Source organism: Paenibacillus piscarius (assembly GCF_022234545.1).
Lineage (GTDB): Bacteria > Bacillota > Bacilli > Paenibacillales > Paenibacillaceae > Paenibacillus_AQ > Paenibacillus_AQ piscarius.
Genome location: NZ_JAIEUI010000018.1, coordinates 56,901 through 114,571 on the forward strand (window position 1 = coordinate 56,901; position 57,671 = coordinate 114,571).

Annotated in this window: 48 protein-coding genes (2 of these 48 cut by a window edge); 4 read left to right on the forward strand and 44 right to left on the reverse strand. The window is 52.3% G+C overall.

Features of this window, described 5'->3' with window-relative positions; translation table 11 throughout:
- From K1558_RS23950 to K1558_RS24045, 20 genes are all read right to left on the reverse strand, one after another.
- Positions 1-575, reverse strand: partial view of a hypothetical protein gene (locus tag K1558_RS23950; RefSeq protein ID WP_238654419.1) — the 5' portion only. The gene continues 130 nt to the left of window position 1, outside the view; the window shows 575 of its 705 coding nt (coding positions 1-575); its start codon is at positions 573-575; its stop codon lies beyond the left edge, outside the window.
- Between the two features lie 190 nt (positions 576-765).
- Complete coding sequence (locus tag K1558_RS23955; RefSeq protein WP_238654421.1) at positions 766-1,401, reverse strand: response regulator transcription factor; 636 nt, start codon at positions 1,399-1,401, stop codon at positions 766-768.
- Positions 1,385-3,661, reverse strand: coding sequence for a sensor histidine kinase (locus K1558_RS23960; protein ID WP_238654423.1), 2,277 nt, complete (start codon positions 3,659-3,661; stop codon positions 1,385-1,387). The genes K1558_RS23955 and K1558_RS23960 overlap by 17 nt, the downstream gene beginning before the upstream one ends.
- A gap of 101 nt (positions 3,662-3,762) precedes the next feature.
- Positions 3,763-5,799 carry a serine hydrolase domain-containing protein gene (locus K1558_RS23965; RefSeq protein WP_238654425.1) on the reverse strand — a complete coding sequence of 679 codons (2,037 nt, stop codon included), beginning with the start codon at positions 5,797-5,799 and terminating at the stop codon, positions 3,763-3,765.
- A gap of 338 nt (positions 5,800-6,137) precedes the next feature.
- Positions 6,138-6,344, reverse strand: coding sequence for a hypothetical protein (locus K1558_RS23970; RefSeq protein ID WP_238654427.1), 207 nt, complete (start codon positions 6,342-6,344; stop codon positions 6,138-6,140).
- A 79-nt stretch (positions 6,345-6,423) separates the two neighbouring features.
- A complete protein-coding gene (locus K1558_RS23975) occupies positions 6,424-7,224 on the reverse strand; it encodes a DUF3037 domain-containing protein (RefSeq protein ID WP_238654429.1) in 801 nt (266 codons plus the stop codon).
- Between the two features lie 8 nt (positions 7,225-7,232).
- On the reverse strand, positions 7,233-8,117 hold the full coding sequence (locus K1558_RS23980; RefSeq protein ID WP_238654430.1) for a HipA family kinase: 885 nt from the start codon (positions 8,115-8,117) through the stop codon (positions 7,233-7,235).
- Positions 8,118-8,988: 871 nt separating this feature from the next.
- Positions 8,989-9,732 carry a DUF2971 domain-containing protein gene (locus tag K1558_RS23985; protein WP_238654432.1) on the reverse strand — a complete coding sequence of 248 codons (744 nt, stop codon included), beginning with the start codon at positions 9,730-9,732 and terminating at the stop codon, positions 8,989-8,991.
- A gap of 55 nt (positions 9,733-9,787) precedes the next feature.
- Positions 9,788-10,708 carry a hypothetical protein gene (locus K1558_RS23990; protein WP_238654435.1) on the reverse strand — a complete coding sequence of 307 codons (921 nt, stop codon included), beginning with the start codon at positions 10,706-10,708 and terminating at the stop codon, positions 9,788-9,790.
- A gap of 235 nt (positions 10,709-10,943) precedes the next feature.
- Positions 10,944-11,576, reverse strand: coding sequence for a hypothetical protein (locus K1558_RS23995; protein ID WP_238654437.1), 633 nt, complete (start codon positions 11,574-11,576; stop codon positions 10,944-10,946).
- A 265-nt stretch (positions 11,577-11,841) separates the two neighbouring features.
- Complete coding sequence (locus K1558_RS24000; protein ID WP_238654439.1) at positions 11,842-12,594, reverse strand: restriction endonuclease; 753 nt, start codon at positions 12,592-12,594, stop codon at positions 11,842-11,844.
- 210 nt (positions 12,595-12,804) lie between these two features.
- The gene (locus K1558_RS24005; protein WP_238654441.1) at positions 12,805-13,518 is read right to left on the reverse strand and encodes a hypothetical protein; all 714 of its coding nucleotides are present in this window, start codon (positions 13,516-13,518) and stop codon (positions 12,805-12,807) included.
- A 180-nt stretch (positions 13,519-13,698) separates the two neighbouring features.
- Positions 13,699-14,178: a 23S rRNA (pseudouridine(1915)-N(3))-methyltransferase RlmH gene (gene rlmH / locus K1558_RS24010; RefSeq protein WP_238654443.1), complete on the reverse strand. Its 480-nt coding sequence runs from the start codon at positions 14,176-14,178 to the stop codon at positions 13,699-13,701.
- Between the two features lie 128 nt (positions 14,179-14,306).
- Entirely contained in the window at positions 14,307-15,512 is a 1,206-nt protein-coding gene (locus K1558_RS24015; protein ID WP_238654445.1) for a DUF4179 domain-containing protein, read from the reverse strand.
- Positions 15,513-15,554: 42 nt separating this feature from the next.
- Complete coding sequence (locus K1558_RS24020) at positions 15,555-17,639, reverse strand: M56 family metallopeptidase (protein ID WP_238654447.1); 2,085 nt, start codon at positions 17,637-17,639, stop codon at positions 15,555-15,557.
- Positions 17,636-18,001 carry a BlaI/MecI/CopY family transcriptional regulator gene (locus K1558_RS24025; protein WP_238654449.1) on the reverse strand — a complete coding sequence of 122 codons (366 nt, stop codon included), beginning with the start codon at positions 17,999-18,001 and terminating at the stop codon, positions 17,636-17,638. The genes K1558_RS24020 and K1558_RS24025 overlap by 4 nt, the downstream gene beginning before the upstream one ends.
- Positions 18,002-19,207, reverse strand: coding sequence for a DUF4179 domain-containing protein (locus K1558_RS24030; protein ID WP_238654451.1), 1,206 nt, complete (start codon positions 19,205-19,207; stop codon positions 18,002-18,004).
- 41 nt (positions 19,208-19,248) lie between these two features.
- Complete coding sequence (locus tag K1558_RS24035) at positions 19,249-21,345, reverse strand: M56 family metallopeptidase (protein WP_238654453.1); 2,097 nt, start codon at positions 21,343-21,345, stop codon at positions 19,249-19,251.
- The gene (locus K1558_RS24040) at positions 21,342-21,749 is read right to left on the reverse strand and encodes a BlaI/MecI/CopY family transcriptional regulator (protein WP_238654454.1); all 408 of its coding nucleotides are present in this window, start codon (positions 21,747-21,749) and stop codon (positions 21,342-21,344) included. The genes K1558_RS24035 and K1558_RS24040 overlap by 4 nt, the downstream gene beginning before the upstream one ends.
- Before the next feature lie 251 nt (positions 21,750-22,000).
- Positions 22,001-24,598 (reverse strand): S-layer homology domain-containing protein, encoded by a 2,598-nt coding sequence (locus tag K1558_RS24045; protein WP_274528771.1) that lies wholly within the window; start codon positions 24,596-24,598, stop codon positions 22,001-22,003.
- 207 nt (positions 24,599-24,805) lie between these two features.
- Between K1558_RS24045 and K1558_RS24050 the strand changes: the two genes are divergently transcribed.
- Together K1558_RS24050 and K1558_RS24055 are read left to right on the forward strand one after the other, a co-directional pair.
- Complete coding sequence (locus K1558_RS24050; RefSeq protein WP_238654455.1) at positions 24,806-27,151, forward strand: AraC family transcriptional regulator; 2,346 nt, start codon at positions 24,806-24,808, stop codon at positions 27,149-27,151.
- Between the two features lie 15 nt (positions 27,152-27,166).
- Positions 27,167-28,831, forward strand: coding sequence for an extracellular solute-binding protein (locus tag K1558_RS24055; RefSeq protein ID WP_238654456.1), 1,665 nt, complete (start codon positions 27,167-27,169; stop codon positions 28,829-28,831).
- Positions 28,832-28,854: 23 nt separating this feature from the next.
- On the opposite strand, the gene nikE is transcribed toward K1558_RS24055, so the two are convergent.
- The 6 genes from nikE to K1558_RS24085 form a co-directional block, all read right to left on the reverse strand.
- The gene (gene nikE / locus K1558_RS24060) at positions 28,855-29,682 is read right to left on the reverse strand and encodes a nickel import ATP-binding protein NikE (protein WP_238654560.1); all 828 of its coding nucleotides are present in this window, start codon (positions 29,680-29,682) and stop codon (positions 28,855-28,857) included.
- Positions 29,683-29,705: 23 nt separating this feature from the next.
- Complete coding sequence (locus tag K1558_RS24065) at positions 29,706-30,530, reverse strand: ABC transporter ATP-binding protein (protein WP_238654457.1); 825 nt, start codon at positions 30,528-30,530, stop codon at positions 29,706-29,708.
- A 19-nt stretch (positions 30,531-30,549) separates the two neighbouring features.
- Positions 30,550-31,380, reverse strand: coding sequence for a nickel ABC transporter permease subunit NikC (nikC, locus tag K1558_RS24070; RefSeq protein ID WP_238654460.1), 831 nt, complete (start codon positions 31,378-31,380; stop codon positions 30,550-30,552).
- Positions 31,377-32,324, reverse strand: a complete 948-nt coding sequence (gene nikB / locus K1558_RS24075) for a nickel ABC transporter permease (protein WP_238654462.1) — start codon at positions 32,322-32,324, stop codon at positions 31,377-31,379. The genes nikC and nikB overlap by 4 nt, the downstream gene beginning before the upstream one ends.
- Before the next feature lie 22 nt (positions 32,325-32,346).
- Positions 32,347-33,972, reverse strand: a complete 1,626-nt coding sequence (gene nikA / locus K1558_RS24080) for a nickel ABC transporter substrate-binding protein (RefSeq protein ID WP_238654464.1) — start codon at positions 33,970-33,972, stop codon at positions 32,347-32,349.
- 153 nt (positions 33,973-34,125) lie between these two features.
- Positions 34,126-34,485, reverse strand: a complete 360-nt coding sequence (locus tag K1558_RS24085; RefSeq protein WP_238654466.1) for an ArsR/SmtB family transcription factor — start codon at positions 34,483-34,485, stop codon at positions 34,126-34,128.
- Between the two features lie 142 nt (positions 34,486-34,627).
- Here K1558_RS24085 and K1558_RS24090 point away from each other — a divergent pair, with 142 nt between their 5' ends.
- Positions 34,628-36,040 (forward strand): MFS transporter, encoded by a 1,413-nt coding sequence (locus K1558_RS24090; RefSeq protein ID WP_238654468.1) that lies wholly within the window; start codon positions 34,628-34,630, stop codon positions 36,038-36,040.
- Positions 36,041-36,141: 101 nt separating this feature from the next.
- Here K1558_RS24090 and K1558_RS24095 read toward each other — a convergent pair whose 3' ends face one another.
- The 9 genes from K1558_RS24095 to K1558_RS24135 form a co-directional block, all read right to left on the reverse strand.
- Complete coding sequence (locus K1558_RS24095) at positions 36,142-36,309, reverse strand: CxxH/CxxC protein (RefSeq protein ID WP_063829067.1); 168 nt, start codon at positions 36,307-36,309, stop codon at positions 36,142-36,144.
- Positions 36,310-36,353: 44 nt separating this feature from the next.
- On the reverse strand, positions 36,354-38,207 hold the full coding sequence (locus tag K1558_RS24100) for a M3 family oligoendopeptidase (RefSeq protein WP_238654470.1): 1,854 nt from the start codon (positions 38,205-38,207) through the stop codon (positions 36,354-36,356).
- A gap of 591 nt (positions 38,208-38,798) precedes the next feature.
- Positions 38,799-40,583, reverse strand: coding sequence for a thiol reductant ABC exporter subunit CydC (gene cydC, locus K1558_RS24105; RefSeq protein ID WP_238654472.1), 1,785 nt, complete (start codon positions 40,581-40,583; stop codon positions 38,799-38,801).
- The gene (cydD, locus tag K1558_RS24110) at positions 40,580-42,349 is read right to left on the reverse strand and encodes a thiol reductant ABC exporter subunit CydD (RefSeq protein WP_238654473.1); all 1,770 of its coding nucleotides are present in this window, start codon (positions 42,347-42,349) and stop codon (positions 40,580-40,582) included. Before cydD ends, cydC begins: the two co-directional genes overlap by 4 nt.
- Entirely contained in the window at positions 42,349-43,365 is a 1,017-nt protein-coding gene (gene cydB / locus K1558_RS24115; RefSeq protein WP_238654475.1) for a cytochrome d ubiquinol oxidase subunit II, read from the reverse strand. The genes cydD and cydB overlap by 1 nt, the downstream gene beginning before the upstream one ends.
- A complete protein-coding gene (locus tag K1558_RS24120) occupies positions 43,352-44,758 on the reverse strand; it encodes a cytochrome ubiquinol oxidase subunit I (RefSeq protein ID WP_238654477.1) in 1,407 nt (468 codons plus the stop codon). Before K1558_RS24120 ends, cydB begins: the two co-directional genes overlap by 14 nt.
- A gap of 221 nt (positions 44,759-44,979) precedes the next feature.
- Positions 44,980-45,210 (reverse strand): cold-shock protein, encoded by a 231-nt coding sequence (locus K1558_RS24125; protein ID WP_238654479.1) that lies wholly within the window; start codon positions 45,208-45,210, stop codon positions 44,980-44,982.
- Between the two features lie 107 nt (positions 45,211-45,317).
- Positions 45,318-45,518, reverse strand: a complete 201-nt coding sequence (locus tag K1558_RS24130; RefSeq protein ID WP_039878010.1) for a cold-shock protein — start codon at positions 45,516-45,518, stop codon at positions 45,318-45,320.
- Positions 45,519-45,911: 393 nt separating this feature from the next.
- Positions 45,912-47,159: a S1C family serine protease gene (locus tag K1558_RS24135; protein WP_238654482.1), complete on the reverse strand. Its 1,248-nt coding sequence runs from the start codon at positions 47,157-47,159 to the stop codon at positions 45,912-45,914.
- A gap of 357 nt (positions 47,160-47,516) precedes the next feature.
- Here K1558_RS24135 and K1558_RS24140 point away from each other — a divergent pair, with 357 nt between their 5' ends.
- Positions 47,517-47,723: a hypothetical protein gene (locus K1558_RS24140; protein ID WP_238654483.1), complete on the forward strand. Its 207-nt coding sequence runs from the start codon at positions 47,517-47,519 to the stop codon at positions 47,721-47,723.
- Here K1558_RS24140 and K1558_RS24145 read toward each other — a convergent pair.
- The 9 genes from K1558_RS24145 to dnaB form a co-directional block, all read right to left on the reverse strand.
- The gene (locus K1558_RS24145) at positions 47,692-48,498 is read right to left on the reverse strand and encodes an MBL fold metallo-hydrolase (protein WP_238654486.1); all 807 of its coding nucleotides are present in this window, start codon (positions 48,496-48,498) and stop codon (positions 47,692-47,694) included. The two genes, K1558_RS24140 and K1558_RS24145, sit on opposite strands and share 32 nt — an antisense overlap.
- Positions 48,499-48,514: 16 nt before the next feature.
- Positions 48,515-49,255 carry a two-component system regulatory protein YycI gene (gene yycI, locus K1558_RS24150; protein ID WP_238654488.1) on the reverse strand — a complete coding sequence of 247 codons (741 nt, stop codon included), beginning with the start codon at positions 49,253-49,255 and terminating at the stop codon, positions 48,515-48,517.
- A gap of 53 nt (positions 49,256-49,308) precedes the next feature.
- Positions 49,309-50,601 (reverse strand): YycH family regulatory protein, encoded by a 1,293-nt coding sequence (locus K1558_RS24155; RefSeq protein WP_238654489.1) that lies wholly within the window; start codon positions 50,599-50,601, stop codon positions 49,309-49,311.
- Complete coding sequence (gene walK, locus K1558_RS24160) at positions 50,598-52,430, reverse strand: cell wall metabolism sensor histidine kinase WalK (protein WP_238654491.1); 1,833 nt, start codon at positions 52,428-52,430, stop codon at positions 50,598-50,600. Before walK ends, K1558_RS24155 begins: the two co-directional genes overlap by 4 nt.
- Complete coding sequence (yycF, locus tag K1558_RS24165) at positions 52,430-53,161, reverse strand: response regulator YycF (RefSeq protein ID WP_238654493.1); 732 nt, start codon at positions 53,159-53,161, stop codon at positions 52,430-52,432. Before yycF ends, walK begins: the two co-directional genes overlap by 1 nt.
- Before the next feature lie 143 nt (positions 53,162-53,304).
- The gene (locus tag K1558_RS24170) at positions 53,305-54,888 is read right to left on the reverse strand and encodes a M23 family metallopeptidase (RefSeq protein ID WP_238654495.1); all 1,584 of its coding nucleotides are present in this window, start codon (positions 54,886-54,888) and stop codon (positions 53,305-53,307) included.
- A gap of 314 nt (positions 54,889-55,202) precedes the next feature.
- On the reverse strand, positions 55,203-55,859 hold the full coding sequence (locus K1558_RS24175) for a hypothetical protein (protein WP_238654497.1): 657 nt from the start codon (positions 55,857-55,859) through the stop codon (positions 55,203-55,205).
- 210 nt (positions 55,860-56,069) lie between these two features.
- Positions 56,070-57,356, reverse strand: coding sequence for an adenylosuccinate synthase (locus tag K1558_RS24180; protein WP_238654499.1), 1,287 nt, complete (start codon positions 57,354-57,356; stop codon positions 56,070-56,072).
- A gap of 214 nt (positions 57,357-57,570) precedes the next feature.
- Positions 57,571-57,671 carry the 3' end of a replicative DNA helicase gene (gene dnaB, locus K1558_RS24185; protein WP_238654501.1) on the reverse strand. Its footprint extends 1,261 nt past the window's final position, so the window shows 101 of its 1,362 coding nt (coding positions 1,262-1,362); its start codon lies beyond the right edge, outside the window; the stop codon is at positions 57,571-57,573.

Consider the following 57,671-nt stretch of genomic DNA (forward strand, 5'->3'; position numbering starts at 1 on the left):
CTTTCCTTGAAGTCGGGAATGAAGATTCTCCGATTCTTGCAGTACTCCATGAGAAGCTCCGGTATTCGCAGATAAGGTTTGTTTAAGTCCATGATTGCAAAATCGATCAGGCAGTCTCCAATGCCAGAGTAGCTCCAGTCGGGAAACCCCACCGTGGTTTTACCATCCGTAATCATGTTGATGAAAAACGTAAAGTTATTTACTAAATAACGTCTGCCCTCGCAATAAGGAATTCGCGCCTCCATCTCTTTGTAGTACTGTTCAAAGAAATCCCGTTGTAAAACCGTTGTTCCGAACATGTCCCTCCAATTATACCAATACCCTTCCTTGTCCTCCGCAAATGTCTCGGTCAGAAAATCTCTGCAGCTCTCATATTCCGGTGTGCCATCCTCGTTGAACCGTCCGTAGCCCCCTATTCCCGATATGTCAGACGTATGAATTTCAAATAGACTGTCAAATATCAGCTCGTGGCAATCCTTGAATTGTTCGGGGCTTAATTGATCGGCTACGAACCCACTCGGGGTCATGTTGACCTTGTCGGATAGCATGGACCGCAAAAAATCATCTTTACTCATCTGTTCATCTCCTTGTGCATCTGATATGTAAAATCATAGCATTGGATAGATTTAGGGAATAGGCAATCAATGGCTTAAATCGACTTTACACTGGCTAAAAACTTGCCGTTACTTGTAGTATGGTTCACCATAGCATCTATAGAGTGAAATCGAAGGAACCCAATTAGATTCCTATAGCCCGAAAACTCCTCTAACTATCGTCCGTCCCCTCCCAAAACGAACCGAGCAGTCCTTTTTCGTAGCCTTTGGCGACGGCGCCGATTCGCGTCTTTACACCTAGCTTCTGGTTAATGGACGTGATGTGATACTCAACCGTTCGCTGGCTGATGGACAGCTCGGCTGCGATTTCCTTGTTCGTCTTTTCCTCCGCGACTCTTCGCAGCACGTTTCGCTCCATGTGCGTAAGCTTCTCCAGATCGGCACGCCATATATTCTCCGCGACAAGCGCGTGGCCCAGCATGCTCTGCTTGATCGCGTTAATGATTTGCGGATAGGGGCTTTGCTTGGACAGGTAAGCATGGACACCGATTTCGTACGCTTTCTTATAGAACTCCTCGTACATGTAACCGGACAGCACAATAATTTTTAGCGTATGGCCGTACTTCTCCTTCAGCCTCTGACCGAGCTCGAACCCGTTCATCTGCGGCATCGCGATGTCCATGACAAGCACATCCGGTTGGCAACGCTCGATTCCCTCTATCAGTTCTACCGGATTGCTGAACGTACGAGGCACCTCGATATCCGACTCCTGCTCCAGCCGTCTCTTCAGCCCTTCGAGCACGAGGGGATGGTCGTCGAGCAGGACGACTCTAATTTTGGAATGCATTGGTTAGCTCCTCCCTATCGAGTGGCAGCATAAGATGAACAGATGTGCCCTTCCCTGGTATCGAATGAATGTCCGTCTCCCCGCCAAGCTGCCGGATTTGATTGTAAAGGAAATGGATACCGAAGTGCCTCTCCCCTGCTGCAGACGGGGCCATCACGGTCGCAACGTCGAAGCCGCACCCATTATCCCGAACGCCGCAATACAAATAGCGTCCGTCTCGCCACAGATGAATCGTTAATCGAGTGGCTCCGGCATGCTTGAAGACGTTGTTCACCAGTTCACGAATCGCCCGGAACAAGTTCGATTTAATAAGCTCATTCCGGGGCTCGTGCGGCTCCAACTCATAGACCAGCTCGGCTTCGACCCCGTCCTGCGACCTTTGCTTCATACTGCGGATCAGCCACTCGACGGCCAATCGCAAGTCCCCGTGATCGATAATCGGCGGATGAAGATCGTCGCAGAGGGCGCGAATGTCGCTCTGGGATTCGTAGATGCTTTTTAGCCACAGTGCGACTCGCTCCTTGTCCGGCTTTCCGGTATCATAAAGCTCTTCCAGATCGCGCGATACAAAGATCAGGTTCTGAAGCAGCCGGTCATGCAGGAAATGCGAAGTGCGAATCCGTTCCGCCTCCTGGGATTCGAGCAGCGACCTGTCTAGCGGAGCGACACGCTGCCCGGAAGCGGCTTGGTACATGAATCTCACAACCAACTCGGCAGCCTCACGTAGCAGCTCCTCGACCTCCTTTTCCGAGAATGCTGAAGAGTCGTTCCTTATCCCTATATAGCCAAGCGTTACGCCACTGCCTGATGGACTTCTCAGCTCGATCAACCGGTTCAACCCAATAGAAGCGAGCCAGTTCATCACTTCCTCCGGCCTCCGATAATCTGGTTCAAGCGGCTCCCCCTCGATCCCCTTGTAGGATCCCGTGCCTTGAAAGATTGTAACCGGACTATCCTTCCAGAGTAGGCAGACATCCTGAATGCCCAGCCGCTTGCTCACAATCTCGGTCAGGAGCGCCAGAAGCTCGCGGGTCGCTTGCCTGGATTCCAAATCTGCGGATAGCGCACGCTTTTGCCGATCCAACTTTTCTCCCTGTACGACCGTCTTCCTCCGATAACGCAGCAGCCCTTTTTGATATAGGAGCGTGAGCGCAATAAATACGATAAACAGGACATAAAGCTGTAGCTGCACGCCCCCGGCTGATAGCACAAGCAGCATAAATGTAGCCGTAAAGTACAGCACATGCACGACGAGTCGAGGGAAATGAAGTCGCATATCGAGCATACTCCGCTTTACGAGAATAAAAGTAAAGATGAGAGAGAACGGGACAAAACCAATGAGCGCATACTTCAACGGCAAAATAAAAGGCTCCTGGAACAGGACGGGTATCGCGTAGAGAAAGGTGTATGGTAGCAGGCTGAGAAGCAGCCCGGCGAAGAGCATGAGCAGTTGATTGCGCTCGACCCGGTCGAACAGCCTCCAGCTTCGGAAGGTGACGCCCGCTAGCAGTAGAGTCGTTCCGAGCAGCGCCCAATTGAGCACGTCTGAGATCCACTTGAAGACCTCGATCTCCGCGACAACAAAGTAAGTCATCACAAGCGTAAACGTGAAGGTACCGAGCAAAAAGACGCTCTTCAGCTTCTGAAGACGGAAGACGGAGGCGCGATAAATAAACTGCAAATAGAAGGATAACAGTAAATACGGAAGCCATATGGAGCAATAGGTCAACAGTAGCTGTGACAGACTGCCCTCCGGCGAGTAAATGCTGAGAATAACAAGCGCAAGCAAGTAGTTTAAGTTGAAGAAGGAACGAATGACCGCCGATTCCGGCTGTCTCAGAAGCGCGTAGACAGCAAGTCCGAGCAGCAGCGCCTCCATCGCTAGCGATAGAATGAAAGCTGAAAAGAGTCGGTTCGCCGGATGATAATTATTGATAAGCCCCTCCGCATGTCGCGCTACCGATAAATAGTCGGCTTGGCGTAGTCGGTAGAACTCCCCTTCGCGGGTCAGCTTCGCATCTGGATCCAGCATGACGACTCGATCCCCGGGCTGAAGACGCCAATCCGTGGCTAGGCCGCCCTCGTCCACGGCTTCAATCCGCCAACCGCTTCCCGGTAACGGCTTTAGGACAAGGCCGATATACGGGGATTTGAGGGCTTGAATATGAATATACGCGGCTAACAGTATGAAGAAAACGAGAGACATATAGAGACGCCGCCCATATTTATGCCGGGTAGCCAGATGGGACACTGTAGTCATCGCGATCGATCCTCCGGTCCAAGTATAGCATTATTCTACCAAATACGGATAACAGCCATGCCAGAGTGGCATGGCCGGGCATTATGCGATTGAGAGGCTCCTTACGGGTAACGATGTATCATAGCGGCCGCTTCTTGTCGCAGCATCGGCTGCTTTGAACGATAATCGAACGCCCCGTCCGCATCGGGGGTGACCTCCGGGCCATAGTAGCCGCTCGCCACAATATGTTGAACTCCGTCAAGCGCCCAAGCGTCGGTTTGCCCTTTTAATTGGACTTCAGCAGACGGCATGATGCCCAGTCCAAGCTGTAACAACCGGGAAAGAATAACGGCTGCCTCCTCCCGAGTAATTGAGCGATTCGGCTCGAAGGTTCCCTTTGGCATGCCGGTGACGACGCCGCCCTCGAGAGCGGTTTGAATCTCCGCCGCATACGGGCTGTTCATGGTATCCTTGAACATAATCGGCTCCTCGGACAACTTGATGCCGAAGGTCGGAATGAGCCACCCAATGAACTGGGCTCTCGTAATCGACTGCTCCGGATTGAAGTTCAGCGGATCTTCCCGCTCCAGCAATCCCTGCTGCCGCAAATATCGGATATCCTTTGCATAAGGCGAATCTAGCGGCACATCGGCATACAGCTTCACGTCCGGCAGCCGCTCCGACCAACTGTCAGCTTTGTTGTACTCGAAATAGGCGATGCGACCCTTGTCGTCTTTCTTGAACGCGGCTAGTCGGCCTGTGTCGTCTATGAATAATAGATCCTTGAGTTGCTTCAGTTCATGCACGCCGTACGCGTCGGTCACGAGCAATCCCCCATTGGTCGCTTCAACCTCGTAATGCCATGCCGGCAGGCGTAGATCGCTGTAGGTACCCTCCAAGTATTGGAGCTCGCTCTTAAGCGTGTTCATATAAGAAGGTGGAGACGTAATAGGTTTGGGGAAGTAATGATCCATGAAGCTTTGAAACAGCAAGCTTCTCATCTTGCGGGCGTCCTTTGCGCTGTTGAGCGCGATAAACAAACCCGTCTTCTGCTTCGGAAGCAGCCACTGCTGAGACTGGAAGCCGGATCCCGCTCCGCTCTTGTCTATAACGAATTGTCCGTTATTGAAGTTGGGGAAGCTCGACTCGAAACCATAGCCGACGCCCGGGATATCTGGATGAATCGACACACTGTACTGCTCCATCGCCTGCATGGTCTTCTCTTGCAGAACCGCCTGGTTATCTAGCTTGCCTCCGTTTAACTCAGCGAGCATAAACCGCGCCATATCCCCGCTAGTCGACATCAAGCCCCCGTCCGGGGAATTGTACGGATAAGTCGTATACTGCGCGATCGGCTCGCCGGAAGCGTCATAAGGCGTAGCCAGCTTGGCGGCCAATTCCGACGTATACACGAACCGGCTATTGTCCATACCGAGCGGTTTAAAAATATGCTTCTGGATATAATCCTCGAATTTCTGTCCGGAAACGCATTCAACGAGATACCCAAGCAAATTGTAGCCGTAATTGTCATAACGGAACGCCTCTCCCGGCTTGCGGATTACGGTCGGCATGTGGTCCGCCACGAAGGTATCCAGCCTGTAGACCGGACCGTCCGGGTCGCCCTCATCCTCCGGTATGTCGGTAAAGTCAAAGCCGCTCGTGTGCGTCATCAGATCTCTAGCGGTCAGCGGCGAGCCTGTTCGATTGGCGATCTTCATGCCCTTTAGGTAGCCGTTCACATCGAGATCCAGATCCAGCTTCCCCTGCTCGGCCAACTGCATGACCGCCATCGCAGTGAACGTCTTGGAGATCGATGCCAGTCGGAATAACGTATGGCTCGGGTCTACCGGTTTCTTGGTCTCCACGTTCGCATAGCCATAGCCTTTGTTCAGCAGCACCTTGCCGTCATTCACTATGACAACCGATGCTCCCGCCAGCGCAGCCCTCACTTCCGGACGCGCGAAGAAGCTATCCATAAAAGCAGCGACCTCTTGAGGGTCGGACGGCCCTAGCGCGGCTGTGGATGCGGAAGCCCCAACTGATTGGGCTGAAGCGACGTTTGGTTTTACGACATACAGGACTGGGGTGAACAGGCCTAGCGAAAAAATCAATGCGGACGTAAGCAGCGTTCTTGGGACGTTCATGATCTTGAAAGTCATTTGCGGTCTCCTTTGTGATCGGCTTGATCTAACTTCCTAGTTATAAGTCAAGCATACCAAATGACCGTAATCCGCGAATCCGTATAGAAGGGCCAAATTGGGACGTATACCCGCCATCTTTTTTGCGGGATCGCGCAATATGCCGATTAAATATCCCCGTATATGAAAGATGTAAAAATTCCCGTTGCATTCTATCTGAGAACCGAAAACGCCCAGCAAGATCATATTTCGCCCTACTTATGATACGGTTCAGCTTAACGGATCTATGGGCGAAAAATGCAAAAAGGAGCATGCCTAGGTTGCTCCCTCGTTGAATGAATTATTGATTAGGAAGACTTTTAAATGCGGTCTGCATTTTTATTATCTTCCGACTTAATTTGCGCCTCTTCTGCCGGCCAATTCTTACCCCAGCCAACTTCTCCACATGCAGTACATACGTAATCGCCAGTTTTTGTACCTCTAAGATATTCAGAAACAACATATGGATGGCTACAAGACTTTCCATCCCATCTTTGCCTTAATACTGCTGCTTCGTGCATCTGCATAAGTAGTATTCCTCCTATGAAGGCCGCTTATAAAAATGGAGTAACCTATGATTTATATAGGTTACTCCCTCTCCAATTATTATAATGCTTCTTCAAGATTACCGCCACTTTTGAGAGTATATATTAATCGATCAAAGTCTCTGGTTCCATAATTAATTATAGTGGCTCTATCTATAGTCTCGAACTGGTAGATCAACTCTTGATATCCGGTTTTTTCAGAATTTTTTGTGGGCTTAATAATAGCTATGAAATGTCCACTATTCAAATCTACATCATTGTGGAGCTTTTCGATTGCATCTTTCCAAAATACACCCTCTTTATAATTTTCCCTAGGGGATTCTTGGATAGAAAGAGGTTGAATCAAATCTAATGTGTTATCGATCCTATAGCCAAAATCAATATTTAAACTAAATGGTAAATTTTTAACCTGTATATCTCTTTCGATAAAGCGATCTATTCCCTCTGACGTTAAACGCTCCTCGACTTGCTTTATTAGTGACTTCTGCTTGGTCCTTATTTCTTCTTGGCTAATTACTAAATTATCGTACAAACCTTCAACTTGATGTACTATGTTTTCAGTAAAGATATATTCAGGTTTAGCTAAGATAAATGGGGCCTTAATACTTGACTGTAATTTTTCTAAATAATTATTATCGCCTAGAGATACGTCTATAAGTGTATCAAAAAACTTTGTATTGAGACTTCTTAGATGTTTGCTCATTAATTTTCGAAATGCTCGATACTCGGCATACTGGAATTCTGTTAAAAAATTCTTAATTCGAGTGTCATACTCCAAAAATTTAAAAGCAATCTTTGATTCTTTAGGCGAATGTATAATTACACCAATATTTATTATCTCTTGTTTGATGCTACTTGGCATGAACTTTATTACTCCGAACTTGCTTGCAAATCTGGCCACACTAAAGCACCCCCATTCCAAACTGGAAACCACCACATGCTAACAAGTTGAATAATTGCTTCCCGCACCTTAAACCGTCTGTCAAACAAAAAAGATACTAATACCTTTTTTTCATAGTCTGGTATCTGCCATTCTTCTGGTACTTCATTCATTATTTGTTCTAACTCTTGTTTTGATACAGATTCAATTTTATTTACTACCCTTAAAAAGGGATTCAATTGAGGATTCCTTAAATCCACGTTTATTTTAATTGCTTCATATATCGGACCGAAAGGAAATAAATGATCCTGCCATGTTAAGCTTGCTCCTTTAAACTCTTGAAGAGACTTGTATCTGTCCATTGTTGCAACTGGCCTAAAAAAGGCATAACCATGGTCATGAACAACAAATTCCTTTGAACCGTCTTTTTTAGGGAGCACCAACAAATTTCCCATGTTAGATCCTCTATCATCATTGTGAATCCATATATCGTATGCTAAAACGTCTTGAATCATCCCTACATTACTACACGATCTATAAAGTTCCGGGAGCGGTTCCCTGAATAAACCATTATCAGCGATATTTTTGTCTAACTCGACTAATGGAGAACCCACCTTAATGCCAGGAGTCATCCCTTCAACATGTGAATAGATTTCAGCAAGCTCTCTCGGGATGTTAACTAATTTTTGATCAAGAACTGGCAGTTCAAGTAAAGCTGCAATTTTATAACCTAGAAATTCATGTAATAACGCTCTGGTATAGTTTTCTGGGTGATTAAACTTAACTACTCTCATAATATTATCACTGCAGAGAAATTTTTTGGGTTTTGATATTCCGTCATCCATATTACCGAAAAAACCTATCGCTTCAATCAATTGGCCCGCTCCTCCTCCAGCAATCTTACATATTTTAAAACAGCAAGACCCAATTTCTGATCTTCTGCCTTTCATGGGTATGTTAAACACTATAATAGTTTCAAGGTTCATCGCACTGTATTATTATATCATTATAGTCTTAAATTTATTATCCATCTATTCAAGTTCTTTCAGGCTATGGGCGTGTTTTATTGACTTTGATCAAGCTTATGGAAACGGTGACGTGGGAGTATTACGAATTCATCGGCTTGGTTGGAGCCTATGGTCAGCAAGGGGCAAGGGAAGCACTCGAAGATTATGTGTAGACGAAGAGGGGAACGCCTGTAATGGATGTTCTCCATGGGTTTGGCTTGTGGTAGAACGTGTGTGGAGCACTGGCTGTGATGAGATAGTTGGGTTGGTTGGGTTGTTCATTTCGCCACCTCTATTTCATGCTATTGCCTAAGGCTGGCGGCGACCGTGTTTGATTGCAAGTTTGAGTTAACGGATCATGAGCTCGAGTAGACGCTTTTCGGTGGCGGGGCCGATATTCAATTGGTACAAGTGGATGAGCTTAACGGGAGTGCCTCCTTGGAAGTTTGTTGTATATCAATTTCCTTTTGGCGTTACTTCTCATCGATTTAATTGTGTTTGATGAAATAGAAACAGCATCTCCAGCGGTGAAGCTGGAGATGCTTTAATTGACCCAGGGCGCTCTTCATGTTTTATTTTATAATTTGTTAAATACTGGATTTTTATTATTCAATTTTTATTCTCCTCAGTTACCATACATCATGCTGATTATAAGAACAAACCTGTCTTCTCGACCATTGCCTTTCTTTTTACAGCGCCCTCCAATTATACCTAGTCTTCTTTTCACCAATTCAATGTGCTAGTATCTATCTGTTCGTATTTTTAGATCGCTTTTGACAACATTGATTTGGGAATTAGGACTATGCTTTTCAACAAGTTCATTAACTGATTCTATATCGTGCTCTCCTGCGGCTGGACCCATCATTATCTCAGCGTTATTCCAAAAATGCTCTCGGAGTTCCACATCAATATAATTTATATCAGTTTCAACGCCATGTAATATATTTTCAAAAAACGAAGTTTCTAATGACATGAAGTCTATTGGATTTTCGTATCTAGGTAGCCCTGCTAGTATGAATCTTGCCTCTTTCTGAAAAGACCAATTTCTTCTTTTAATGAGTCCTAATTGAGCAATTTCTTTGCGGCCTATGGAAAAATTTTCATTAAAAAGATTCACCGATGGGATGTCTCTATATTCTACATCAGAAAAGAAATTGCCAATTTGAAATGCCAGTATTCTACTATAATCCTTGATATTAAGGATATCATTATCGTTTGATTTATTTAATGAAACATTATTTAGATCAATTCCAATCCTTACTCCTTTCATGTTGCCTGTATACATATTCCATAATGAAATATTCTCATCCCTATCCCTCGTCCAACTGCTTACAAAAACATACTCTGACATATTACCAAATACATCAACAATACCCTCTTCCATATCATCTACATTAGTCAATCTGTTCAATCTAAGTGTTTTGTTTTCAAGTATCAACTTAAGAGTCGGAATACTTGTGTAATGATAAATATAGTTTTGCATATAGTTTCACAGCTCCTTATTCATTTCTGCCCTTCTATTATTTTCTAAGCAACTATCACAAGGATTCAGACTTTCTATTGTTAAATGTCTTTATATATCGAATGTTTCTCTCTTCACCTTCTAAGATGATTTTAGTGACATCTCCACATTCCCCACAATGTAAAAAAAGCGTTGTAATAATGCCATCTTCATTTGTTTCGTCATCAATTATCTCAAGCTTTTTACTTGTACAGTGTTGGCATTTATACTGTGAAACTGGGTTAAAGGCTTTTTGCCTGAGATTTTCGTATACCCCTACTAATGATGTACATAAAGAAACACACGTTGAAGCTTCATAAAATGTAGCATTCTGAGAGTGTGTAATTTTATTGGAATAATCCCACGTTGATTCAGTTAATTTTTTGATTATACTTCGGTAATCACTATTATCCGAACCGGGTAAATAAAACTGAACAAAGAACTCTGCTTTCTTCTTAAAATTTGATGCTTGGGGTTGCTCGCTCTCTCCAGCCATTTCAGGAAAATAAATTAAATTTCCTAATTCAATCAATACTTCTCTACATTGAACACCAATAGCTTGAAAATCTTCAGTTTCTATTGCTGAATCAATTAGTGTAGCAATATTCTTTAACTTTCTGAATAATTGGGGTGCAATTTCGCTATCCAACGTCATTGCATTTACATAATCTTCTGGCTTGTATGAAGATGCTTTCATCCGTTGCATTATTCCCATATGAAAAGAATAAACTTCATCCGTTCCAAAGTAATAAGCGTCTTGAGGGTAAAGGTTCATCGGTACTGTTTCACCTTCAACAACCCACCACGAACCATCCTTATCTGTTTTTACATTCCAAACTCTCACTTCAACTCCTAAATCATCAAAAGTTTGCTCCGGTTTTGCACTCAAAACCTTACACTTATTCTGACTTTGCCATTCGACATACTCGGCAACGTCTTCGTATGTTCTTTCAGCCATCTCACTGTTCCTTTCAATTAGTTGAATTTGATTTCTGTTATGAATAATCCGCTCAAAAATAAAAAGGATTGCATGTAACCACTTTACCTAAAGACTTTCTATAGAACTGGAGATTGGGCTGCTATAGTATTAAGCTGTTCTAGGAAAAGACCTATTTAGCGTGGTTAACGTGGGCGAATTTATACAACGTATTGAGAGGATACCCGTCCGATACGTGAATGCAGTGTTAGACGGGTTATTGCCTTCTTGAGTTACTCACAAAATCTATTGTTGTTATATAATTCATCTTCCTTATAAAATTTTCTCTAAGTTCTATATTCGAGCTTTGACTAAGGCGGTCTACATAATGCTGATATTCATTTATCAATTCGTCCTTAAATTTAATTACATCTAGACGAATTCCATTCTCAATCTCGGTAACCATTTCACCCTGGTCAAAAGTAAGCTGTGTATTCCTTTTTGTCTGCGCCTGATGAAGAATTCCATTACGAATATCTGAGTAAAAATAACCAGCAGTTCTTCTTGTGAAGTACTGACTGAAAAAAATGCTTTTAGTCAAAAACTTTATAAACGCCTCCCTATGTCCTCTAAAAACCGTTTCATCAAGTCCATTATAAAATTGATGCAAGGTTTCTATAAACAAACAGCATAATGCCATTGAACCGAAACTATAGTCAATATGTCTATTATCGACCCTTATGTTATCCGAGTAATATTGAATTAATAATAAAAACCTCCCTTCCATTCTATCTATAAATATCTCAATTGCATTCTTCCATGCTTGATTATTACTACTTAAAGATAAATTCAGCTCTGAGTAATCATCCAGACTGTATCTTGGAGAAATGTATATAGCATTATTAAACATGTATTTCTTCCTTTCTGTATTAGCAATAATTCCAAATAATATTATGTTTATGAACTTCATGATATACCCTATTCCGAAGCCTATAAGCCATATCTCTATGTGAATTATCTTTCATTACAACGGCCAGGAACAGGGCAAATGTATGGCGAGACGAACTTTTTCACTTAATTTTTCGCCGTCACCTTAATTAGCTAATTTCGCTTAACATCCAATTCATTAACTTCGTAAGTACCTTGCGCTTAGCCGAAACAACTGCTTCGAAACATTATCTAAGGATGTCTTTATAAAGAAAATGCTCTTTGACTTCTTCATTCGTTAATTTAAAAATCAATTTTTCATCATATGGAAAAAACATAAATTTTAGTTTATGAAATTCTGCAAATGATAGAAGAACTTTGAGGTGCAGTTGACTGACACCCCTAACTACTACACCACCTGCATCGTTGGACAATATCTCGGCTGTCTTCTTTGAAGTAAACAAATAAAACCCTTTATCCTTTTCATGCGGCAGGACTACGTATGTACCAGTTATCTGACCCTCTCTTTCTTCCATCAAAGTCCAAAAAGGCTGTCCCAATACTTTTTCATTGGGTAAGATGACTCCGATTTTAGCTGCAACTACTTTTCCTAATAGAGGAAGTTCACCGGATGATATTAATTCTATTCCATAGTGATCAGCAATTGTCTTAGCTCCTTGTTGGAACCCACTTGATGACACCATTATTCCTATACAATTATCTAAGTCTGTTAACTTTCCGTAGAACTCTTGAACATGCCCTTTAGTTATAGCTCTTGTATGATTTTTACATTCTATTGCAACCCTATGTCTAATTCCAACAAGATCAAATTCATAAAAAGCATCAATTTGATGTGGCGTACTCGATTTTCCGATAATCACCTTATCTCTGGTTACCTGAATGTCTTGGCCTTCGAGAAACAATAATGATTGATAAACATATTGCACTAGTTCTTCAAAGGTTTTTCCCTTTTCATTCATTTTTCTTTTGAAATTAAACATAAAATCCCCCCTAATCTGCACTTACATATTTCCATCTAATGTTCTTGTATTTACATTTTTAACCATCTAAGCCCAAAAATGATCGCGATGCAGTTAGGGTGGCGCGGATGTGTCTGTCTGAATGGCTTTCCCAAATATCTTCGGGAGGGCCAAGAGGCGAATAGTCCCTATGTAGGTGAATATGATCTTAATCCAAGTACCCTCTGTTAACTATTTTTCTGTCTCCCTGAGTAATGTATTAACATCACAATATGCTCTTTCTGGCATCTCGTCCCAAAATGAAGTAACAGCGACTACATAGTCTTCAATGTCTTTTTCTGTGACTCTTAATGTTTGCCCATTTAACAGAACTGCGCCATGCAATTCCAAAGTATCAAATGAATCACCAGATAGATCACTACGAAAGAAATCTGGTCTTATCTTTCTCAACTTATCCGCAGAATCACCATCGCCATGCTTAATTGTATTGGTAAGAAACTTTAGTTCTCGAATTTTTGTCCATGAAATAGTATCCGGGATATTTATTCCGTGCAACTTGAAAATTGTTTGAACTTCTTTGAACTCCAATACCTTTTTAATAAATGTAAGGTCATGGCTCAACTCATTAATTGTAAAGCGAATAAGCTGCTGTTCCCAAGTATGATATAAGAGAGAAATTGTCATCAGTAAGTGATTGGACTTCATAGTTAATAACGATAGATACATTTCAACGCTTTCCTCTTGTGCCCATTCTGCTATTGAATCAATATCAGTATCTTCTCCTCCCGGATACTCTCGGAAAAGTTTATTTCCATATTCCTTTGATTCCTCTTCTATATTGCTAAAGTAATCTTTGGTTTTATTATAGTAATCTAAAACTATCGTTAGCTCTTCTTGATGTCTTTTAATTGTTGGTTTCCAAAAATATAGTTGAGTCTCACCCATAATTAACACTCCAATCATTAATGAATTAACAGTACCCCATTAATTGATTTCACTCGTATTTAACTTCCCACCTTTAGATGGCTGTATGATCTAATTATCTTCGATCAATTATGAAAGGAACAGGGTAAATGTATGGCGATATACTTTTTCTACAAGTCGTGACATTTCAATTTTTCGCCGTCACTTATGATACGGTTCACCGCGATTTATCTTCACCGCCCGATACACCTGCTCCACCAGCACCAGCCGCATGAGCTGGTGAGGCAGCGTCATGCGGCCGAAGCTCATGCGCTGCTGGGCGCGGCGCATCACGTCATCGGAGAGCCCGTGGCTGCCTCCGATGACGAATACGACATGGCTCGTCCCGTAGGTGCCGAGCCGGTCGATCTCGGCGGCAAGCTCCTCGGAGCTCCAGAGCTTGCCGTCAATCGCGAGCGCAATAACATGCGCCTCGCTCTTAATCTGCGCGAGAATCCGCTCGCCCTCGCGCTGCTTCACCTGAACAACCTCTGCGTCGCTGAGGTTGTCAGGGGCCTTCTCATCCGCCACCTCAATCATCTGGAACTTGAGGTAGGGCGTGAGCCGTTTGGCATATTCCGCGATGCCGAGCGTCAGATACTTTTCTTTCAATTTGCCTACGCTTATCAGTTGAATTAACATAATGCCTCCATCGGTCTGATCTGATTATGTCCCTGTATTTTATCACATCCCTGTCCATAACATGCCCTCTTGCATCAAGAAGAGCCATCCTTCACGGATGGCCCTAAGACACTTCGAATAACCTGCAATTATTGCTTAGACAAATCAACAACTAATTGCTGTGTAATCGTACGCTCTTTCATATTGGTGAAATCCAGGCGAAGCGATTGCGGCTTATTTAAGAGGAAGTAGCTTTCTGAGACGATTTTCATCTCATGGTCTGTATAGGTATAAATAGAAGCACCCTCTTCCGATTTATATTCACCAGTTCCGCTCTTGACCAACAGTGAAGGATAGTAGTCCTTATTGAAAATCTCTAAAAATTCTTTGTTTTTAAACAAAGCCTCATCGGAGGATAGCGTGGTTACAGTCGTGAACGGTGTCAATTCCAGCTTCACCTTGATCTTATGCCCTGCCACATCAATAGTTTCCTCCGGCGTCAGTGTCCGGGCCTCCTGCTTCCAGACCTTGGGGTTGATTTCAAAGACCGCCTTCAGCACAGGGCTATCCTTCACGCTGGACTTGAGCGTATTATACTTTTTAAGCAGCTCAGGACTCCAACTGAACGATGATTTCTGGTCCGGGTTGTTCGCACGGGCTTTTTCAGCGACAGCGAGCATTTCGGCATCCAATGCCTTTAACTGGTCCAGCTCAACAGCGGTTAATGTGCCTAGCTGAAACTCGGCAGCTACTTTTTTGGGAGGCGTGGTCAATGGACTGCTCAACGGAATTTTAGCGATTCCATACATAATATGATTTTTCTTTGCCGGACTTGTGCTTTGAATGGTCGCATCATTCATTTTCTTTCCGCTGATGACCTTGCCGGTAACGGCATCAGTCAATTGAAGACTATGACCTTTGGGCGGCATGAACACGAATGCTCTCTTACTGTCAGCTTGGGCCGTAAAAAGAATAATCAGCTCATATTTGTCGGCGATAAAACCGTTCACCGTCAACTGGTAACCGTCTTTTTTGACCACCGTGTTCAGAGGCTGTACCAGATTGTGTTTCATGGCATATTCAACCTGCCGATACCCCTGAATCCCCGAATTCACAAAGGGTGCAAGCGCTGCCGACGGTTTCGCGGTTGCCGCCGGGGCGGCCAATGCTTGACCAGTAACGGCAAAAGGGCTAAGTACCAGCGCTGCTGTTGTCATGACTGCGACGATCGCAGCCGACAGCTTGGTTTTGGAGAACCGCCGTTTATCTGGCGCTGAACATTGCCTTTGCTCTTGTATAGTCTGCGTCTGCGCCGCATGTGAAATCTCCATTTCATTTCGCTTCATTCCAATCATTGTTACACTCTCCTTCAATACAAGTTAGTGGTTATATCTGAATCAGCTCTGACTCTGCCCGGTAATATCAAAAATCATTTGATAGGTAGGCTCAGGCTCTCTCGCGGGTATCGCTGAATTTATGAAATCCAGCCGCAGAGATTGCGGTTTATCCATCAAAAAATAGGTATCTGTAAATATCTTCATCTCATAATCTGTAAACGTAACAGATGCACTGCCTGTTTGCTGCGTATAGTCTCCCGTTCCTGTCTTGCTCCACCACAGCAATGGGGTACCATACTTCTCATGGAAAGCTTTTATGAATTCATTGTCTTTAAAAAGCGGTTCATCGGAATAAAAAGTGGCTATTGTTGTGAGCGGTGTCAGTTGCAGCTTCACGCTAACCTTGTGCCCGCCTACATCAAGCGTTTCCTTCGATTGGATCGTATATTTCTCTTGCTTCCAGTAGCTTGCGTTCACATCGAAGGTAGTCTGGAGTGTCGGGGACTCCTGTAACTTGGTTTCGCCTGTTGCCTGTGAGCGCAACCGGAATTCAACCTTGATCTTGGAGGGCGGATTCGTCATAGGCGTATCGAACCGAAGTCTGGCAGCCGCATATTGAATATGCTTCTCCGGGCGGCTAGTGCTGGTCATGGGGTAAGTCCGTCCATTAATCACCTTACCCGTCACCCCATCCGTAATGATGCATTCTACGAAACGTGGATCATCGGAGACCAGTGATCTTCCGCCGTCAACACTCGCAGTATAAAAGAGAACCCATTGATTCTCGTCTGCCATGAAGTCCGTCACGGTGACCTGATAGCCGGCTTCAGCAATCTCTACATTCATCGGCTTCAGCAGATGATGCCGGTTCACATATTCCGTCTGTTGTACAGCCATGTTTACTAAAGGCACCAGGGTCTCCCCTTGCTCCGGTGCCGGTTCTGCACGTTCCTCTCCAAGAACGCTTTCGGTAAGCTTGCCTGCGGGATTGGCCTTGGTGCCCGTTGCAGCAGAGTCTGCCGCTTCCCCGGAGGCCCCTGTTAGCGTCACCATACTGAACAGGGCGACCAGAACTACGGCTGTGGCGGAGACGCGGTAGGAGCCTTTGCGGAAAGTTTGAATCATGCTGATTCTTCTTCGCATCTGTTGCCGCTGGTGCGGGTTAGAGAAATAGAGATGTCCCCTCCGCTCCCGTACCCGTGAGAGGCGCTTCAGGAACTCCACAAGCGTCAGCCCGTATTCGATGGCCTCCTCTTCTCCTAGTACTTCCAGCACATAGGCGTCACAGGCCACCTCCCTGTCAATCTTCATCCGCCGGATCGCCAGCCACATCAGGGGATTGAACCAATGTAGCGTTGCGGCTATGCTGCCCAGCAGATTCCACAGCATATCCCGCCGCTTGTAGTGGGCAAGCTCATGCGCGAGGATATGCCGCAGCCGGGAAGCCTCCAGCTCCCGCAGAGCCTGCTCCGGGACAAAGATCCATGGACGCATTAGTCCTGATATATACGGGTTGTTAGCGGAACCTCCGGTATGGACAGGTATCGCTTTCCTTATTCCAAACTGGCGTCTGGTGGCAAGAACCACCTGAAGAACCTCCGGGGCATTCACCCGTCTAAGCCGTCTGCGCTCACGACGCATCCGCCGGATGTACAACAGTCCATTCAGCAGCATAAACACAGCACCAAGCAACCAGACCACGGTGCCGATCTTCATCCAGAGCGGGTAGTTTACGGCTTGCGCAGAGCTGCGGTTAACGGCTGCCTGCTCATTGCCCACCCGCAGGGTGTCTGTCTGCCCCTCTATATCCGCAGCGGTGTTATTGGCCGGATACGTAGTCTTAGCTCCCTCCCCTGGCAGATGCACCTGATCCTCACCCGCAGAGCCTCCAGGGTCTGGTGCCTTGTCCATCACCGATGTCAGGAATGGTCCGCCAGAGCCGAGAATATGGAACATACTTAGCGGGCTGTCCGGTACGGCAGGCAACAGCAGCCGGGCAATGACCAGCAGCCACAGGAGGTAACGCACCCGGGCGCTGAGGAATCTCCGCAGAGTATATTGAATGAACAGCACAGCCAGAATGACCATGCTCGCCGCCAGTGTCTGCTCTGCGATCCAGGCAAACCATCCGTAGAGTATATTCATTCCTGCTTACCTGAGCTGCCGCCTTCACCGTGCGACTTCTTCTCCCGGAGCAGCTGCTCCAGTTGTTCAATCTCCTGCTTCGACAGCTCCACATCCTCCAGGAAGCTGGTCACCATTAACTGGGTGGCTCCGCCAAATACGCGCTGCAGGAAGGAGCGGCTCTCGGCACGGACACACTCATGCTCGGACACCAGCGGGTAGTAGAGATAACTCCGGCCGGATTTCTCATACCCTATCGCCTTCTTCTTATGCAGCCGGGCCACGAACGTGCGTACCGTCTGCTCGCTCCATTCCACAGATGCCGGCAGGAGCCGGGTAATCTGTTCAGCGGTGAGCGGATGATGCTCCCAGATAACCTGCAATTATTGGTTCGACAAATCAACAATCACCTGCTGTGAAACTGTTCTCTTCATCACATCCTTGAAGTCTATACGAATCGATTTGGGCTGATTCATTTGGAAATAGCTTTCCGCCACAAATGTCACCTCTTGATCCGTAGAGGAATAATTAGATCCTCCCAGTTGGGGTGTGTACTCACCGTTCCCGCTCTCCACCATGATGTTCGGGTAATATTCCCAATTTAAGGTCTTCAGAAAAGCCTTGTCTTTAAACAAGCCCTGCTCATCGGAAGATAACTTTATTATTGTAGATAATGGTGTCAACTCCAAGTTAATCTTAATCTTGTGGCCTGCCACATCAAGCGTTTCTTCCGGCGACAGCATCTGGCTCTTCTGCTCCCAGACCTTAGGGTTGATCTCAAAGGCCACCTTCAGCGGCGGACTCTTCTTGATCTTGCCCTTCAGCGCCTCATATTTCTTCAGCAGTGCTGGACTGGTTTTGAAGCTTGTGGCCTTAGGATTAGCTGCAAAAGCCTTCCGGGTCTCTTCAAGCATCTGCGCCTGCACCGCCTCTACCTGTTTCAGTTCACTGCCCGATAGTGAGGTTAGCACAAATTCGCCAGCTACCTTTTGGGGAGCCGTGCTTAACGGGGTCGTTAGCCGGATGACAGCCGCTCCATGCATGATGTTATTTTGCTTAGCCGGACTTACGCCCAGTACGTTCGCATCATTCATCTTCCTGGTGCTGATCACCTTCCCGGTAATGGCATCTGTCAATGTCAGCTCATGACCTACCGGCGGCTGAATCGTAAATGCCCGCTTGCTATCGGTTTGCGCTGTAAAAAGAATGATCATATTATATTTGTCAGCGATGAAGCCTTTCAATGCCAGCTGATAGCCGTCTTTTTTGACGACTGTATTCAGGGGCTGCACCAGATTATGCTTGATGGCGTATTGGATCTGCTCTTTATTCTGAATCTCCAGCTTCTCAAAGGGGGCCAGTGCTGCCGCCTGATTCGCCGCTGCTGCCGAAGCGGTTAGAGCTTGACCAGTAACGGCAAAAGGACTCAGCACCAATGCTGTAGTTGTCATAGCTGCAATAATAGTGGCGGATAGCTTGGTTCTGGAGGACCGCCGTTTATGTGGCGCTGACCCTTGCTTTGGCTCCTGCACAGGCTTCATCTGCGCCGCATGTGAGATCTTCATTTCATTCCGCTTCATTCTAATCATGGTTACACTCTCCTTCAATTTAAGTTGGTGGTTTATCCGAATCAGCTCTGATTCAGCCCGGTAGTATCAAAATTCATTTGATATGAACTCTCAGGGGCTATCGATTCCTTCAGTACCGGTGGCTTCTTAACGAAATCAAGCCGCAGAGCTTGCGGTTTATCCATCAGGAAATAGGTCTCTGCAAGCATGTTCATCTCATAATCTGTATACGTAATAGAGGTACTGCGTGTTTGCTGCGTATAGTCTCCCGTTTCTGTCTTGCTCCACCACTGCATTGGAGAACCATACTTCTCATGGAAAGCTTTTTTGAATTCAGTGTTCTTGAAAACCGGTTCATCGGAATAAAAAGTGACTATCGTTGTGAGCGGTGTCAATTGTAATTTCACTCTGAGCTTGTGTCCGTCTACATCAAGCGTTTCCTTCGATTGGATCGTATGTTCCTCTTGCTTCCAGTAGCTTGCCCCCACATCGAAGGCGGCCTGAAGGATCGGAGCATCCTGTGCCTTGGCTCCGCTTGCTGCCACTGAGCGCAGCCGGAATTGAACCTTGATCTTGGAGGAAGGGTTCATTAAAGGCGGATTGAACTGAATTCTGGCAGTCGTAGATTCCATATTCTTCTCCGGGCGGCTAACGGTGCTCCGCGGGTCAGTCTGCCCGTTAATCACCTTGCCAGTCACAGCATCCCTAATGATCCATTCTATAGAATGGGAAGATTTATCGAAGAATAGCGACCTGCCGCCATCCACGCTCGCAGTATAGAAGATAAACAATAGATTCCTGTCCGCCATGAAGCCTTTCACCGTAACCTGGTAACCGTCTTTAGCCACTTTTATATTCATTGGTTTAAACAGATGATGGCGGGTCACATACTCCGTCTGTTGCACATCCATGTCCAATAGTGACTCCTTGGGCTCCTCTTGCTCCGATGCCGGTTCTGCACTTTCCTCTCCAGGAACACTTCCGGTAAGCTTGCCTGCGGGATTGGCCTTGGTGCCCGTTGCAGCAGAGTCTGCCGCTTCCCCGGAGGCCCCTGTTAGCGTCACCATACTGAACAGGGCGACCAGAACTACGGCTGTTGCAGAGAAGCGGTAGGAGCCTTTGCGGAAAGATTGAATCATGCTGATTCTTTTCCGAATCTGTTGCTTCTGCTGCGGATTAGAGAAATAGAGATGTCCCCTCCGCTCCCGGACCCGTGAGAGGCGCTTCAGGAACTCCACCAGCGTCAGCCCGTATTCGATGGCCTCCTCTTCTCCTAGTACTTCCAGCACATAGGCGTCACAGGCCACCTCCCTGTCAATCTTCATCCGCCGGATCGCCAGCCACATCAGGGGATTGAACCAATGTAGCGTTGCGGCTATGCTTCCTAACAGGTTCCACAGCATATCCCGCCGCTTGTAGTGGGCAAGCTCATGCGCGAGGATGTGCCGCAGCCGGGAAGCCTCGAGCTCCCGCAGAGCCTGCTCCGGGACAAAGATCCATGGACGCATTAGTCCTGACAGATACGGGTTGTTAGCAGAACCTCCGGTATAGACAGGTATCGCTTTCTTTATTCCAAACTGGCGTCTGGCAGCAAGCACCACCTGAAGAACCTCCGGGGCATTCACCCGTCTAAGCCGTCTGCGCTCACGCTGCATCCGCCGTATGTACAGCAGTCCATTCAGCAGCATAAATACAGCTCCCAGTAACCAGATCACGGTGCCGATCTTCATCCAGAGCGGGTAGTTTACGGTTTGCGCAGTGCTGCGGTTAACTGCTTCCGCCCCACCCTCTACCGGCATGTTGCCTGTCTGCCCCTCTATATCCGCAGCGGTGTTATTAGCCGGATATGCAGTCTTAACTTTCTCCCCTGGCAGATGCACCTGATCTTCACCCGCAGAGCCTCTATGGTCTGGTGCCTTATCCATCACCGATGTCAGGAATTGTCCGCCAGAGCCGAGAATATGGAACATACTGAGCGGGCTGTCCGGTACGGCAGGCAACAGCAGCCGGGCAATGACCAGCAGCCACAGGAGGTAACGCACCCGGGCGCTGAGGAATCTCCGCAGAGTATATTGAATGAACAGCACAGCCAGAATGACCATGCTCGCCGCCAGTGTCTGCTCTGCGATCCAGGCAAACCATCCGTAGAGTATATTCATTCCTGCTTACCTGAGCTGCCGCCTTCACCGTGCGACTTCTTCTCCCGGAGCAGCTGCTCCAGTTGTTCAATCTCCTGCTTCGACAGCTCCACATCCTCCAGGAAGCTGGTCACCATTAACTGGGTGGCTCCGCCAAATACGCGCTGCAGGAAGGAGCGGCTCTCGGCACGGACACACTCATGCTCGGACACCAGCGGGTAGTAGAGATAACTCCGGCCGGATTTCTCATACCCTATCGCCTTCTTCTTATGCAGCCGGGCCACGAAGGTGCGTACCGTCTGCTCGCTCCATTCCACGGATGCCGGCAGCAGCCGGGTAATCTGTTCGGCGGTGAGCGGATGATGCTCCCAGATAATCTTCATAATCTCCCATTCGGCTTCGGAGATCTTCGGCGTTGTACTCATCTTAACAGCTCCATTTCGTGGCGGCGTCATTCAATCTACAAGTGTAGATATAAGCTCTGTCCTATACACTACACTTGTAGATTGAATTTGTCAAATATGCCCACATGATGTTGATTGAACGCGAAACAATACACGGAGTGGCCGCAACAAAAGCAAAAAGCACAAGCCAACGGCCTGTGCTCCCTGCTCTATGCGAAATTACTTACAGCCTGGTTGTCGCTCCATTCCATGGGTGCTGACAATTTTGCCGATTACAGCCCTGCAATTGCAGCCTTAACCGCACTGTCGCTCTCCAGCGCACGTATAATCACAGCCATCGCTTCGGCGCGGGTAGCCTGATTCTTCGGTGCGAACGCCGAGGCAGAGATGCCCTTGACCAGATTGGCCGAAGCCGCCTGGCGGATGGCGTCAGCCGCCCAGTAGCTGCTGCTGACATCGGTGAAGCTTGCCGGGGTCCCGGTCTGAAGCACACCGAGGTTCAGCACACGGCCGATGATCGTGACCATCTCGGCGCGGGTGATGGTCGCGCCTGGCTTGAAGCTGCCGTCCGCATACCCGGTTATGATGCCTTTGTCAGCCAAGGCACCGATATAGCCAGCCGCCCAATTGGAGACTGTATCCCCAAATTTAGACGCCGATGGAGTAGTGCCCAGCCCGAAGGAACGGGCGATCATCACCGCGAATTCGGCTCGGGTGACCGGCGCATCCGGGCGGAAGGTGCCATCCGCATAGCCGCTGATGATCTGCAGCTTCACGGCTGTAGCGATGGTGCTGCTGCCCCAGTGGCCTGCAGTGTCCTTGAAGCTGATGCTCTGATTCTTCGTAGCCGCAATGGCTTCAGTTACAGTCTTGTATACTGCCTCACGGCTAACCACTCCGGCTTGGAACGGATCCACCCCGCCCTGTGGCTGTTTCTCCGGTTCAGCAGGAGTAGTGCTGCCGTTCTCTGGTGTGGTTCCGGTGGTCCCTGGTACGGTTCCGGTATTACCAGCCGGAGTCCCCGGTGTTCCGCCCGGATTGCCGCCGCCAGTTCCGCCGCCGGAGCCCGGGTTGCTTGAAGTATCGGTAATACTAAGCGCAATCTGATTGCTCAGGTAGACAACCTGGGCGTTATATTGGCTTGGCAGTCCTTCCACCTGCACGGAAGCAAACTGTCCGCTGCGCTGATTCTCGCCATGCGTCATGAGCGGAATCAGACCGCTGCCGGGAGCGTAGCTGTTCGCGAAGTTCACCTTCAGCTTCCCGTCAGCCTTCACTGCGCCTTTCACCTCAAGTACATCGTCTGCACCGGCAAGGTTCAGTACAAGCGTTCCTTCGGAGGCTTGGATGAAGCTGCCGCCGATCGTCATTTTACCGTAGACGTTCTCTACGACAGAGCCGCCGGTATTCGTTACGTTTCCGCTGCCGAAGGCGTTTGCCGTGTCTCCTTCCAGAACACCCGCATTCACCTCGGTGCCGCCGGAGAACGTATTGCTGCCCGCCAGCTTCAGCGCGCCTGTACCCTCCTTGGTAAGCCCCCCTGTGCCGGAGATATCATTGCGCCAGCGGTCGGCGGCATGGAAGCCTCCCTTGGCAGCGTCCATCGTTACCGTTACATTCTCCGCGAATGCGCCGTACCCGTCCGCCGCAGCGAACAGATTCAGCCGGCCCCAGCCCTCAGGATCATCTAATAGCGGATAGCCGGAAGGGAGTGCCGTTGTTACGAGAACTTTTCTGCGCTGATCTGCACTCAGATAAGGCAGGCGGGTCTCCAGCAACACCTCCGCTCCCTTGGGAGCAACGGCAGGCACAGCTGTCGAATGAATCTGCGGGAAGCCGTAGGTCAGCCGCTGGGCATACTGGGCCTTGTTTTTGGCATAATCCGTGAACCGGTCTTCTGCCGTCCCTGTCTGTGTAAGCAGCACTTCATGGGCCTGCGTGTAGGCGGCCTGCTTCAGCGCTGCATTATCCGGGTCATTCAGCGCTCCCGCTGCGAAGGCCATGGCTGTCACCCGTCCGCCCATAACATCCAGCGGCGAGTGCATCCCGGCGACAACCCGGTTGTTGCCCATCTCCGAGGCCCGGGTCATCAGCTCCTGGAAGCGCTCCGGTACGGAATAGGCCAGCGCCAGGGCGGCAAGATAGGAAGCGTTCGTATGGCCGCTTGGGAAGCCGCCATCCGTGGCAGGCGTACTGCTTCTTGCCGGCATCAGCGTCGGCACGATAACAGAGGTATCCTTCCAGCGGAACGGACGCATGTAGCTGTAGAATTTCTTGGCCTGGCTTGTGGAGGCATAATCGCCGCGGACTTTGCCGATCAGGTCGACCATTTGGCCCAAGCTTGAATTGGAATCTCCGGCCTTATTACTGTCATTGCCGTCATTGTATTTCACAGTAGTAGCATCCTCAGGGATGCTGGTAATGGTCGTGTAGGTTCCAGACATGGAACGGTACACCTCAGACCACGGACCAAGCCCGTCCACCGCGCCATAGGTCTGGTTCCTGCGGTCATCGTAATACGCGGCCTGCTCCTCTGCCGGGGTTCGGGTCTTGGCCAGATCAGCTACATACTGAATGTTGTAGTTCAATACATCGGGATTCTTCATCGTCCCGGTATCCCAGGTTTCGCCCGGTGTCCAAAGCTCCAGGAAGCCGGATAGAACACCAATCGAGGGATTCGAATACACCGCCATATTCACAGGTGTGTTATTCTTATAAGTATCTACGAAATGCCCCCATGCCGGAGCATCCGGCAGCCTGGCCCAGGAATCGCCCGCAGCCGCCCCTGCAGGATATACTGCAATAGAATTCGTGAGAAGTATCAGACCTGCACCAACAGACAACAGCTTGTTTTTCGGCTTCAAGTTCAATATGTCAGCCCCTATCTTATGATTTGGATTGCCTGAATCGGACTCAATATAGCACCTGCCTCCGCCGCCACTCAATAACACAATTTCGCAATTCCATGATTTTGGGATCAATTCTGCTATTTCCGGTGATTTAACACAGATTTAACATGAATCCCGAACAGACCTGTGAGGGGCTAGTGTATAATCCGCCTGGGAGGGGAATACGTCTTGCGAAAATGGAACTCTGCCTTTGCCGCCCTAGCTGCTTCATACATCTCTGTGGTGCTCGTCATCGTTCTCCTGCTCTGTTCTGCCTTCTATCTGTATTTCTCGAATCAATATAAGGAGGAGCTTCAAGGCCGCAACCGGCTCATCCTTGATAATACCGCCCGGACCCTTGAGGCCTCCGTGCTGCAGCGGGTCCAGCAGATCTATCTCGAAATCTCTCTGAATCAGAAGGCTGGTCTTCGTGTGCTCACAGGCACCTCACTGCCAGCCAATCTCAGTAGGGTGAATAGTCTCCAGGAGATGCTGAATACGCAGGTGTCCAATCATTCGGACCTGATCCAAGCTGTACATCTATATGCTCCCAGGCAGCAGCTCCTGCTGTCCTCGATGTATGGGCTGAAACTCCAGGCCGGCCGGCAAGCGGGGGCTGACTACTGGATGGATTGGGTGAACGGCATGAGCCGTAGCTCCCGCAACAGCTTCTGGACCGAAGCCCGCTTCGTACCGGATGATATCGTCTCCAGCCTTCCCGGCGGGAGCGGCAGCCAGCTGATTACCTATGCGCACAGCTATCCGTTCCAGTCCTCCGGTGCAGACAGCGAGCTGCTGATCGCTATTGATGTGAAGGAGAGCGCGCTGCGTGCGATTATGCAGAATATGATGCCTGCCCGCTACCAGAGCAGCTTCATTGCTACGCCCTCCGGCGGAATTGTGGCCGGCTCGAATCCGGATGCTGCGGCTCAGGCCGACACCTATGCGGCCAGTATCACTAATGCGCTCTCCTCACCCGAGACTTCCGGGAGCTTAAGCCAGCAGATCGGCGGCAGCAGCTATGTCATATCCTATCAGGAGCTGCCCTCGACCGGATGGAAGCTCATCAGCGCTGCTCCGGCGAATCTGTTCTATGAGAAGTGGCGCGTGGTTCAGCGGGTGATCCTCTCTCTCTGTCTGCTCGCTCTCCTGATCGGAATCGGCTTATCCGGGATTCTGGCCAGAATGAACTATCATCCGGTCAAAAGACTGCTCCAGACCATCCGCAGCCTCACCGGCCCGCTGCCGGGTCCGGCTGTGAATGAGTTCAGCATGATCGGCTCCGCCTTCACCCGCCTGAACGACAAAGTCGCCACGCTGGAGGATACGCTAGAGGCCAGCAGTCCGCATATCCGGCAGAATATCATCCTGAATCTGCTTCAGGACAGCCCTGCCCAAGGCAGCGTAAGTGGAGACCCGGCATTCCTGGGGATCCCTCCGGAGCATACCCGGTATTGCTGCCTGCTGCTCAACACCCGGAGCGCTTATGCCCGCATGAGTCTTGGCGGAATGCAGGCCGCCATGAGCGGGATGGCCGGGGCGCTTGCGGCGATCCCGCTCCCGGGGATCCGTATCCTGGCTGAAGAGCTGCCGGACAAGCAGCTCGTGGTCATAGCCAGTGCGCGCGAAGCCTCGGAGGCACTCCTCGAACAGCTCGCGGCACGCATCACCGCAGAGACTACGCGGCAGTTTCAGCTCGATGTTCAGCTCTCGCTGGGCGGCTGGGTGGACAACGTCCGCCTGCTGCATACGAGTTATGCCGAAGCGCAGGCCTTGATGAAATATGCTTATTTTTTGCCGGAGATCAGGGTCCTGAAGGATCAGACGCTGCTTCTGAAGGAGCAGAGTCTGGACGAAATCCCGCAGCCGGTCCTGCTGAGGTTCAAGGATAAGCTGCAGACCCGGCAGCTGGAGGAGACACTGGCCGCTCTGGAGCAGCTGATCTCCGCCATGCGGGAAGGCAGCTACCCGGCCGATTACTGCCACTTCATTCTGGCGAATACCGTATTTATGTACTCGGATTACCTGAAAAGCATCCGTTATACCCCTTCCGCCCACGGGCATCTGGATCTGTATAACGAATATATCGCCCAGGCGGATATCCGCCAGCTCCAGGAGTGGTTCACCGCCTCCATCCGCACCTTCATTACAGAGACGCAGAAGCGGAACAGTGAACGGGCACTCACCACTATTGAAGCCGCCAAGGCATATATCGGCGAGCATCTGTCTGGGGATTTGTCGCTGGATGCCGTGTCCGCCAAGGTATTCATCAGTCCGAAGTATCTCAGCAAGCTCTTTAAGGAGGAGCTGGGTGTCACCTACACGGACTATATCACCGGCGTACGGATGGAAGAGGCCCGGCGGCTGATTGAGAAGAATACCATGTCGATCGAGCAAATTGCCAGCACAGTCGGCTATGGAACGACGCCATACTTCATTAAGCGATTCAAGGAGATCTACGGCTGTACGCCGGGGAATTATCTGCGCACTGTGCATACAGCGCAGCCGCCGCAGACCGGGATCAGCATGGGATAAGGAAGGGGAATTCTGATGTATACAAGATTTGTACTCCTGATTCTCTTCGCGCTGATCAGCGGCTGCAGCGGACCGCCGGCTTCGCTCTCGTCTGCGCCTGATCAGGAGCAGCAGGACACCTCCGCTTCTGAGTCTGCTTCTGCTGTTCCTGCCCCTGCCCCGGGGTTCACCATCTCCTGGACCATGCATCAGAATCTGCCGGTGCCGGAGGATGCAGTGATGGTGCGGGAGCTGGAGAAGAGGTTTGGTGTGAATCTGGAAATCTGGAATCTGCCGAACAACAAATATGAATCCCTGCTCGATCTGAAGCTGGTGCAGGGCAGCATTCCCGACCTGTTCCGGGTCCGGCAGACCCAGGATCTGCTGAAGTACCAGCAGCAGGGCGTGCTTGCCCCTATCCCGGAGGACCTGCTGAATACCTATGCCCCTCATATTCTGGCAGCCATCCGTGAGCATGCGCCTGCCTACCAGGATATCGGGCGTATTAACGGGCAGTACTACGGTATTCCCGTTATTAACCCAACCAACATCTACCGGGTACCTGTCGTCTACCGGCAGGATTGGCTGGACAAGCTTGGACTTGCCGTGCCGGAGACGCTGGAAGATTTCGAGAAGGTGATCTATGCTTTTGCGAATGAGGACCCGGACGGGAACGGTATTAGAGATACGTATGGCTTATCACTGGAGGGAATGAATGTCGTCTTCGGCGCATTCGGGCAGATGGTCTTCACGGATCAGCTCTATTTCAGCCGGAAGGATCAGCGGCTTGTCATCGGCGCACTGGAGCCGGACATGCAGGAGGCGCTGCACTATCTCCGCAAATGGTACAAGGACGGGGTGATTGATCCCGAATTCATCACCGGGGAGAACAGCGGGGGGTATAAGCATCTGTCCCATGCCTTCATTAGCGGGCGGATCGGCATGACCTCGATGGGCAATTATTATCACTGGATTCAGGACGGGGATTACCTGGAGTGGAGCCTGGACAGCGAGAAGAAGGCCCGGCTTACTCCGGTCGGGGCTACCTTCAACGTCAAGGAGTTAACCGCCAAGCAGCCGCAGGCCAGGGTGGTGTTCGGGCGGCCGTTCAGCGGTCCTGACGGCAGACGCGGCTCCAAAGCCTATGACATGCTGATGAGCTTCACCGCCATCGGTGCGGATGCCGCCCGCGAGCCGGGCAAGCTGGAGACGCTTCTGCAGATGCTGGATTATGTCAGCGCGGACCCTGACCGGGAGGAAGCCGCCTCCCTGCAATACGGCATCCGGGGCACACACTGGAACTGGGCCGGAGCAGACAAGCAGGACATCATCATTCTGCCGCCGTACAACCATATGTTCAGCTATCAGAATAAGATCGGCGCAAATATAGGGATGACTCTGCCAGTCCTTCCTACAGACAGGAGGGAGCAGTGGGCGGCTACATTGGGGCTCGATCAAGACGGCATCTATAATGCCCTGGAGGTGGCAACCCCTGCCCTGATCCGCAACGGCCCCGGGCTCATCCGGCTGCGGGACCAGGCGTATATCAGCTTCATTACCGGGGAACGGCCGATTGAAGCCTTCGGGGACTTCGTAGAGGAGTTCCTGGCAGCGGGCGGAGCGGAGGTGCTGGAGGAAGCGAATGCGTCCTACCAAGAGCTGCCTCCACAGCAAAAAGGTGAGCAGAAGGCAAGACCGTAGCGGTCCCCTCTGCTCACCGGAATTCAATCGTTATTGTGCCAGCCGGGCCGGTCACGGTGCCGGTTCCGCGGATGGTCAGCCAGCATCGAGTCAAGCAGTCCCCGGACCGCAGGATGGGAGGACTGCAGGAACTGCTCCTTGCTGCCGTTATATTCCACGATCTTGCCCTTAGCCATGACAGCCAGTGCATCTGAGATCATACAGGCGGCCTTGATATCATGGGTGATGAACAGATAGGATAGGCCAAAAGCTGACCGCAGCTCCCCCAGCAGCCGCAGAATATTTGTCTGGTTAATCATATCCAGACTGCTGACCGCCTCATCCAGTACAATCAGCTTCGGCTTCAGCGCAATCGCCCTGGCGATGTTGATCCGCTGCAATTGCCCGCCGCTGAACTGGTACGGCTGCTTCTGCATATCTGCGGCGCTTAGTCCGACACATTCCAGCAGCTCGCCCACCGCCCGCTTCTGCTCCTGAACGCTCAGGGACTCATAATTGGACAGCGGCTCGCCAATAATCTGCTCCGCTGTCATCCGGGGATTCACGGCAGAATAACAATCCTGGAAGACCACCTGCAGATCGCGGCGGAGGCCTCTTCGCGCCTTGGCGTCCAGCCTGTACAGATCCAGGCCCCGGAACAATACCTGGCCTTCTCTGGGCTGCTCCAGACCCAGGATAATCCGGCCCAAGGTGCTTTTGCCCGCTCCGCTTGATCCCAGCAGCCCCAGGCAGGTCCCCTCCTCAATATGCAGCGATACGCGGGACAGAACATCCTCCTGCGTATGGGCACGGGAACGCCCCCACCTCCGGGAGGATGAATAGGCATGGGTGACATCCCTGACCTCGAGCATGTATTCAGTCTCGAATCCGGCGGTCATAGACGGCCTCCCTGCTGCAGACCGGGCTGAAGCACAGGCCTCGCCGCCAGCAGCTCCCGGGTGTATGCATGCCGGGGATGGTCGAACAGCTCGAACACATCGGCGGTCTCCACAATCCGCCCGTGCTGCATCACGGCGACCTCGTCGGCCAGCTCGGCAATTACGCCAAGGTCATGGGAGATCAGCAGAATGGCGGTGCCCTGCTCCAGCCGCATCCGGTCCAATTGACGCAGCACCTGGAGCTGGTTCGTTACATCCAGAGCCGTGGTCGGCTCATCGGCAATGATGACGGACGGCTTCAGGCACATGGTGAGCGCCAGCATCACCCGCTGCAGCATCCCGCCGCTCAGCTCATGCGGATACTTCCCGAGCAGCACGGCGGGCTCGGGCAGATTGACATCGGCCATGGAGCGGATGGCGCAGGCTTTGGCTTCTTTGGGCCCCAGCTTAAGGTGGGTTCTAACCGTTTCAATCATCTGTACCCCAAGGGTGTATACCGGCGAGAAGGCGGTCATCGGATTCTGCATGATCAGCGCGAGCCGGCTGCCGCGAAGCCTGCGCATCTCCTTCTCCGGGAGCCCGTTCAGCTCACGGCCCAGCAACCGGATACTGCCTTCGGTCACACTCGTCTGCCGGTCAAGCATCTGCAGGAGCGCGAGCGACGTCACGGTTTTGCCGCTGCCGCTCTCCCCCACCAGACCCAGCACACGCCCCGGCTTCAGCGCCAGATGAATATCCTCTACCAGCGTCCGCTTGCCCGCCGCCGTCTCTACCGATACCTTTAGCCCCTGCACCTGCAGGACATATTCGGATTGTTCCATGATTCGCTCATTCCTTCTTTCAGGAGCCCCGTTTGACGCCATACCGCTCAGACAGCGCCTCGCCCAGCAGATTAAACGAAGCTACCACCATAATAATCATCAGGCCCGGATAGAGCATCAGCTCGGGATGATTGCGGATGAAGGACTTCCCCTCGTTCAGCATCGCCCCCCATTCCGGTGTCGGCGCCTGGACGCCCAGCCCCAGGAACGACATCGCCGAGATGTCCATAATCGCCCAGCCCATCTCCAGCGTCCCAATCACCACCACGGACGGCAGGATGTTGGGAATGAGATGCCTGCGCATGATCTGCCAGGAGGAGGAGCCGCTGATCCGAGCAGCCGTAATGAAATTCCGCTCCTTCAGGCTGACGATCATATTGCGGAACATCCGGGCGAAATATACCCACTGCACCAGCATCAGAGCGATGACCAATTGAGACAGGCCCGGCCCCAGAATCCCGATCAGACCGAAGACCAGGATCATACTGGGAAAAGCCATGATACCATCGCATAGCCGCATCAGCACCGCGTCCAGCCACCCGCCTCTGTAGCCTGCGGCCACCCCGGCTAAGAGCCCCACCCCAAGCGATGCGGCAAAAATCAGAGCCGCAAAGCCCAGCGATATCCGGGTTCCATACAGCAGCCTGGACAGATTGTCCCGGCCCAGCTGATCTGTCCCCAGGAGATATTGCCAGGAGGGCGGGCTAAGCTTCGCCGCCAGGTTCACCCTTACCGGGTCATGGGGCGAGATCCAGGGAGCCAGAAGTCCGGCGAGGGTAAACAGCATCAGCAGGCTGCCGCAGATGACGATCACTCTTTTACCTTTGAAGCGGCTCTTTAAGGTATTCATCCTTGGCTGACCCTCCCTTTACGCGCAATCCGCGGGTCCAGGAAGAGCTGGAGCAGATCTGCCGCCAGGTTGCTCCCCACAATGACACAGACCGAGAGCATGACATAGCACTGAATCACCGGAATATCACGGTTAATTACCGCTTCTATGAAGTATCGGCCGAAGCCCGGCCAGGAGAATACCTGCTCGACGATGATTGCTCCGGTCAGCAGCTTCCCCAAGTTAATACCCAGCCCTGTAATCAGCGGTGCTATGGCAATTCTCAGTACATATTTATAGAGAATGACACGTTCCTTAATCCCTCTGGCTCTGGCATAACGGACGTAAGCCTCCTTCAGCTCCTCCAGAACGGTCGTCCGCAGCAGGCGCGCATAGATGGCTATCAGCCAGAGCGCCAGGGTAATGGACGGGAGAATCAGATGCTGCACGGACCCTCTGCCCTCCACAGGCAGCCATTCCAGCTTGACCGAGATGAAGAACATCAGCAGATAGCCGATCCAGAAGACCGGCACACAGGCTCCGATATAGGCGAATCCCCGGATGAGGTGATCCACCAGCCGGTTCCGGTAGATTGCCGCTAACACGCCAAGAGGGATACTGACTGCCAGCGCCAGCAAGATGCTGGCAGATGCAAGCTGAATCGTGGCGGGCAGCTTCCGGGCAACCTCCTCCCCTACGGGCATATTGGAGATGTAGGAATTCCCGAAGTCCAGACGGAGCAGCCGGCCCACGGACTGGACATATTGTGCCAGCAGCGGCTGATCCAGTCCGAACTCATGCCGCTTGGCGGCCAGCACCTCATCATCCGGCTGGATATGGGCCGCAGCCAGATAAGCCTCCGCCGGGTCCACCGGCCCCACCCGGATCATTACGAACATCAGCAGCGAGGAGAACAGAAGGATGGGGATGACCGACAGCACTCTTTTTCCGATATATACGCCCACTTAGAACCCTCCCGAACGGCTGCTACTTCTTCTTGATGCCATGCAGCGGATATTCATCCCGGTTGGACGGGAACTGGAACTCCGCCACATCGTCCCGGTACACGGCCATCTGCTTGATGTAGGAGATCGGAAGAATCGAAGACTGCTCCTGCAGTGTAGTGAGCACAGAGCCGAACAGCTCCGTACGGGCCTTGTCATCTGTCGTCGCCATAGCTTCCTTAATCTTTTGGTCAATCTCCGCCTTCATCGTCAAGGCTGCCAGCGTATCCGAGACCCCATAGCCCGGCTGTACCACGGCAGTCATGAACGAATGCGGGTCATACGGCGCACCGAAGGTGGAGTAGAAGTTCATATCGAACTCATTGGCCTTTCTGCGCTGGATGTAGACGGTCAGCTCGACACCGGTGATCTTCAGATTCACACCGATCCCCGCCCATTCGGCCTGCAGCGTCTCGGCCATTGCCTTCATCGTCTGATCAGCCTTGTCATACATCAGCTCCAGCTCAAGCTTCTGCCCGTCCTTCTCCCGCACGTCCGAGCCTGCCGGCAGCTTCCAGCCTGCCTCGTCCAGCAGCGCCTTCGCCTGCTCCACATCATAGTTCACCGGGCTTACCTTAATATTGGCATAAGGCAGATTCGGCGGCAGGATATGATCCGCCTTCTCCTCCAGCCCCAGCGTCACTCCCTCGACCATTGCTTGCTTGTTGAAGCCCATGCTGAGGGCCTGACGGACCTTAAGATCAGCCAGCTTCGGATTCATCGTATTCAGCACCAGATTGCGGGTGGCCACCGGCTCAGACAGCTTCGTGACGTACTTCCCGCTGCTCTCAAGCTCCTTATAGGCGTCATAGCTGATCAGGCCTTCACCGTAGATGAGATCCACGTCCCCTTTTTCAAAAGACAGCATACGGGTCTCCGCATCAGGAATCACCTTCACCACGACCTTGTCCACCTTCGGCTTCTCTCCCCAATAATTGGGGTTCGGAGTGAAGGTTGCCGATTCATCCTTCTTGTATTCGCTTAACACCCAAGGACCGGTTCCGATGGGGCTCTTCACGCCCTTGGACGTATCTCCATCCTCCGGGAAGCCCGCCTCGCCAAGGAAGCGCACAGGCCGCACCACCGCAAGATCATATAGTGCCGCATAATACGGCTCCTTCAGCGTGAGCTGGAACGTAGTGTCATCAAGTGCGTCCATGCTCTCAATCAGCGGAATCATCCCAAGCCATGTGTGCATCTTCTTATTATGTAGGACAGCGTCCAGGTTCTTTTTTACCATCTGAGCGTTAAATGCCGTTCCGTCCGAGAATTTGACATTACTGCGGATCTTGAACGTATATACCTTGCCGTCAGGAGATATTGTCCAGGACTCGGCCAGCGCCGGGACCAGCTTCCCGTCCTTATAACTGACAAGCGGCTCATAGATCATAGACTGGGCCAGCAGCTGGGACGGATTATACACATGCGGATTCATCGGTCCGATATCCCGGGGCCATGCCATGGTAATCGTCTTGGCTGCCTGCGCCCCTCCGGCGCCCGTTGATTTCTCCGTATTATTCGATGAACAGCCTGCAGCAAAGACAGATATAACCAGTAATAGCAGCAGGCCTTGCAGCAGATTTTTCCCTTTAGCTGTAGGTGCGGACATAGCGTTAACTTCCTCTTTTCTAATCGATAATGATTATCATTACAAATTAAGATATTACTGTAACCGACACAATTCTGTCAATGGTAACGGTTGTATGCAAAATAACCACCCCAGGACCTGGAGTGGCAATGATGTCTTACGTTATATGATTAGTTAATCCTGCTCAGGTGTTTCTTCTTCCGTTCCCCCGAATCCCTCCTCCGGGCCGGGCTTGTCGTAAGCCTGCAATACGGAATCCAGCAGCCCGGGGAACCGCTCGTCCAGATCCTCCGTCCGCAGGGACAGAATTCGCTGGGTCCCCTGCACCCGGGTATGAATGACCCCCGCCTCGCGAAGCGTCCGGGCATGATGGGTCAGTGTAGACTTGGCAATCGGCACCTTGAAGCTGTTACAGGCCTGCGGGCCGTGGTTACAGATCTCTGACACTACATATAGACGGATCGGATCGCTAAGCGCATACAAGACCGAGGCGAGCTGAATGTCCTTGCGGTCCGGGTGATGGAGCTGCTTCATGAATAAGACTCCTTCAGAGTAGGTAATAGTACTTCTTTTCACGATGATTTCCTAATTGCATTTTACATTAGCCCATGCTATATTTCAATAGTTCGTAAGTAATCGAACTATACAATAATTGAATTGAAGGAGTGGCTTTCTCATGACCTCATCATCTGCTTCTGAGGGTGATCAAGAGCTTTCAATGGCTGCTCCGCAAGCGGCCCTTCCACGGGAGGGACTGTTAACTCTGCTATTCAGCGTTGCTGTCGTGCTCGTGATTATGAACACAGCGATGTTCAATCTGGCCCTGCCCGATGTCACCGAGACCTTCGGCATCACCGCAGCGTCCGCCTCCTGGATTGTAACCGGATATTCCATCATGTTCTCTATTGCCTCCATCACCTACAGCCGCCTATCGGACTTCCTGCCGATCCGCCGGCTGCTGGTTATCGGGCTGCTCACCTTAGGGCTTGCGGCTGTAGCCGGATTCTTCAGCACCAGCTTCATTTTCCTGCTGATTGTGCGTATTCTGCAAGCCTCAGGTGCAGGCGCCGTGATGTCGCTGTCCCTTGTCCTGTTCACCCGTTACATTCCGCAGGCCCGGCGCGGCAAAGCCATGGCGACGATCATGTCGGCCGTCTCCCTGGGACTGGGACTGGGTCCGGTAGCCGGCGGCTCCATCGTTGAATATCTGGGCTGGACCTGGCTGTTCGCAGTCACTGCCGCCATTCTGCTGCTGGTGCCGCTGTTCCTGATCCTGCTTCCTAAGGAGGTCCCGGCCAGCGGCTCATTCGACATCCTGGGCGGGATCTTCCTCGGCGTGGGGACCACCGGGCTGCTGCTGTTCCTGACCAGCGGACTGTGGATCGCACTGATCGCCGGCATCGCCGCGATTGCCTTATTTGTAGGGCGTATCCGCACCACTCCTGATCCATTCGTGCTGCCTGCGCTGTTCAGCAACCGGTCCTACCTGGTACTGGCGCTGATCGGGGTTGCCTCTTACCTGTGCAGCTTCGCTACCCTGTTCCTGCTGCCGCAGATTCTAACGCACCGCTTCGGCTTCAGCGCCAGCCATGCCGGGCTTGTCATTTTCCCGGGCTCGCTGCTGGCCATCTTCGTCTCCCGGCTGGTCGGACGGATGATTGACCGCTACGGTAACACCGGAATTCTGCGCTTCGCACCACTGCTCGTGCTGGCCGCCACCGTATTGTTCGCCTTATTCGCCGGGCAATCCTGGATCGCCGTCATGCTCGTCTACATGATCATGAGCCTGTCCTTCACTGTGCTGTCGAGCAGTGTATCGAATGAAATCTCGCGCATTCTGCCTGCTTCGCAGATTGGCTCCGGGATGGGGCTGTTCCAGCTGCTGCAGTTCTTCAGCGGCGCCTTCAGCGTAGCGATGGCCGCCAGCGCCCTGGAATGGCAGCGCAGCCTGCCGCTTCAATCCGCTTACTCCAACATCTACTGGGGCTTGTCGGTTGCGGCAATCGTAGCGATTGGCTCGGCCTTCATCTACCTGCGGGGCAGTCAGCGCAGACCGCTGGCCGATATGGCGAATGCGGCAGACTGCTAATACTTTATCCGCAACTGAACCATACGCGACGCGCATACGCCCGCACGCCAAAACACCCTGCAGCCCTTCCCGGCCACAGGGTGTTTCTTATTCTGCCGTCCTCAGACGACCAGATATTCCGCATTCCGTTCACATTCCGCACATTTCGCCGGCGGGTCCCAGTCCGAGAACTCCGTCTCCTTCAGATCGACGACATCCGGTGCATCCTCGTACTCGTCCACAAATTTGTCGATGGCCAGCTCAACGTGTTCCTTGCATACTACATACATTCAATCAAGCATCCCTTTCTGTGCCGCTGGGGCGTATACTCATACTACTGTTCTACCACACTTCCCCCCAAAAAGGAACCGCCCGCCCCGCAATATCCATCCTTCCCCTGTTCCGCGAACTTATTGATATCCTGCGCAATGAAGCCCAGCGCCTCCCGCCAGAAATCGGGGGAATGGACATCAATATCCATCAGCTTCGCGGCATCCGCGATGCTCCGGGTACTGGTTGCTGTGAGGAACTGCTCATAACGGCTCACGAACGCCTTCCCCTGCTTCTTATACTGGGCGTACAGGCCCTTGGAGAACAGCAGTCCGAAGGAATACGGGAAGTTCAGGAACTCATTGCCTGCCATATAATACCCGGCCTTGCTGATCCACTGGTAAGGATGAATAGAGCCCGGCAGCACACTGTCCCCGTAAGCAGCTTCCATCGACTCCAGCATCAGCGCATTCAGTTCCTCCACCGTTAAGGGACCGGATGTCCTGTGGGCGTATAACCCGCTCTCGAAGCAATATCTGGCATAAAAGTCCACAATATAATACCCGGCGTCTGAGAGACTCCGTTCCAGAATGGCATCCGCCTCTTCGGCGGGCAGGGATTGCAGCAATGCATAATTAACCAGGCTCTCGCCAAAAATCGACGCTGTCTCCGCAATCGGCACCGGATAATCCATATTGACCATACTTAATCCGGCAAGGCGGCTGCTGTGGTACGCATGTCCGATCTCGTGGGCCAGCACGCTCACATCTATATAATGACCATGGAAGCTTGTGATAATCCGGCTCTCTCCCAGTGGTGCAATATCGACACACATCCCGAAGTTGCCCTTGCCGCTGCGCGGCTCGGCATCAATCCAGCGCTGCCCGAATACCTTGCGGGCGAAGCCGCCCAGCTCCGGACTGAACCTGTCGAAGCCTGCAATAATGATCGCCTGGGCCTCAGCATAGGTGATGCGGGCCGAAGCTTCCTCCTCAATAGGTGCAAAAACATCCCAGAACGGCAGCCTCCCTCCCTCATGCCCCAAGCGTTCTGCCTTGCTGGCATAATACCGCTGAAAGGCCGGCAGGCTCTCCCCGATCGCCTGAAGCATCACCTCCAGCGTCTCCTGGTCCATCCGCGAAGCGTCCAGCACCTTGTGCAGCGGCGAGGCATAGCCTCTTAGCTCATAGACCGCCGCAGCCTCGCCGCTTACCGCATTCAGGCAGGCAGCACTCTGTTCCGCTACACTGCGGCAGGCCTCGTGTTCCGCTTGAGCCGCAGCCCGCCGCACCGCAGGATCGGGATCATAGACGAGATTACGCAGCTCCGCCAGCGTTACCTTACGGGTCTCCTCCCCCAGCACCATATCGGTGCGCAGGGTAGACAGCGTCTGCATGTATAGCCGCTCCCAGGCTTTGGAGCCGGTGCTCTGCAGCCGGGCAATTACCGCTTCGCCCTCTCCGCTAAGCATATGCTGTGAGCGGCTCTGTAATCCGCGCAGGTAGAAGCCATGCTGCTCCAGATAGACACTGGACCGGATGCTCTGCTCCAGCTCATCCGCACTTACCGCAGCCAGCCATTTGCTGAAGCTGACCAGCGCTTCGCCCGCACTGCCATTAATCTCCTCCAGCCCGTCCATCAGCCGGACGGCCTCGGTGCAGTCACTGTCCGCACTGAATCTTAACTCCGCATAACTGAAGAGACGTAAATAGATCTGCAGATAAGCATTATATTGGCTCAGGAATTGTTCCATCACTCCGGCAGCCGCTCTTCCGGTATTCCTCTGCTGCGCCGCCGCCCATGCCCCTAGCTCCCCGGCCAGCGTCTCCGCCTGCACCCGGTCCTGCTGAAGCTGCTCCGATTCGAAGGAGGGATAGATGTCTTCCAGATCCCATGTTAATTCGAATGTTGATTCCATTGATTAACCTCTCCTTATTTATAATCGCAGGAGTCCCCTTCGATATCACATGCTTCCACCCCGTTCTCTTGATCCATTTCCAGGATCGTCCAGTTAAGTGTACCTTAATTTCGCGGGTTTGTCCCATCGACCGGACATGGACATGATTGCATTCCGCCCGCACACCCCTGCACTCGCCCAATGTAGTCGGTTTTTCGATTACATTTGGACCGCGCGCCCACGTAGCGCCCAATGTAGTCGGTTTTTCGATTACATTTGGACCGCGCGCCCGTGCAGCGCCGAATGTGATCGGTTTTTCGATTACATCTGGTCCGCATACCGCTGCACTCGCCCAATGTAGTCGGTTTTTCGATTACATTTGGACCGCACACCCCTGCACTCGCCCAATGTAGTCGGTTTTTCGATTACATCTGGCCCGCATACCGCTGCGCTCGCCCAATATAGTCGGTTTTTCGATTACATCCGGACCAAACGCTAAGAAGCCCTCCCCGCCCCGGGCGGGACAGGAAGAGCTTCATCGCTATTACCTACACTTGTTTCGACTCAATCTTTGTCTAGACTCCACTCTTGCCTCGGTTCTAATCCCAGCCTCTACCCGCTGTCCGCCGCATCCAAATACTGCCCCGGGCGGTCCAGCTCATACAGCTTCCGGTAACGCGGCTGCGTCGCCAGCAGCTCGGCATGGGTGCCGCGCATCTCCACCTGGCCGTTCTCCATGAAGATCACTTCGTCCATCTGCTCGGCGCCAACCAGATGATGCGTGACCCAGATCAGCGTCTTGCCGGCCATCGCCTCGAATATGGTGGCCAGCAGCTCGCGCTCCGTGCGCGGGTCGAGGCCCACCGTCGGCTCATCCAGCACAACCACCGGCGTATTCTGCAGCAGAATACGGGCCAGCGCGATCCGCTGCCGCTCCCCGCCGGAGAAGCGCTGCCCCGCCTCCCGCACCGGCGTATCATAGCCCTCCGGCAGCGAGGAGATCAGCGCATCCAGCTTCGCCAGCCCGGCCGCCTGCCGGACCGCAGCGTCCGAAGCCCCCGGATCCCCGAGCCGGATATTGTTCGCCACCGTCGTGTCGAACAGGTGCGGGCTCTGGTTCAGCACCGCGATGAGCTGCGGAATCCGCTCACCGTATGCCGCAGCGTCAAGCCCGTTCATCGTCACAGACCCGCTGGTCGGCGCAATCACGCCCTGGACCAGCTTGAGCAGTGTCGATTTGCCTGCTCCGCTGCGGCCGATCACGGCTACCTTGCGCCCCTGCGGCAGCGCCAGGTCCAGCCCCTGAACAGCGAAGTCGTCGCCCGCCGCATAGCGGTAGCCCGCCGACTTCAGTTCAATGCAGGCCTGCCCGCTGGCCTGGATGGCCCCCACAGCAGCTGCCGCCTCAGCAGAGCCGGCAGCATCCGCCTGCGGCGCAATCCCCGCCGCCGCTTCCACGCCGTCCAGGCGCTCCAGCGAATTCCGGTACTGCGGAATCCGCTCCACAGCCTCGGACACGAGCAGGAAGGCATCCGCGACCGGGAACACCACCAGCACGAACGCGGCAATCAGCGTTCCGGCTATGGCTCCGTCAGCATACTGGCCGCCTGCCCAGTAGAGCAGCGACAACACGCCAAGGCCAACCACAGCCTGGCCGATGAACATGCGCAGCCGCGCCCAGCGGCGCAGCGCACTGTCCGTGCGGGCCACAGCCTGCTCGTCAGCCTCATAAGTGTCGACGAACTGGCTTTGCCGTCCGCTGATCACCCAATCACCCAGGCCGAGGACAGCATCGGTCAGCTTCTGGTACAGCCGGTTGCGCTGCTGCTTCACCTGACTCTGGCGCTTACGGGTCAGCAGCAGGGAGATTAGCGGCAATACGGCCACCAGCACCAGCATGTACAACCCCATCAGCAGGGCGAAGGCCCAGTCGAAGGTTCCCAGTGCGATCACCGCCGCCCCGTAGATCAGCAGCGCGATAATGCTCGGGAAGACCGTACGCAGGTACACATTCTGCAGATGCTCGATATCATCGGCCAGCATTCCAAGCAGGTCCCCGGTCCGGAAGCGTGAAGACAATAGCAATGCCTGCGGCTCCAGCAGATGATACAAGCGGACCCGCATCTTCGACAGGATGCGCAGAATCGTGTCATGCCCGACCAGCCGCTCCACGTAATGGATAACAGCCCGGCTGGTCCCGAAGGTGCGTACACCAACAATCGGCACATAGATCATCAGAATATTTTCCGGCGGAATCGAGGCTTTTGAGATCAGGAAGCCCGAGGTATACATCAGAGAGGACGCAGAGAAAACTGTCAAAGCGCCCAACAAAACAATCAATACGAACCGCCAGAAGTAAGCGGCCGAATAAGGAGCAAACCATCCTTCACGTTTCAATGGATTCCCTCCAGTTGACTCTGTATCAGCCCATAGTATACACCCTTGCGGGCGATCAGCTCGCGGTGCGTGCCTGTCTCGGCTACACGCCCCTGCTGCATGACAATAATCAGATCCATGTCAATCATCCAGTGCAGGCGGTGCGTGGCCAGGAACACCAGCTTGCCCTCGAACAGCGGCAGCATCGTCTCCTTCAGCTCATATTCGGTCTCAATGTCCAGATGGGCCGTCGGCTCATCCAGCAGCATCACCGGGCGGCGGCTCAGCAGCGCACGGGCCAGCGCCACACGCTGCTCCTGACCTCCGCTGAGCGAACGTCCGCCCCCGCCAATCATCTCGTCCAGGCCCCCGGGCAATGCGGACACCAGCCTCGCAAGACCGGCAGCAGACAAGGCCGCCTCCACGGCTTCATTCGAAGCCTCAGGATAGTAGAAGCGCACATTATCCGCCAGCGTGCCGCTGAAGATATACGGACGCTGCGGAATGTAAGCCGTCTGCTTGCGCCAAGCCTCATCCGTAAGCGCACTAACCCGGGTTCCATTAATGCTGATCGTGCCGGCCGTCGGATGGAGGAAGCCGCCGAGAATATCCACCAGCGTAGATTTTCCCGCTCCGCTCTCCCCGATAATCCCAATCTTGGAGTACCCGTTGAATGTAAGGCTCACCGCATCCAGCGACGCAGCACCCTCCGCTTCGTGCTTCATCCCTACGGCATCAAGCTCCAATGTACTGCTATTGTTCCACGTGAAAAAGCTTCCAGCCGACTCTCCACCCTCGCCGTCTGCCCCTACCCGTTCAACCGGCTCCAGCACTTCCGCCTGCACCGTCTCCCGGTCGATAATGCTCTTCATCGCTTCCCCCGCTTCCTTGCCGTCAAGCGTGGCATGGAAGTCAGCACCTACGAGCCGTACCGGCAGGAAATACTCCGGCGCGAGAATCAGGATTGTCAGCCCGGTCACCAGCGTCATTTGCTCATTGACCAGCCGCAGGCCAAGGCTCACCGCTACCGATGCCACGGACAGCATGGTGAAGAAGTCCATGGCGAAGGAGGACAGGAAGGCGACACGCAGGGTGCGCATCGTTGCTGAGCGGTAGCGGTCGCTGACCGCAGCGATGCTCTCACTGTGGCTGCGGCTGCGCCCCAGGAACTTCAGTGTCTCCAGCCCGCGCAGTGAATCCACGAAGTGATTCGACAAGGTGCGGTAGGATTTCAGCTGGCGGTCCATCTGCTTGCGGGCCGTCATCCCGATCAGAATCATGAACACGATGATAATCGGCATCGTTAAAGTAAGAATTACGCCGCTGGAGGTGTCCTGCGTATACACATAGACGAGCAACAGAGCGGGGGTCACCGCCATGCCGACCATCCGGGGTATAATCAGCTCCAGATAGGTGCGGAACTTAGTGACGCCTTCAAGCACTAAGGTGACCACATGTCCGGTTCCCCGGTCGTAAGCCAGTCGCGGTCCCAGCTGGAACAGCTTATCCATCATCTGTCTGCGCATGCTGCTGCCGGTCGCTTCCGCGAAGCGGTAAGCCGCCTTGCTCATCAGCAGGGCACAGGCATGGCGCACGAGAAACGCAAGAAGGAACAAGAGCACTTTAGCCCCTTGTTCCTTCAGCGGTTCTCCCGCAAACAGCGCAGAGACAACTTCCGCCAGCGACTTCGCCAGCAGAAGAATGGACAGGCTTTGCACCAGGGTAAGGAAGCCAACCAGCACGAAGACAGGCTTTACTCCTTTATACCCAAGCAAATTTTTATCCATTAGTATTCAAGATGCTCCTTCTCATGAACCCGTTTGTGGAAGATGAAATAACTCCAGATCTGATAGCCCAGCACGAACGGCAGCAGCGTCAGCGCTACAATCGTCATCACCTTCAGCGAATAAGGACCGGAAGCCGCATTCGTAATCGTCAGGTTGAACGCCTGATCCAGCGAGCTGATCATCACCCGCGGGAACAAGCCGATGAAGATCGAAGCCACCGACAGCGCCATAACCGCGCCGGTCATTCCGAAGGCGAAGCCGTCTTTCTTCTTGGTCATGAAGTACCCGGCCAGCAGGTATGCGGCAACACCCAGCACTACGACAATCCAGAGCAGCACACCACGCTTGTCGAAGATGTCTGTCATCGTGTACGTCATGACAATGAAGGCCACCAGCAGCACCGCGAGCGGAATCAGCAGCTTCTGGGCCAGCTTGCGCGCCCGTTCCTGCAGATCGCCAAGCGTCCGCAGCGTGGTGAACATCAGTCCGTGAACCAGACACATCAGCACCACTGTAATTCCGGCAACCACGGTATATCCATTTACAATATCGAAGAATCCGGCGTGCATTTCCATATCGCTGCCAATCGGCAAGCCCTTGATGAAGCTGGCGAATACTACAGCGAGCAGGAACGGCGGCAGGAAGCTGCCGAAGAAGATACACACATCCCATGTCTTTACCCATGCCTTGGAATCACGCTTGCCTCTGAACTCGAAGGCGACACCACGGGCAATCAGCGCCAGCAGGGCGAAGACGAACGGAATGTAGAATCCGCTGAACAGCGTGGCATACCAGTGCGGGAAGGCGGCGAACATCGCACCGGCCCCCGTCAGCAGCCACACCTCATTCGCATCCCAGAACGGCCCGATCGAGTTGATCAGTATCCGCCGCTCCGTATCATTCTTGGCCAGAATCTGCGTCTCCATTCCTACGCCGAAGTCGAAGCCTTCCAGGAAGAAGAATCCGACGAACAGCACTCCAATCAGCAGAAACCACAGTTCATTAAGAGAAAGCATGAGAGGATCCCTCCTTATTATACGGATCGTGGGATTCGCCGTGATCATTATCCATCGCATACGGGCCTTTGCGGATCACCTTGATGAACAAGCCGATCAGTACCGCACCCAGTATGGCATAGATCGCAGTGAATGAGATTACCGAGAAGAGCACCTGACCGCTCGTAATATTAGGCGACACGCTATCCTCTGTAGTCATCAGTCCGAACACCGTCCAAGGCTGTCTCCCGATCTCCGTCATAATCCAGCCCGATGTGTTGGCGATCGGCGGAAGCAGCAGCCCCCAGAACATGAAGCGCATGAACCAGGTATTTGGTTTGTCCAGCTTTTTGCGCCACATGAGGTAGATTGCATATACGCCAAGGACGATCATCAGCGTACCTGCCGCAACCATGATCCGGAAGCTCCAGAAGGTTGTTTTGACAGGCGGAATATAATTACCGGGCCCATACTCCTGTTCATATTGAGCCTGCAGCTCATTCATCCCCTTCACTTCACCGGAGAATTTACTGTACGACAGGAAGCTGAGCAGGTATGGTACCTGTATTTCATTCTTATTCGTTTTGTTCACTGTATCAATGGTGGCGAACACGGTCCAAGGTGCCGGGTCACCGCTCTTCCCCCACAGTCCTTCGGAAGCGGCCATCTTCATCGGCTGGGTCTCCACCAGATATTGCGCCTGGGCATGGCCTGCAACAGCAACACCGAACGAAGAGATAATGCCAACAATCGCCGCGATTTCAAATGATTTACGGAAGAAAGATATCTCCTGCTTCTTCAGCAGCTTGTAAGCACTGATCCCGGTTACCAGGAAGGCGCCTGTAGCGTATGCGGCAAGAACGGTGTGCGGGAATTCCACCAGCAGCTGGCCGTTCGTAATCAGTGCGAAAATGTCATTCATTTCCGCCCGCCCATTGTTCACAGCGAAGCCTACCGGATGCTGCATGAACGAGTTGGCAGCGAGAATCCAGAAGGCGGACAGCATCGTACCGAGAGCTACCAGCCAGATCGAGGCCAGATGCACCTTCTTGGACACCTTATCCCAGCCGAAGATCCAGATACCAATGAATGTCGACTCCATGAAAAAGGCCAGCAGCGCTTCAATCGCCAGCGGAGCCCCGAACACATCACCGACGAAGCGGGAATAATCAGACCAGTTCATGCCGAACTGGAACTCCTGCAGAATCCCTGTGACGACGCCGACTGCAAAGTTAATCAGGAACAGCTTCCCCCAGAATTGCGCCATTCTTTTGTACTCTTCATCGCCTTTTCTGACGTACATGGTCTCCATGATCGCAATCAAGAGCGCTAGTCCGATCGATACCGGCACGAAGAAATAATGAAAAATTGTCGTCGACGCAAATTGTATACGTGACAGCATGACTGTATCCATGTGTCTCCCCTTCCTTCTCCCTATTGGTACGTCTATTCTGTCAAATTTCCGGCAAGGTAAGTGTGACAATAATCACACTATACGCCCTGTTTTAGCATTAAAATCAATAAATTTGTGACAAATATCACAAAATCGCGTTCATAAAGCAAAAAAAATAAGACGGTTTCACCGTCTTGACATTTGTTCACGCGTATTCGCTCTTGTCTCATAAAGGCATGGGTCTAGGTAATGGAAATACCTTTCTTAAGCGACTTGAGATCGCCATTTGAATTAAGCAATTGCGGAAGCATCTTCATGCTGCGCACCATCGGAGAATGGCAGAGAGGGCATTCGGGCGCATGTTCAAAAGAGAAATTGTCCCTCATCCATCCGTTACATTCATCGTTAGTGCAAGCCCAGATTGCAGTATTTTCTTCTGGTACTTCCTCCAGAGGCTTCTTCCGGTAGTTCATTGCCGTTCCTCCTTCCTTCATGCTGCAAGCTCAGATAACTATTCTATTCGGTTTTGATAAAAAAAGACCGTCCCAACTTTCACAAGCGGGGACGGTTCTTCAATTAATTACAGTTTTACAACGTTTTCGGCTTGTGGTCCACGGTTGCCTTGAACAACGTTGAATTCAACGCGTTGGCCTTCATCCAAAGTCTTGAAGCCTTCGCCTGTGATAGCGCTGAAGTGTACGAATACGTCGCTTCCGCCTTCAACTTCGATGAATCCAAATCCTTTTTCAGCGTTGAACCATTTAACTGTACCTGTTTGCATGTGTGTTACCTCCACAAATTTAAATTAATATGTTCTTTTTATCTTCAGACAAAGAAAAAATTCACACATTGAGAAAGGTTGCACCAACTTGACAGCCCTTTTCAATACGAGAATTAGGTATCAATGTGTATCTGTATAAGTAATTTTATGTTACCACACCTCAATAACAAAGGCAAGCTATCTCATCCTATTTTCTCCGGTTTTTCCCTTTTCAGGTCCCCCTCCCAATGTAAGGGCTACCAGACGAGCTGGCAGATTAAAAATACATACTATTCTTTACCCCGTTGCCATACTATTGAAACGGCACCGCCCCCTAATTTATTCTTCAGGGGACGGCATGAACCGTTTCCTTGATCATGACTGCTTCACTATTATATACAGCCGTTTCCCAATTTATTCTCCCGGTTTCTCCAAAAGTTTCACGGTCGCCTGCTTCACCTCACCATTACGGTAGAAGGTGATCTTCAGCTTGTCGCCGATCTTGGTATGATCGTACAGATATTTGCGCAAAGACAGGGTGGAGGTAATCGGCTTGTCGTTGAACTTCGTAATCACATCGTTGAATTGCAGTCCCGCTTCCTTCGCCGGTCCAACAGCATCCAGCACCACAACGCCATCGGTGACTGCCTTCGGAAGATTCAGCTCCTTGCGCTGATCTTCGGCAAGCGGCACATACGGATTATTCAGATCTACCGAATATACGCCCAGGTACGAACGGGCAATCCGCCCCTTGGCCGTCAGCTCATTGGCCGTATTCATGACATGATTGGCCGGAATGGCAAATCCCAGGCCCTCTACACCCGTATCGGAGATCTTCATCGTATTGATTCCGATCACCTTGCCGTTCAAATCCACCAGCGCCCCACCGCTGTTGCCCTCATTGATGGCCGCATCGGTCTGAATGACCTCCTGCTCCCAGTCATATACCCCATCCTGGTTCAGTGATACGGGGATCGTCCGCTCTGTGTAGCTGACAATGCCTGAAGTCAGCGTGTCGCCAAGACCCAGCGGGTTGCCGATGGCAATGACGGTCTCGCCCAGCCGCAGCTTGGAGGAATCCCCGATCTCTGCAACCGTATGGATGCCCTTGGCATCAATGGAGAGCACTGCAATGTCGCTGACCTTGTCTGCACCTACCAGCTCGGCTTTGCGTGTCTCGCCGTCAACCGTTACAATCTCCAGCTTACCGGCGCCTTCAATAACATGATTATTGGTAATGATAAATGCCTTGTTGTCGTCCTTCTTATAGATAACTCCCGAGCCTAATGCCGATTCATCGAGAATATTGAGTTCCTTGTTATCTTCCTTATGGTTAATAATACTGACTACCGCAGGGCGGACATGTGCAGCTGCCTGAATGATCCGGTCGTACGGGTCGGAGCTGCTGGCAGCCACTTTATCAATAATCACCGGAGCCTGTGCCTTCTCCCGGGTGAACTGTCCTGTTACCGTGCCGAACAGCAGGACGGCTACTACCGCACTGCAGAGCGAGCAGATCAGCGCCACCTGCCAGGTAGCCAGAGAGCGCCTGGATTTACGGACTGCCCATTTACCTTCAGCGAAGCCGCCGGAGGAACCGGATTTGCCGTTTCTGCGCCGCGACACCTTGGTTGAATAGAAATCATCATCGAATAATCCCACGTTACCTTCTCTCCCCTCTATTGCCACTGCATTCATGACCTGAACGCCAAGCAACCACGCCCGAGCTTAACCGCTATATCTCTTAGACTTCACGAAGTGCTAAAAGGTTTCACATGATGTATTCACCACATTTCTGTGGGTTCTAAGCGCAAGGGATGTCTCTTACTCTTACAAGCTATCAAAATATCAAATGCTTGTATCCGGAATATTTTGCAACTTAAAAGACTACAATAGTATTAGTTCGTTCTTTATGATTGTATCACAGGCAGCCGTGCGGCCCGCATTTTTTCTGTGTAAAAAAGTTGTAAATAATTTACTCCCCCAAAACATTCGCTTCCCCAAGGAGGGCTGGACACGATGGAGTCTTTTTCAGCAAGTAATGATCTGGTACAGTTTATCGGCAAGCTGGGTGACCTTAAGGATGAGCACTATCAGCTGATTCTCGTCCAACATGCGATGATTGAGCTGCTGATTGAAAAAGGGGTATTCTCCCGCCAGGAGCTGGAACACAAAGTTACCGAAATCGACCGCCTTATGACTGGCTCACCTTATCCCATGGCGTAGGCCGGTCGTAGTAGGTATCGCAGAGCCGGAATTCGCTGTCTTTATAAAAGCAGCCCCGGTCCTCCATCGCTCCGCGCACGGACATCTTCGCCAGATCCATCATATTGTGGTCTCTGCTTAAGTGTGCCAGATAGGCCCGTTTGGTCCTTCCTGTCAGAATCTCGCTGAGTGCTGCGCCTGCCGCCTCATTAGACAGATGGCCCAGATCGCCCAGAATCCGCCGCTTGGTGTTCCACGGATACCGCCCCATCCGCAGCATTTCGATGTCATGATTCGATTCCAGCACCAGCACATCGGCATCCGATATAGCCGCCCTCACCTTATCGCTGACATACCCGAGGTCGGTGGCTACGCAGAGCTTCTCCTTACCATCGTAGAAATTATAAGCTACCGGCTCCGCAGCATCGTGGGAGATTGCGAATGACTCCACCCGCATACTGCCGAAATCCCGGTGCTGTCCGGTCTCCAGAATAACCTTGTTATGCTCAGCAATCTTGCCGATTCCCTTCTCAATCGCCCCCCACGTGTTCTGGTTCGCATAGATCGGCAGATCATATTTGCGGGCCATTGCACCAAGCCCTTTAATATGGTCAGAATGCTCGTGGGTGACCAGAATTCCGTCCAGATCGGTTCCCGTCAGCTCCCGCATCGCCAGCAGCTCATCGATCCGCTTTGCGCTTAATCCCGCATCAATCATAAGTGTAGTTTCGCCGTTGCGCACCACTGTCACATTCCCGGTAGAACCGCTGGACAGCACTGTAAATGAAATCCCCATATCTCTCCTGCTCCTTCTACTCTGTTGTCTTGGGACTGATAATGTCCGCGCTGATTGCATCCATATAATAGGCGCTTCCGTCCTCCAGGATGAACCGCCACATCGGCGAAGCCACCTGGCTCTCAGAGTTGAACAGCTCCCCGTAGTAGCCCAGCTCAATCTCCTTCACAGCCGCATTTGCCGGAAAATACTTCTCGATCAGACTGCTCAGCGCCTGCGAGGCCGGCAGCACCTTCTGCAGGTTATCGCTCCGGCTCGCCCCGATCTCAATCTGCGGTCTGCGGTACGCTACAATCTTCTGGTCGCTGTTAATCAGCTCCAGCCTCACTCTGAACAAAGACCACTTGCCGTCTACCAGCGGATGCAGCACGAACTTGCCTACCTCGCTCTCCTGCGAATCGAACCGGTAATTGGCAATGTCGGGAATCTCGTCCTTCAGCAGGCTGCTGAGCTCGGAGAACGAGGAATACATCAGCTTGCTGTCAATCGGCTCCTTCAGCTTCACCGGCGGCTCGTTCTGCTCCTCCCCGGAGTAACGGTAAGTAATATCCGGCAGCAGCGGAGTGGCGGCCGGAATGGGGCACAGCAGCCGGATATCCTTCTCCTCCATCACCGCCTGGGTCTCGGCGGACAGGGAAGTGAAGTCCAGCCCTGCGCTGACCTGATCGCGCACATCCACCCACAGCTGATAACACAGCAGCAGATTAAGCACCAGAAAGGCGTATATCAGTACACTTTTGGCCCTGCCCCAGTCCATGCCGCTTCCCTCCTTAAGAATCACAGCCTTATCATCCTTGCCTCAGACATTCCTCAGTTCAGCGTCAGCACACTTCCGTCAAGCAGCGTGACCCGCCACACCGGATGGAGCTGCAGCTTATTCTCCTTCAGTGAAGGCATATATGCAGGGGTAAGATCGGTTATCCGCTGAACATTATTGATCTGCGCCAGCTGCTGCTTCAGCGCTTCGCCGCCGGACAGCTCCACGATGGTCTTCTCCGACTTGCCCTCATCCATATACATCAGTGAACGTTCATACGATGAGACGGTCCCTTGCTGCAGCTCCAGATGGATGACACCGTACTGAAGCTGCGGATTGCCCATAATCGGATAGGAGCCGGACGGGTAGGCCCCGTAGTATTGCTGGAACGTTACCTTGCGGTCCTGCCGGCCTTCCTCTGTGGCGGCCAGTCTGTAGGTTCCGTTCCATCCGCCGTGCCGGTTGACGAAATCGACCGCCTCCAGCGCATCCTTGGCCGGAGTGCTGTCGCCGTCAGGCAGGGCAGCCGGATCGCTGTAGCTCATCCAGTTCTGCTCCTGATCCACCTGCAGGCTGCGTTTGCTGTCGGTATAGATTTTGGACCCGTCCTTCTCGGGAATGTAGCGGGTACTGCCCGCATCGAAGAACAGATTGCTCTGCATCTGCTCGATAGTATACATCCCTGCAGGCATGGCCACCTCGACCAGCGGAACTGCTGCCTCGGGCAGATAATAGTCTCCGTTCACGGTAGTATACCTGGTCAGATTCCTGCCGAAGTCCACATGCTGCTGCACATCCTGCACGGTAAGGTCAGCCTTCGCTGCCTCATACACAATATCCCCGCGGGTGCTGAAGAAGATGGCATGCGCCTTGGAATCATTCTTGACATTGTAGATCCAGATCCGGTCAATACTCTCCCCCTCGAACAGGGAATCCGGCGAGATCTGCATCACCCGCTGCAGCAGCGTGACCGGAATGCCAGACCCGAATGACAGCTCAATGCCGGGATTCTCGCGGCGGATCTTATCCCAGTCGAAATCCTGCACCGACCGCCGCTGGAAGCTCTCGAAGCTGCGGCCGTTCATACGGTTCAGAATCAGGTTGTAGAAGGTGGAGCTGGGGTAGAACAGCGTATGCTTGTCCTCCCCCATATGGATGACCATTCTGTCCGGGTAGAGCAGGTTCTCGACCTTCTCCTCGGGGCCCATATTATCCGTCTTCACATACAGGTTCTTGGACAGCACCGCCGAGTCACTCCCAGGCAGCCTATAGATCAGATAATAACTCTCCACCAGGCTTCCGAGAATGAGCACCACCAGCACCCATGACTTGATTTTCTCCTTCACGCCTCACTCCCCCTTTGCTTCATCAAAGGCAGCGTGAACGTTACCAGCGAGCCTTGATTCAGCTCAGACTGCAGGGAAATGGAGCCGCCGTGCGCTTTGACAATTTCCCGGGCAATGGACAAACCCAGCCCGGTACCGCCCATGTTCCTTGAGCGTGCCTTGTCGACTCTATAGAAGCGTTCAAATATACGTTCAATGTCCTTCTTCGGAATTCCGATACCGGAATCGCGGACCGATACAGCCAGCATTCCATCCTCATTCTTCTGCGCCTCCAGTTGAATGGTTCCGCCCTCCGGCGTATACTTCAGCGCATTAGAGACCAGATTGCCGAGCACCTGGTCGATCTGGTCCCGGTCCAGCCAGGCTGTGGCGACCTCCTTGTGCACCCGGGTGCTGATATGAATCCGCTTCTGGCGGATCTGGAAGGAGAAACGGTCGGCCACATCCTCCAGCATCTCGGAGATATCCGTCTGCTGGATGCGCAGACTGGATTCCTTGGAGTCCAGCCGCGACAGATGCAGAAGATCGGTCACCAGGCGGATCATCCGCTCCGTCTCATTGCGGATAACTCCAACGAACCGCACAGCCAGCTGCGGATCTTCCAGCGCGCCGTCATCCAGCGCCTCCGCATAGCTCTTGATGGTGGTCAGCGGTGTCCGCAGCTCATGCGATACGTTCGCAACGAACTCCCGGCGCGATTCCTCCAGATTCTCCTGCTCTGTAACATCCTGCAGCACTGCAATCGTTCCGGCGATCCGTCCGCCTTCCCGGCGGTGAATCGGCGTGAAGGTAACCCGCACAATGTTGGGGTCCTCTCCGCCCATGGGCGATAGATGGAGCATAGCGGATTGGGCGATGCCTTGGGTCACCGATACCGACTGCTCGTGGTCCAGGCCAAGCAGCCCGCCGAGCGGTGCTCCCTCCGGGAGCGGCCCGTCGGTCCCCAGCATCAGGGCAGCGCGCGTATTCATCAGAATGACCGCACCATGCTCATCCGTGGCCACCACCCCATCGCTCATATTCGCCAGAATGGAGGTAAGCTTCTCCTTCTCCTCTTCATTCTGCAGCAGTGCCTCGCGCAGCCTGTCCGTCATATAATTGAAGGCTTGGCTAAGCTGCCCGATCTCATCGTTGCCGAACACAGGAACCTTGCGGTTGAAGCGGCCTTCCGCCACAGCCGTGGCATGCTTGGTCATCTCCTTAATCGGATGGGTAATCGTGTGGGCCAGAATGACCCCGAGCACTGCCGTCAGGGCCAAGGCCAGCAGCAGGCCCGAGAGGAATACGCTGTTGATCCGGCTCATCGTCGCATAGAGATCCTTCATATCGGCGGCTATATAGATTGCGCCAACCACCTTGTCACCGGAAATGACCGGCTTCGCCACTACCTTTTTGCGTACATTATCATCCGCGATGATATATTCCTCATTGTCGCTGATGCCCTGCAGGGCGCGGCTGACCACGGTCTGCGTGTTGCGCTGGCCCACATAATCATTCTGGGAGGGGATTGATGTAGTAATAATCTTGCCGCTCGCGTCGAGCACCTGAATCTCCGCGCCGTTAATATAGAGATTGTTCACCATGCCGCGCAGACTCTCCACCGCCGATTCCTCATCGGCGGTTCCCGTCTCGCTGCCGAACTTGTCTGCGGTGAGGATCGAGAGCATCTCGGCCCGGGCCTTCAGGTCCTTGGTGAAGTTATCCGTCAATGAGTTCTTCATGGAGCTGACGAAGTATACGCCGATCAGCTGCATCGCAATCAGAATCAACAGTACATATATCACGATAAGTCTGGCCTGGATCGTCCGGAAAAAGGACAATGCTTTCATCACAACCCTCCGTTTTTGGGGCTATGCATCAGATAACCGAGTCCGCGCCGGGTATGGATATATTCCGGCTTGCTGGGATTCTCCTCTATTTTCTCTCTGAGCCTGCGGATCGTCACATCCACCGTCCGCACATCGCCGAAGTACTCGAAGCCCCATACGGCCTGCAGCAGATGCTCCCGCGTCATAACCTTCCCGGCATGGCGGATCATATAGTAGAGAAGCTCATATTCCCGATGCGTCAGATCGAGCGGCTCACCGTCCTTGTAGACCATGTACATATCCGTATCGATGAACAGCCCGAAATGGTAGACGCCCTGCTTGCTCTCCACGGGCTCAGTTGGCGCCTCTGACGGAGCCGGCTTATGCTGGCGGCGCATCTGTGCCTTCACCCGGGCCAGCAGCTCCCGGGTGCTGAACGGCTTGGTCACATAATCATCAGCGCCAAGCTCCAGACCCAGCACTTTATCAATCTCACCGTCCTTGGCAGTCAGCATAATGATCGGAATATCCAGATGCGCCGAGCGAACCTCACGGCACACATCCATTCCGTCCTTGCCGGGCAGCATCAGGTCGAGCAGCATCAGATCCGGGCGTTTGGATAACGCCAGCTCGACAGCACTGTTGCCGTCGAAGGCGCAGATCACCTCGTAGCCCTCTTTTTCGAGATTGAACTTCAATATATCAGCAATAGGCTGTTCATCATCCACTACCAGAATCGTTCCCATTTGCATATGGTCAGCTTCACCTTTCTAACAATACTAGAACCCTGATTCCTATATTCTAACATACCTGACTTGGCGTCACATCTAACGAAATGAAATAACAACCGCCCGAAATGATCCGGACGGTTGTCAGAAGTCTGCGCCTTCAATTGTTATCTCAGAAATCTCATCGGGTTCATGGCGGACCCGTTCTTGCGGATCTCGAAATGCAGATGTGTCCCGGTAGAGCGGCCGGTGTTCCCCATAATACCGATCTGCGTGCCCTGTCCGACCCGCTGTCCGGCCGAGACCGAGATTCTGCTAAGATGCCCGTAGTACGTAGAGTATCCGTTGTTGTGGTTAACGATAACCACATTGCCGTATCCGCGCTGTACCCCGGCGAAGCTTACCGTCCCGGCGTCTGCCGCCCTGATCGTGCGGTTGCCCGAGACCAGATCGAGGCCCTTGTGGGTGCGTCCCCAGCGCTCGCCGTAGCTGCTGGAGATCCGGGCTCCGGTGACCGGCCAAGCAAACATTCCGGTTGCCTCGCCCACGGTCTTGACTGCAGTCTTCTCCGCGGCCTTCTCCATGACCTTGGTTCCCGAGTAGACCACCTCAGGCAGAGAGGCCTTCACCACTTCCTGGCCCAGCCACTCCTCCTGAACCACCCGCCCGTTCTCTTTGGTTAGCCGGTACTGCATTGTCTTCAGTCCGGTCTGTCCGGGGCGGACCACCTTGCGCTTGCCGGCCGGGAGCTGATCGCTCTTGCGGATAATGACCTCCGGCTCGGTGACTACCTGCTCGCTGACATGCTCCACCGTGACCACTGTCAGATCCGGCTGGGGGACCGTCAGCTGCAGTTCATCGCCAATCTGCAGGCTAAGCTCCTTCACCGTAGGATTGTTGCGGAAGATCTCCGCCTGGGGGATGTTGAACTGGGAAGCGATCGCAGAGACCGTGTCGCCTTCCTGAACCGAGTAGACCAGCGGAGCTTCCTTGCCTTCGGTCAGCAGCTTCACGGCTTCCTGGACATCAAGCACCTTGTTGGGATCAGCCTTCACCGGAACAACGCTGACCGCTTCACGGATCTTAACCGATTCCACCTTGTCGGCCGCCGCAGGGGCGGCCGCCTTCGCCTTCGCCGCCGTCTTCACCAGCTTCGCGGAAGACACAGCTGCCGCCTGCGGAGCGTAATGCTCCTTCACGGCCTTAAGAACCGCTGCCGCTGTCTCCTGATCCTTCACGATGCCCAGCGGCTTACCATCAACCTCCAGCTGCACGCCTACGGCATAGGCCTTGAGCATAGTATCCAGCTTGTCCAGTGTAGCTTCGCTGTCCACCTCCGGCTTGTACGCCTGCTGCGCCTCCGTTGTGATCCCGCTGGTCTGCAGCACCATTTCGGTATCCGGATATTTGAGCTGGTACTCCTGGCGCTTCTCTTCAAATAACCTGGTCAGATCCTCCTGCCGGTTCAATGCGCCAATTTCTTTGCCCTTCACCAGTACCTTGTAATAGGTTACCGTGTTTGCGGCAACCTCTCTCTTGTGCGCCCCCACCAGGAAGGCGGACAGAAGCACCAGACCGGCAGAAGCCAGAACCCACGAACGCAGGCGTCTGCGCGATTTCCTTCCCGGCTGGACGACACGGGCTTCGCCTGTGCTCATCTCCGCCTGTTGACCTGCTGCACCGGACCCTGCGGATGCTTCTTCATGGCTTTGCAGGTTCCCGCTCCGGCGCATAAACTTGAATCCTTTCATGAAACTCTCCCTTTCAGTCCGTCCATACGGTCCGCCGAAGCGGCTGAACTATTGTTATGGCTCCGATTTGTACAACGTAACTATATCTGCCCATCATATGTTGTCGGTTTGCATGAGTATGAATTTCTGCTATGAAAAAGACACAAAAAAGGTTACAAAATATTAACCCTTTGTAGTCCTTTTTTACTGTACCATACGCTGCAGAATGATTTCAACTTTATGAACACAACAAAACCCGCGGTTTTCGCGGGTTTCTTCCCAATTTTTGCGTTTTAAACACTGAGGTCGTGTCCAAAAAGTGACAATTTTTATTTTCACTCCGTTCCCTTCGAGCTCGGTGTAAGCATTTTCATCAGCGCATTATATTCATCCGCATCCACGTACTTCGCAATGATTCCCTGCAATTCAGCTGCTTCGCTCTCTGTCAACCCGCCTTCCAGCATAGCGGAGATCTTGATCATCTCCTCCTGCGGAAGTTTGGTCATCAGAATATTGAAAATATTGGTCTTCTCGTCAGCAGGCAGATTCTCCTTCAGCTCATTCATGGCCTCCGGCGTCATCACCAGATTCTGATCCAGTGCCCCGCCGCTCTGTTCCTCTCCGGCTGCTTGCCCCATCACGGGCAGGGCATCCTCCGGCACCTTATCGTCCACCGTCTTCTCATTGGTATGACCGGAGGTTGCTCCACCGTTCTTATTCTCTTCATCTGCCTTCACCTTGCTTGAACCAGCCTGATCCCCGCTCTCCTTGGAGGTCTTCTCGGTGTCCTTGGAGGCCGGGCTGCCGCCCATCCCCGTCAGACTCTTCACGAAGCCGCTGATACCGGGCCCCGGGCCATCCACCTTAATCTCGAAGCTGGCCAGCACCGACTGGATGTACGTGTTAACCACATACGCAGTTGTCAGCATAGACAGCACGCTGGACAGCAGAACAATCAGACAGATGCCCAGAGCACGCTTGACTACCTTCATTATCATCTCTCCCTTGCAACCCTGCTCTATCCTACTCCTTGAGAATCAGTTCCATATGATCCTATTCTCTTAGTATTGACTAGAACACGGCCGGGGAAACGTCCCAGCACCACATAAGCATACTTCTTCTCTGTGAAAATACAGCAAAGCAGGGACCTCGCTGAGGTCCCTGCTCCTGATTCATTCTATGGATTCCAGTCTGCTGTAGGCTTAGATATAGATAGGCTGAACTTGATTCGTCTGTTCCCGGTTGCGGCCTACGGAGAAGATCGAGATCGGAATGCCGGTCAGCTCTGAGACCCGTTCCACATATCTGCGTGTATTGGCCGGAAGATCGTCCAGCGTCTTCGCGGAGGTAATGTCCTCGCTCCAGCCCGGAAGCTCCTCATACACAGCTTCACACTCAGCCAGCATCTTCAGGCTGGCCGGATAGTGGGTAATCACTTCCCCGCGGTACTTATAGCCGGTGCAGATCTTAACCGTCTCAAGGCCGCTCAATACGTCCAGGGAATTCAGCGACAGGCCGGTAATTCCGCTGACGCGGCGGGCATGACGCACCACTACACTGTCGAACCAGCCGACGCGGCGGGCACGGCCGGTCACCGTTCCGTACTCATGTCCAGTCTCACGGATATAGTCACCAGTGGCATCGTTCAGCTCTGTAGGGAATGGACCGTCTCCCACACGGGTTGTGTACGACTTGGCTACGCCGATAACCTGCTGAATCTTGGACGGGCCTACGCCCGATCCGATGCAGACGCCGCCTGCCGACGGATTGGATGAAGTCACGAACGGGTATGTCCCTTGGTCAATATCCAGCATAACCCCTTGTGCACCTTCAAACAGCACCTTGGCATCTTTATCAATGGCATCATTCAGCACCACCGAGGTATCAGTGACATAACCTCGCAGCACTTCGGCATACTCCAGATATTTCTTCAGAATCTCTTCCACATCCAGCGGCTCTGCACCGTACACCTGGGTAATCATCTGATTCTTCTCTGCCATCAGCGGGCGGAGTCTCAGCTCGAATTCCTCAGCGTCCATCAGATCGGCAATCCGGATGCCGTTGCGGGCCGCTTTATCCATGTAGCAGGGGCCGATCCCTTTGCGGGTCGTTCCGATTTTGTTCGGGCCCTTGCGGTCTTCCTCCAGCGCATCCAGCACCATATGATAAGGCATAATGACATGGGCACGGTCACTGATGACCAGATTCTTCGTATCGAAACCGTTATCATGAATATAATTAATTTCCTGGATCAGGGCTTCTGGATTAATAACCATTCCATTGCCGATTACGCAAGTTTTCTCTTTATAGAATACACCCGATGGAATCAAGCTCAGCTTGAATTTCTTTCCGTCAATCAGAATCGTGTGACCGGCATTGTTACCCCCCTGATACCGGGCGACCACATCTGCACTTTCCGCCAGAAAATCCGTGATCTTGCCTTTGCCTTCGTCTCCCCACTGTGTTCCCACGACGACTACCGTTGACATGTTCATTCCTCCGTAGGTGCTAACAGGCACCATTATTTTTGCACTTGTAATAGGGCTCTGTACGCGCTTCTGAAGTACGCAGCCCTCCGGACATCAGGCAGGTGAACCTGCCAAACACAATAATCAGTGTAACAGCGGCACTTTTTAAAGTCAAACAAAAACGAACGATCACGACAAAAATAGTGCGATCGTTCGTGTATTGCGCGAAATTTGTCTAACCTGCAAACGGTTCGGCATGGGCCCGCTCGTAGTTGACGAACTTGTTGAAGTTCTTGAGGAACACCAGCTCTACCGTGCCCACCGGGCCGTTACGCT

What these genes read in the sequence shown, in the direction of transcription:
- K1558_RS24035 (WP_238654453.1), bottom strand. Translation starts at nt 21,345, where the DNA reads ATGAATATACTCTACGGATGGTTTGCCTGGATCGCAGAGCAGACACTG.
- walK (WP_238654491.1), bottom strand. Translation starts at nt 52,430, where the DNA reads ATGAAAGCATTGTCCTTTTTCCGGACGATCCAGGCCAGACTTATCGTG.
- yycI (WP_238654488.1), bottom strand. Translation starts at nt 49,255, where the DNA reads ATGGACTGGGGCAGGGCCAAAAGTGTACTGATATACGCCTTTCTGGTG.
- K1558_RS23970 (WP_238654427.1), bottom strand. Translation starts at nt 6,344, where the DNA reads ATGCAGATGCACGAAGCAGCAGTATTAAGGCAAAGATGGGATGGAAAG.
- nikE (WP_238654560.1), bottom strand. Translation starts at nt 29,682, where the DNA reads ATGCTCGAGGTCAGGGATGTCACCCATGCCTATTCATCCTCCCGGAGG.
- yycF (WP_238654493.1), bottom strand. Translation starts at nt 53,161, where the DNA reads ATGCAAATGGGAACGATTCTGGTAGTGGATGATGAACAGCCTATTGCT.
- K1558_RS23995 (WP_238654437.1), bottom strand. Translation starts at nt 11,576, where the DNA reads ATGTTTAATAATGCTATATACATTTCTCCAAGATACAGTCTGGATGAT.
- K1558_RS24175 (WP_238654497.1), bottom strand. Translation starts at nt 55,859, where the DNA reads ATGAAGGTAGTCAAGCGTGCTCTGGGCATCTGTCTGATTGTTCTGCTG.
- K1558_RS24030 (WP_238654451.1), bottom strand. Translation starts at nt 19,207, where the DNA reads ATGATTAGAATGAAGCGGAATGAAATGAAGATCTCACATGCGGCGCAG.
- K1558_RS24140 (WP_238654483.1), top strand. Translation starts at nt 47,517, where the DNA reads ATGGAGTCTTTTTCAGCAAGTAATGATCTGGTACAGTTTATCGGCAAG.
- K1558_RS23990 (WP_238654435.1), bottom strand. Translation starts at nt 10,708, where the DNA reads ATGGCTGAAAGAACATACGAAGACGTTGCCGAGTATGTCGAATGGCAA.
- K1558_RS24015 (WP_238654445.1), bottom strand. Translation starts at nt 15,512, where the DNA reads ATGATTGGAATGAAGCGAAATGAAATGGAGATTTCACATGCGGCGCAG.
- K1558_RS24000 (WP_238654439.1), bottom strand. Translation starts at nt 12,594, where the DNA reads ATGTTTAATTTCAAAAGAAAAATGAATGAAAAGGGAAAAACCTTTGAA.
- K1558_RS24065 (WP_238654457.1), bottom strand. Translation starts at nt 30,530, where the DNA reads ATGGAACAATCCGAATATGTCCTGCAGGTGCAGGGGCTAAAGGTATCG.
- K1558_RS24085 (WP_238654466.1), bottom strand. Translation starts at nt 34,485, where the DNA reads ATGAAGCAGCTCCATCACCCGGACCGCAAGGACATTCAGCTCGCCTCG.
- K1558_RS24120 (WP_238654477.1), bottom strand. Translation starts at nt 44,758, where the DNA reads ATGGATACAGTCATGCTGTCACGTATACAATTTGCGTCGACGACAATT.
- K1558_RS23965 (WP_238654425.1), bottom strand. Translation starts at nt 5,799, where the DNA reads ATGACTTTCAAGATCATGAACGTCCCAAGAACGCTGCTTACGTCCGCA.
- K1558_RS24180 (WP_238654499.1), bottom strand. Translation starts at nt 57,356, where the DNA reads ATGTCAACGGTAGTCGTCGTGGGAACACAGTGGGGAGACGAAGGCAAA.
- K1558_RS23985 (WP_238654432.1), bottom strand. Translation starts at nt 9,732, where the DNA reads ATGCAAAACTATATTTATCATTACACAAGTATTCCGACTCTTAAGTTG.
- K1558_RS24130 (WP_039878010.1), bottom strand. Translation starts at nt 45,518, where the DNA reads ATGCAAACAGGTACAGTTAAATGGTTCAACGCTGAAAAAGGATTTGGA.
- K1558_RS24020 (WP_238654447.1), bottom strand. Translation starts at nt 17,639, where the DNA reads ATGAATATACTCTACGGATGGTTTGCCTGGATCGCAGAGCAGACACTG.
- cydB (WP_238654475.1), bottom strand. Translation starts at nt 43,365, where the DNA reads ATGCTTTCTCTTAATGAACTGTGGTTTCTGCTGATTGGAGTGCTGTTC.
- nikA (WP_238654464.1), bottom strand. Translation starts at nt 33,972, where the DNA reads ATGTCCGCACCTACAGCTAAAGGGAAAAATCTGCTGCAAGGCCTGCTG.
- K1558_RS24095 (WP_063829067.1), bottom strand. Translation starts at nt 36,309, where the DNA reads ATGTATGTAGTATGCAAGGAACACGTTGAGCTGGCCATCGACAAATTT.
- nikC (WP_238654460.1), bottom strand. Translation starts at nt 31,380, where the DNA reads ATGAATACCTTAAAGAGCCGCTTCAAAGGTAAAAGAGTGATCGTCATC.
- K1558_RS24170 (WP_238654495.1), bottom strand. Translation starts at nt 54,888, where the DNA reads ATGAAAGGATTCAAGTTTATGCGCCGGAGCGGGAACCTGCAAAGCCAT.
- K1558_RS23960 (WP_238654423.1), bottom strand. Translation starts at nt 3,661, where the DNA reads ATGACTACAGTGTCCCATCTGGCTACCCGGCATAAATATGGGCGGCGT.
- K1558_RS24100 (WP_238654470.1), bottom strand. Translation starts at nt 38,207, where the DNA reads ATGGAATCAACATTCGAATTAACATGGGATCTGGAAGACATCTATCCC.
- K1558_RS23955 (WP_238654421.1), bottom strand. Translation starts at nt 1,401, where the DNA reads ATGCATTCCAAAATTAGAGTCGTCCTGCTCGACGACCATCCCCTCGTG.
- K1558_RS24055 (WP_238654456.1), top strand. Translation starts at nt 27,167, where the DNA reads ATGTATACAAGATTTGTACTCCTGATTCTCTTCGCGCTGATCAGCGGC.
- K1558_RS24125 (WP_238654479.1), bottom strand. Translation starts at nt 45,210, where the DNA reads ATGAACTACCGGAAGAAGCCTCTGGAGGAAGTACCAGAAGAAAATACT.
- K1558_RS24090 (WP_238654468.1), top strand. Translation starts at nt 34,628, where the DNA reads ATGACCTCATCATCTGCTTCTGAGGGTGATCAAGAGCTTTCAATGGCT.
- cydD (WP_238654473.1), bottom strand. Translation starts at nt 42,349, where the DNA reads ATGGATAAAAATTTGCTTGGGTATAAAGGAGTAAAGCCTGTCTTCGTG.
- K1558_RS24145 (WP_238654486.1), bottom strand. Translation starts at nt 48,498, where the DNA reads ATGGGGATTTCATTTACAGTGCTGTCCAGCGGTTCTACCGGGAATGTG.
- rlmH (WP_238654443.1), bottom strand. Translation starts at nt 14,178, where the DNA reads ATGTTAATTCAACTGATAAGCGTAGGCAAATTGAAAGAAAAGTATCTG.
- K1558_RS23975 (WP_238654429.1), bottom strand. Translation starts at nt 7,224, where the DNA reads ATGCCAAGTAGCATCAAACAAGAGATAATAAATATTGGTGTAATTATA.
- K1558_RS24005 (WP_238654441.1), bottom strand. Translation starts at nt 13,518, where the DNA reads ATGGGTGAGACTCAACTATATTTTTGGAAACCAACAATTAAAAGACAT.
- K1558_RS24040 (WP_238654454.1), bottom strand. Translation starts at nt 21,749, where the DNA reads ATGAGTACAACGCCGAAGATCTCCGAAGCCGAATGGGAGATTATGAAG.